The organism is Cupriavidus sp. 05L411, assembly GCF_056398045.1.
On record NZ_JBFTOQ010000062.1, the window covers coordinates 1 to 49,465 of the forward strand.

General features: G+C 66.5%; 52 protein-coding genes and 1 pseudogene. 17 read left to right on the forward strand and 36 right to left on the reverse strand.

Annotation, left to right across the window (positions count from 1 at the left end; all coding sequences use genetic code 11):
• The 3 genes from AC1DQR_RS36600 to AC1DQR_RS36610 all read right to left on the reverse strand — a co-directional run.
• On the reverse strand, positions 1-274 hold a 274-nt coding region (locus tag AC1DQR_RS36600), incomplete at its 3' end, for an acyl-CoA dehydrogenase family protein (RefSeq protein ID WP_477134805.1).
• Between the two features lie 81 nt (positions 275-355).
• Entirely contained in the window at positions 356-814 is a 459-nt protein-coding gene (locus tag AC1DQR_RS36605) for a PaaI family thioesterase (RefSeq protein ID WP_477134806.1), read from the reverse strand.
• Between the two features lie 85 nt (positions 815-899).
• The gene (locus AC1DQR_RS36610; protein WP_416050194.1) at positions 900-1,334 is read right to left on the reverse strand and encodes a MerR family transcriptional regulator; all 435 of its coding nucleotides are present in this window, start codon (positions 1,332-1,334) and stop codon (positions 900-902) included.
• Between the two features lie 198 nt (positions 1,335-1,532).
• Between AC1DQR_RS36610 and AC1DQR_RS36615 the strand changes: the two genes are divergently transcribed.
• The gene (locus tag AC1DQR_RS36615) at positions 1,533-2,606 is read left to right on the forward strand and encodes an MBL fold metallo-hydrolase (RefSeq protein ID WP_309405424.1); all 1,074 of its coding nucleotides are present in this window, start codon (positions 1,533-1,535) and stop codon (positions 2,604-2,606) included.
• A gap of 624 nt (positions 2,607-3,230) precedes the next feature.
• Here AC1DQR_RS36615 and AC1DQR_RS36620 read toward each other — a convergent pair.
• The 5 genes from AC1DQR_RS36620 to argS form a co-directional block, all read right to left on the reverse strand.
• On the reverse strand, positions 3,231-4,067 hold the full coding sequence (locus AC1DQR_RS36620; RefSeq protein ID WP_477134807.1) for a helical backbone metal receptor: 837 nt from the start codon (positions 4,065-4,067) through the stop codon (positions 3,231-3,233).
• Positions 4,064-4,876, reverse strand: coding sequence for an SDR family oxidoreductase (locus tag AC1DQR_RS36625; RefSeq protein WP_416050192.1), 813 nt, complete (start codon positions 4,874-4,876; stop codon positions 4,064-4,066). The genes AC1DQR_RS36620 and AC1DQR_RS36625 overlap by 4 nt, the downstream gene beginning before the upstream one ends.
• Before the next feature lie 170 nt (positions 4,877-5,046).
• Positions 5,047-5,685, reverse strand: a complete 639-nt coding sequence (locus AC1DQR_RS36630; protein WP_150992515.1) for a thiol:disulfide interchange protein DsbA/DsbL — start codon at positions 5,683-5,685, stop codon at positions 5,047-5,049.
• Between the two features lie 91 nt (positions 5,686-5,776).
• On the reverse strand, positions 5,777-6,568 hold the full coding sequence (locus AC1DQR_RS36635; protein ID WP_477134808.1) for an SPOR domain-containing protein: 792 nt from the start codon (positions 6,566-6,568) through the stop codon (positions 5,777-5,779).
• Positions 6,569-6,697: 129 nt separating this feature from the next.
• A complete protein-coding gene (gene argS, locus AC1DQR_RS36640; RefSeq protein ID WP_477134809.1) occupies positions 6,698-8,491 on the reverse strand; it encodes an arginine--tRNA ligase in 1,794 nt (597 codons plus the stop codon).
• Positions 8,492-8,751: 260 nt separating this feature from the next.
• On the opposite strand from argS, the gene AC1DQR_RS36645 reads away from it, so the two are divergent.
• Positions 8,752-9,075, forward strand: a complete 324-nt coding sequence (locus AC1DQR_RS36645) for a DUF1840 domain-containing protein (RefSeq protein WP_416050189.1) — start codon at positions 8,752-8,754, stop codon at positions 9,073-9,075.
• Between the two features lie 433 nt (positions 9,076-9,508).
• Here AC1DQR_RS36645 and AC1DQR_RS36650 read toward each other — a convergent pair whose 3' ends face one another.
• From AC1DQR_RS36650 to AC1DQR_RS36660, 3 genes are all read right to left on the reverse strand, one after another.
• Positions 9,509-9,925 carry a glycine zipper domain-containing protein gene (locus tag AC1DQR_RS36650; protein ID WP_477134810.1) on the reverse strand — a complete coding sequence of 139 codons (417 nt, stop codon included), beginning with the start codon at positions 9,923-9,925 and terminating at the stop codon, positions 9,509-9,511.
• Between the two features lie 155 nt (positions 9,926-10,080).
• Positions 10,081-10,242 carry a DUF1328 domain-containing protein gene (locus AC1DQR_RS36655; protein ID WP_150992526.1) on the reverse strand — a complete coding sequence of 54 codons (162 nt, stop codon included), beginning with the start codon at positions 10,240-10,242 and terminating at the stop codon, positions 10,081-10,083.
• A gap of 137 nt (positions 10,243-10,379) precedes the next feature.
• Positions 10,380-10,553, reverse strand: a complete 174-nt coding sequence (locus AC1DQR_RS36660; RefSeq protein WP_035859073.1) for a DUF1328 family protein — start codon at positions 10,551-10,553, stop codon at positions 10,380-10,382.
• 278 nt (positions 10,554-10,831) lie between these two features.
• Between AC1DQR_RS36660 and AC1DQR_RS36665 the strand changes: the two genes are divergently transcribed.
• Positions 10,832-12,286 (forward strand): CHASE3 domain-containing protein, encoded by a 1,455-nt coding sequence (locus AC1DQR_RS36665; protein WP_416050187.1) that lies wholly within the window; start codon positions 10,832-10,834, stop codon positions 12,284-12,286.
• A 112-nt stretch (positions 12,287-12,398) separates the two neighbouring features.
• Here the strand turns inward: AC1DQR_RS36665 and AC1DQR_RS36670 are convergent, their stop codons facing one another.
• The 6 genes from AC1DQR_RS36670 to AC1DQR_RS36695 all read right to left on the reverse strand — a co-directional run bounded on the left by AC1DQR_RS36670 (position 12,399) and on the right by AC1DQR_RS36695 (position 18,422).
• Positions 12,399-12,542, reverse strand: a complete 144-nt coding sequence (locus AC1DQR_RS36670) for an entericidin A/B family lipoprotein (RefSeq protein ID WP_035859076.1) — start codon at positions 12,540-12,542, stop codon at positions 12,399-12,401.
• Between the two features lie 87 nt (positions 12,543-12,629).
• The gene (locus tag AC1DQR_RS36675) at positions 12,630-13,037 is read right to left on the reverse strand and encodes a response regulator (RefSeq protein ID WP_416050186.1); all 408 of its coding nucleotides are present in this window, start codon (positions 13,035-13,037) and stop codon (positions 12,630-12,632) included.
• 109 nt (positions 13,038-13,146) lie between these two features.
• Complete coding sequence (locus tag AC1DQR_RS36680) at positions 13,147-13,779, reverse strand: response regulator (protein WP_174428349.1); 633 nt, start codon at positions 13,777-13,779, stop codon at positions 13,147-13,149.
• A 188-nt stretch (positions 13,780-13,967) separates the two neighbouring features.
• The gene (locus AC1DQR_RS36685) at positions 13,968-14,333 is read right to left on the reverse strand and encodes a hypothetical protein (RefSeq protein ID WP_477134811.1); all 366 of its coding nucleotides are present in this window, start codon (positions 14,331-14,333) and stop codon (positions 13,968-13,970) included.
• A 238-nt stretch (positions 14,334-14,571) separates the two neighbouring features.
• On the reverse strand, positions 14,572-17,319 hold the full coding sequence (gene metH / locus AC1DQR_RS36690) for a methionine synthase (RefSeq protein ID WP_477134812.1): 2,748 nt from the start codon (positions 17,317-17,319) through the stop codon (positions 14,572-14,574).
• Between the two features lie 35 nt (positions 17,320-17,354).
• Complete coding sequence (locus tag AC1DQR_RS36695; RefSeq protein WP_477134813.1) at positions 17,355-18,422, reverse strand: homocysteine S-methyltransferase family protein; 1,068 nt, start codon at positions 18,420-18,422, stop codon at positions 17,355-17,357.
• Positions 18,423-18,599: 177 nt separating this feature from the next.
• On the opposite strand from AC1DQR_RS36695, the gene AC1DQR_RS36700 reads away from it, so the two are divergent.
• Positions 18,600-18,992, forward strand: coding sequence for a rhodanese-like domain-containing protein (locus AC1DQR_RS36700; protein WP_006161304.1), 393 nt, complete (start codon positions 18,600-18,602; stop codon positions 18,990-18,992).
• Between the two features lie 144 nt (positions 18,993-19,136).
• Here AC1DQR_RS36700 and AC1DQR_RS36705 read toward each other — a convergent pair whose 3' ends face one another.
• The 4 genes from AC1DQR_RS36705 to AC1DQR_RS36720 form a co-directional block, all read right to left on the reverse strand.
• Positions 19,137-19,394: a BTH_I0359 family protein gene (locus AC1DQR_RS36705; RefSeq protein ID WP_006161303.1), complete on the reverse strand. Its 258-nt coding sequence runs from the start codon at positions 19,392-19,394 to the stop codon at positions 19,137-19,139.
• Positions 19,395-19,645: 251 nt separating this feature from the next.
• Complete coding sequence (pcaD, locus tag AC1DQR_RS36710; protein ID WP_416050183.1) at positions 19,646-20,488, reverse strand: 3-oxoadipate enol-lactonase; 843 nt, start codon at positions 20,486-20,488, stop codon at positions 19,646-19,648.
• Between the two features lie 123 nt (positions 20,489-20,611).
• The gene (locus AC1DQR_RS36715; protein WP_416050182.1) at positions 20,612-21,703 is read right to left on the reverse strand and encodes a DUF3108 domain-containing protein; all 1,092 of its coding nucleotides are present in this window, start codon (positions 21,701-21,703) and stop codon (positions 20,612-20,614) included.
• Positions 21,663-22,499, reverse strand: a complete 837-nt coding sequence (locus tag AC1DQR_RS36720; RefSeq protein WP_150993486.1) for an IclR family transcriptional regulator — start codon at positions 22,497-22,499, stop codon at positions 21,663-21,665. Before AC1DQR_RS36720 ends, AC1DQR_RS36715 begins: the two co-directional genes overlap by 41 nt.
• A gap of 274 nt (positions 22,500-22,773) precedes the next feature.
• Between AC1DQR_RS36720 and AC1DQR_RS36725 the strand changes: the two genes are divergently transcribed.
• The 7 genes from AC1DQR_RS36725 to rfaE2 all read left to right on the forward strand — a co-directional run bounded on the left by AC1DQR_RS36725 (position 22,774) and on the right by rfaE2 (position 30,577).
• On the forward strand, positions 22,774-23,796 hold the full coding sequence (locus AC1DQR_RS36725; RefSeq protein WP_416050181.1) for a Bug family tripartite tricarboxylate transporter substrate binding protein: 1,023 nt from the start codon (positions 22,774-22,776) through the stop codon (positions 23,794-23,796).
• A gap of 66 nt (positions 23,797-23,862) precedes the next feature.
• Positions 23,863-24,846, forward strand: coding sequence for a fumarylacetoacetate hydrolase family protein (locus tag AC1DQR_RS36730; RefSeq protein ID WP_416050180.1), 984 nt, complete (start codon positions 23,863-23,865; stop codon positions 24,844-24,846).
• A 274-nt stretch (positions 24,847-25,120) separates the two neighbouring features.
• Positions 25,121-25,924, forward strand: a complete 804-nt coding sequence (locus AC1DQR_RS36735; RefSeq protein WP_477134816.1) for an enoyl-CoA hydratase/isomerase family protein — start codon at positions 25,121-25,123, stop codon at positions 25,922-25,924.
• Positions 25,925-25,993: 69 nt separating this feature from the next.
• On the forward strand, positions 25,994-26,905 hold the full coding sequence (locus AC1DQR_RS36740) for a PhaM family polyhydroxyalkanoate granule multifunctional regulatory protein (RefSeq protein ID WP_477134814.1): 912 nt from the start codon (positions 25,994-25,996) through the stop codon (positions 26,903-26,905).
• Positions 26,906-26,975: 70 nt separating this feature from the next.
• Complete coding sequence (locus AC1DQR_RS36745; RefSeq protein ID WP_416050178.1) at positions 26,976-28,217, forward strand: patatin-like phospholipase family protein; 1,242 nt, start codon at positions 26,976-26,978, stop codon at positions 28,215-28,217.
• A 218-nt stretch (positions 28,218-28,435) separates the two neighbouring features.
• Entirely contained in the window at positions 28,436-29,299 is an 864-nt protein-coding gene (locus AC1DQR_RS36750) for a ferritin family protein (RefSeq protein ID WP_043342844.1), read from the forward strand.
• Between the two features lie 783 nt (positions 29,300-30,082).
• A complete protein-coding gene (gene rfaE2, locus AC1DQR_RS36755) occupies positions 30,083-30,577 on the forward strand; it encodes a D-glycero-beta-D-manno-heptose 1-phosphate adenylyltransferase (RefSeq protein WP_150992681.1) in 495 nt (164 codons plus the stop codon).
• A gap of 27 nt (positions 30,578-30,604) precedes the next feature.
• Here rfaE2 and AC1DQR_RS36760 read toward each other — a convergent pair whose 3' ends face one another.
• From AC1DQR_RS36760 to AC1DQR_RS36770, 3 genes are all read right to left on the reverse strand, one after another.
• A complete protein-coding gene (locus tag AC1DQR_RS36760) occupies positions 30,605-31,327 on the reverse strand; it encodes an SPOR domain-containing protein (RefSeq protein WP_416050177.1) in 723 nt (240 codons plus the stop codon).
• A 78-nt stretch (positions 31,328-31,405) separates the two neighbouring features.
• Entirely contained in the window at positions 31,406-32,248 is an 843-nt protein-coding gene (locus AC1DQR_RS36765; protein WP_416050176.1) for a type III pantothenate kinase, read from the reverse strand.
• Complete coding sequence (locus AC1DQR_RS36770; protein ID WP_416050175.1) at positions 32,245-33,123, reverse strand: biotin--[acetyl-CoA-carboxylase] ligase; 879 nt, start codon at positions 33,121-33,123, stop codon at positions 32,245-32,247. Before AC1DQR_RS36770 ends, AC1DQR_RS36765 begins: the two co-directional genes overlap by 4 nt.
• A gap of 141 nt (positions 33,124-33,264) precedes the next feature.
• Here AC1DQR_RS36770 and AC1DQR_RS36775 point away from each other — a divergent pair, with 141 nt between their 5' ends.
• From AC1DQR_RS36775 to AC1DQR_RS36795, 5 genes are all read left to right on the forward strand, one after another.
• On the forward strand, positions 33,265-34,386 hold the full coding sequence (locus tag AC1DQR_RS36775; RefSeq protein WP_477134817.1) for an MlaE family ABC transporter permease: 1,122 nt from the start codon (positions 33,265-33,267) through the stop codon (positions 34,384-34,386).
• Positions 34,383-35,276 carry an ABC transporter ATP-binding protein gene (locus AC1DQR_RS36780; RefSeq protein WP_416050174.1) on the forward strand — a complete coding sequence of 298 codons (894 nt, stop codon included), beginning with the start codon at positions 34,383-34,385 and terminating at the stop codon, positions 35,274-35,276. Before AC1DQR_RS36775 ends, AC1DQR_RS36780 begins: the two co-directional genes overlap by 4 nt.
• A complete protein-coding gene (locus AC1DQR_RS36785) occupies positions 35,273-36,214 on the forward strand; it encodes an MlaD family protein (RefSeq protein ID WP_416050173.1) in 942 nt (313 codons plus the stop codon). Before AC1DQR_RS36780 ends, AC1DQR_RS36785 begins: the two co-directional genes overlap by 4 nt.
• A 111-nt stretch (positions 36,215-36,325) precedes the next feature.
• Entirely contained in the window at positions 36,326-36,964 is a 639-nt protein-coding gene (locus AC1DQR_RS36790; RefSeq protein ID WP_416050421.1) for an ABC-type transport auxiliary lipoprotein family protein, read from the forward strand.
• Between the two features lie 11 nt (positions 36,965-36,975).
• The gene (locus AC1DQR_RS36795) at positions 36,976-38,250 is read left to right on the forward strand and encodes a VanZ family protein (RefSeq protein WP_416050172.1); all 1,275 of its coding nucleotides are present in this window, start codon (positions 36,976-36,978) and stop codon (positions 38,248-38,250) included.
• A gap of 8 nt (positions 38,251-38,258) precedes the next feature.
• On the opposite strand, the gene pcp is transcribed toward AC1DQR_RS36795, so the two are convergent.
• The 9 genes from pcp to AC1DQR_RS36840 all read right to left on the reverse strand — a co-directional run bounded on the left by pcp (position 38,259) and on the right by AC1DQR_RS36840 (position 46,096).
• Complete coding sequence (pcp, locus tag AC1DQR_RS36800) at positions 38,259-38,933, reverse strand: pyroglutamyl-peptidase I (protein WP_416050171.1); 675 nt, start codon at positions 38,931-38,933, stop codon at positions 38,259-38,261.
• A gap of 70 nt (positions 38,934-39,003) precedes the next feature.
• On the reverse strand, positions 39,004-39,954 hold the full coding sequence (locus AC1DQR_RS36805) for a DUF979 domain-containing protein (RefSeq protein WP_416050170.1): 951 nt from the start codon (positions 39,952-39,954) through the stop codon (positions 39,004-39,006).
• Between the two features lie 3 nt (positions 39,955-39,957).
• Positions 39,958-40,695: a DUF969 domain-containing protein gene (locus AC1DQR_RS36810; RefSeq protein WP_150992661.1), complete on the reverse strand. Its 738-nt coding sequence runs from the start codon at positions 40,693-40,695 to the stop codon at positions 39,958-39,960.
• Between the two features lie 125 nt (positions 40,696-40,820).
• The gene (pxpA, locus tag AC1DQR_RS36815; protein ID WP_043342811.1) at positions 40,821-41,561 is read right to left on the reverse strand and encodes a 5-oxoprolinase subunit PxpA; all 741 of its coding nucleotides are present in this window, start codon (positions 41,559-41,561) and stop codon (positions 40,821-40,823) included.
• 96 nt (positions 41,562-41,657) lie between these two features.
• Entirely contained in the window at positions 41,658-42,680 is a 1,023-nt protein-coding gene (locus AC1DQR_RS36820) for a 5-oxoprolinase subunit C family protein (RefSeq protein ID WP_416050169.1), read from the reverse strand.
• Positions 42,677-43,327 carry a 5-oxoprolinase subunit PxpB gene (pxpB, locus tag AC1DQR_RS36825; RefSeq protein WP_416050168.1) on the reverse strand — a complete coding sequence of 217 codons (651 nt, stop codon included), beginning with the start codon at positions 43,325-43,327 and terminating at the stop codon, positions 42,677-42,679. Before pxpB ends, AC1DQR_RS36820 begins: the two co-directional genes overlap by 4 nt.
• A gap of 471 nt (positions 43,328-43,798) precedes the next feature.
• Positions 43,799-44,794, reverse strand: a complete 996-nt coding sequence (gene lipA / locus AC1DQR_RS36830) for a lipoyl synthase (protein ID WP_150992653.1) — start codon at positions 44,792-44,794, stop codon at positions 43,799-43,801.
• A 43-nt stretch (positions 44,795-44,837) separates the two neighbouring features.
• Positions 44,838-45,569 carry a lipoyl(octanoyl) transferase LipB gene (gene lipB, locus AC1DQR_RS36835; protein ID WP_416050167.1) on the reverse strand — a complete coding sequence of 244 codons (732 nt, stop codon included), beginning with the start codon at positions 45,567-45,569 and terminating at the stop codon, positions 44,838-44,840.
• 167 nt (positions 45,570-45,736) lie between these two features.
• A complete protein-coding gene (locus tag AC1DQR_RS36840; protein WP_416050166.1) occupies positions 45,737-46,096 on the reverse strand; it encodes a DUF2917 domain-containing protein in 360 nt (119 codons plus the stop codon).
• A gap of 230 nt (positions 46,097-46,326) precedes the next feature.
• Here AC1DQR_RS36840 and AC1DQR_RS36845 point away from each other — a divergent pair, with 230 nt between their 5' ends.
• A complete protein-coding gene (locus tag AC1DQR_RS36845) occupies positions 46,327-47,286 on the forward strand; it encodes a transcriptional regulator GcvA (protein ID WP_043351136.1) in 960 nt (319 codons plus the stop codon).
• Here the strand turns inward: AC1DQR_RS36845 and AC1DQR_RS36850 are convergent.
• From AC1DQR_RS36850 to AC1DQR_RS36860, 3 genes and pseudogenes are all read right to left on the reverse strand, one after another.
• A complete protein-coding gene (locus AC1DQR_RS36850; protein ID WP_477134815.1) occupies positions 47,283-48,449 on the reverse strand; it encodes a tyrosine recombinase XerC in 1,167 nt (388 codons plus the stop codon). The genes AC1DQR_RS36845 and AC1DQR_RS36850 overlap by 4 nt on opposite strands.
• Positions 48,449-49,117, reverse strand: a complete 669-nt coding sequence (locus tag AC1DQR_RS36855; RefSeq protein ID WP_150992645.1) for a DUF484 family protein — start codon at positions 49,115-49,117, stop codon at positions 48,449-48,451. Before AC1DQR_RS36855 ends, AC1DQR_RS36850 begins: the two co-directional genes overlap by 1 nt.
• A gap of 207 nt (positions 49,118-49,324) precedes the next feature.
• Positions 49,325-49,465: pseudogene (locus AC1DQR_RS36860) on the reverse strand (IS3 family transposase); the annotation flags it as partial.

Below are 49,465 nucleotides of genomic sequence, written 5' to 3' on the forward strand. Positions count from 1 at the left end.
CCGATGCCGAGGCGCGGCTGATTTCTTCCATGGCGATCATGTGGGCCAGGTAGCCCATATTGGCGCCGCCGTATTCCTCCGCCACCGTGATGCCGAGCACGCCGAGGTCGCCCATCTTCTTCCAGGCGTCCATCGGGAACTGGTCGGTGTGGTCGATCTCTGCCGCGCGCGGCGCCAGTTCGGCCTGCGCCCAGTTGCGCACGGCTTCGCGCAGCATCTCGATGTCTTCGCCCAAGTCGAATTTCAGGCCTGGCAGCTCGGTCGTTGCGATCATGGCGGTCTCCTGATGGAATCGGTCTTGTTGTTTTGTCTGCTTTGTCTGCTTTGTCTGCTTTGTCTGTTTTGTCGTTTGTGGTCAGACGTGGTCCAGCGTGCGCACCACGCACAAGGTCATCAGCATGGTGGCCACCGCCTTGCGCACGCCGGCGGTCTCGCTATACACGTCGCCCTGCGCCACGATCAAGGTGCGGCCGGGCTTGAGCACGCGGCCCACCGCCACCAGCCGCTCGCCCTGGGCGGGTGAGAGCAGGTTGATCTTGTACTCGGCGGTCAGCCCGGCCTCGCCGTCCCCCACGATCGACAGTGCTGCGTAGCCGCAAGCGCTGTCGGCCAGCGCGCCGACGGCGCCACCGTGGAAAAAACCGTGCTGCTGGGTCACGCCCTCGGACCACGGCATAGCGATCTCCACCTCGCCCCGCATGACCCGCGTCAGCGCCGCGCCGAAGGTGGTCATCAGGCCCTGGCGCGAGAAGCTGGTGGCAATGGCATCCGCGCGCTTGGCGGACAACGGCGTGGCATCGACAGCGTGGGGCATGGGCTTTCCTTGTTTGAGAAGCTATTCTATTGACGTTTACGTAAACGTCAATAGAATCAGATGCGCGAACCGGGATAATGGCTCATCAAGCACTTTTCACCACATCCGGTGGCACTTCGCACGCATGTGTCGCCAGCAACGCCCGGCACTGCCGCTCGTGCTGATCGATCTCGGCAAGCTGCGCCTGCAAGTCCTCGAGCTGGCGCTCCAGTGTGCCGCGGTGATGCGCCAGCGAATGCAGGAAGCGCTCCAGCTGCGGCGCGGTGTCTCGCGGCGACTCATACAGGTCGAGAATCTCGCGGATTTCGTTGAGCGTCAGCCCAAGCCGCTTGCCCCGCACGGTGAGCTTCAGGCGCGTGCGCTCGCGCCCGTTATAGACTCGCTTGCGCCCGGTCGGCCCTTCGCGCTCCGGCGACAGCAAGCCCTGGTCCTCGTAGAAACGGATCGCACGCGGCGTCACGTCGAACTCGCGGGCGAGATCGGTGATGGTGTAGGTTGGCGTGGCTGGCGAGTCTGGCATGGTGGCCCGGTAAAAAAGTGAACGGTCGTTCGGTATGGAATGAAGTTTTCGCTTAAGATGGAAAAAGCCCGCTCCAATTGACGTTAACGTTAGCGTCAAGCAAGGCCGCTGGCAACCGCGATATGCAACCGTGACAACGAGAAAGCCCGCCTGCGCGCGGCACCGCGCGCACAGGGCTTCAGACCCGAGAGACGCCTCATGAACGCACTAGAACACGAACTCCAATACCCGTTTGGCGAAACCCTGCCCGAAGGCGGCGCGCGGCAGCAGGTAGCGCCCGGCGTCTACTGGCTGCGCATGCCGCTGCCCTTCGCGCTGGACCACATCAACCTGTGGCTGGTGCGCGACCGCCTTGAAGGCCGCGACGGCTGGACCATCATCGATTGCGGCGTCACCAACGACACCATCAAGGCGCACTGGGAAACCGTGTTCGCCAACGAGCTCGAAGGCCTGCCCGTGCTGCGCGTGCTGGCCACCCACTGCCACCCCGACCACATCGGACTGGCCCACTGGCTGTGCAAGCGCTGGGACGCCCGCCTGTGGATGAGCCTGGGCGACTACATGAACGCCCGCGTGATGGGCGGCGGCAGCGGCATCGGCTCCAACGCCGGCGGCGACTTCGCGGCCAGCCACTTCGCCCGCCACGGCCTGACGGACCCCGACAGCCTGGAAAAACTGCGCGCACGCAAGAGCTACTACCCGTCGCTGGTGCCCGACCTGCCCACCCAGTACCGCCGCATGATGGACGGCGATACCGTGCATATCGGCACCGACCCGGCCAGGTCTGGCTGGCGAGTGATCACTGGCTTCGGGCACGCGCCCGAGCACGTTGCGCTCTACAACGCCGCCTTGAATGTGCTGATTTCCGGCGACATGGTGCTCCCGCGCATCTCCACCAATGTCAGCGTGTTCGACATGGAGCCGGAAGCCAATCCGCTCAAGCTATACCTGGATTCCCTGGGCAAGTACGAGCCGCTGCCGGAAGACGTGCTGATCCTGCCATCGCATGGCCGGCCGTTCCGGAACCTGCATATCCGCATCAAGCAATTGCGCGAACACCATGTGGAGCGGCTTGCCGAGACCCGGGCGGCCTGCGTGGAGAAGGCCTGTAACGCGCATGACATCGTCGGCGTGATTTTCAACCGGCAGTTTGATATTCACCAGATGACGTTTGCCATGGGCGAGGCGCTGGCGCACTTGCATGTGTTGTGGCATGCGGGGGATGTGAGGCGGGAGATTGGGGAGGATGGGGTTGTTAGGTTTCGGGTTTAGCGAGTACTGGTGGGATTTTGCTGCTGCTTCGGCGTTTGCTGCAACTGCAAAATCCGATTCAAAATCAAGAACTTAACTGCAAATTCAACTGCAGTTTCACCTCCCCTGCGGGGCGGCGACCTACTTTTTTGTCTTGCCAAAAAAGTAGGCAAAAAAGGCGCGCCGGATGGGGCGACTACCCCCTCGGGATTTCACGAAAAGAGCGGCCGGGACCCAAACTCGCATCGCCTTAATGCGATACTCAGACATGGGTCCCTCTTCTCCGCTCTTTTCATGAAATCCCGAGGCGCCCCATACGGCCTTGGCACACCTTCACGGCTCGCTTCGCATCGCGCTCCTGTGTTTCCCGCCCCCAGGCGGGAAACACGGCAGAACCAGTGGTCGTGGGGATCAAATCACCATTCGGTGTAGCCGTGATTGCCGCCCCCAGGCGGCAATCACCTMCCCGCGATGCGMAGCGAGCCSTCTGGGTTTTCATCTCCCGTTATGGGGCGCCTCGTCGGCAGGGGAGGTGAAACTGCAGTTGAAGTTGACGTTAAGCCGTAGCAGTTGCAGTTGCAGTTGACGTCAAGCTTGACCACTACAAGCAGTAGCAACCGAAACCGAAGCTCCGCCCTCCCCCCACTAAACCCCAACCGCAAACCGCGACAAATACCTCACCCCCTCCACAGCCCGGCTCCCGTACCAGGAAACCATCTCCCCATCGATCAGCAAAACCTCCTTGCCAATCTGCCGCTCCAGCGCATCGACATGCGCCTCGGTAAACCGATAGGGCTCGCTGGAGAGCAAGACAAGGTCAATCTCCCGCACCAGCGCGTCGCTCCACCGGAAGCTCGGATACCGTGTCTGCGGCGTATTGGGCCGGCTGCACTCCCCTTCAACACAAGCCTGCGGCATGGCGTCAGCCGAAGGCCACGTCTGCCAGTTCACCAACGCCAGCATCTGGCTGATATAGGTTTCGCGCGACACGGTCATCCACGGGTCCTGCCAGATCGCATACAGGACCTTGCGCGCGGGCCACTGCCGGGCACGTACCTGCGCCAGTTCGGACGACATGGCGGCGCAGAGCGATTCCGCTTCGGCAAGGCGGCCGAAGATGCCGCCAAGCAGCCGGTAGAGCGCCAGGTTGTCCGCGGGCGCACAGGGGTGGGTGACGATCACATGCGGCACAAACGCGCGGATCTCGTCCACCGTCTCGCGCCGGTTCTCGTCGATGTTGACCACTACGTGAGTGGGCGCCAACGCCCGCAGGCGTTCAAGATTGACGTCCTTGGTGCCACCCACCTTGGCAACGGCACGCACGGCGGGCTCAGGATGGATGCAAAAGCCGGTGCGCGCCACCATCAGGGAGCCCAGCCCCAGGGCGAACAGCAGTTCGGTAACGGACGGCACCAGCGAGGCAATGCGCACCTCGCCCGTGGCCGGGCCGTGCAGGACGCCGGCTGCGTCCTGCCAGCTCATGGCTGCTTGTCCTGGCTACCTCCCTGCGCGCGCGGCTTGCGCGGCGCGCGGGAGAAGATCGCGTCGTAGAGCCAGCGCGGCATCAGGTGCAGGATGGATGCGACCACGCCCATCTGCCAGGGCACCACGGCAAAGCGGCGCCCTGCGGCAATAGCACGCACCGTCTTGCGGGCGAACACGTCGGCGTCCATCAGGAAGGGCATGCGATAGGGATTGTGCTCGGTCATCGGCGTGCGGATGTAGCCAGGCGCGATAGTGACCACGCGGATGCGCTCGCGGCGCTGTTCCAGGCGCAGGCTCTCCAGCAACTTGATCACGGCGGACTTGGAGGCGCTGTAGGCACCCCCGCCCGGCAGGCCGCGCACGCCGGCCACGCTGGCAATGCCGACCAGCGTGCCGCGCCAGCCGCCGGCGCCGGGATCGCGTTCGCGCATGGGCTGCATGAAGGGCTGGAAGGTGGTGAGCACGCCGAACCAGTTGGTGTCCATCACCATGCGGAAGGCTTCGAGGTCCTCGCGCTCGCTGGCAACGGTGCCAACCGATACGCCCGCATTGGCGATCACGACATCGGGGCAACCAAAATGATCGAGGAAGTCCTGGGCAGCGCGCTGCATGGCAGCGGCATCGCGCACATCCGCGCCATAGACGCGCACCGCATTGGGATTGGGCAGGGTGCGGGCGAATTCACGCAGCACCTCTTCACGCCGGCCAACCAGGCCGAGGATGGCGCCTTGCGAGGCGTACTCGCGCGCCAGGGCCTGGCCGAGTCCGCTCGACGCGCCGGTAAGGAAGACTTTCTGTGCTCGCATCGGGAGGGTCCAGGGGTAAGCGCAACATGGTTCATGCTGACCGACCCGCCCTGGCGCGCGCCGGACGCCGCTGCGCCTCGCCGGCGCCGGCGGTACCGGTCGACCGCTGGTGGCCATCAGCCGGCTCGCGCGTGGCGAGCCCAAAGGCCGACGGCCGCAGCCCGGGAGAATTACATCTTCTTGTCGCGCACCTGGCCGACCAGGTAATCCATGGTCTGGATGGCCGTGCCCTTGGTGCCGGCGATGGACGGCGAGGTCACGTACTTGCCCTGCACCACGATGGTCGGCACGCCGTCGATCTTGTAGGCGTCGGCGATCTTGTTGGCGCGTTGCGAGTTGGTGGTCACCGAGAACGAGTTGTAAGCATCGAGGAAGGCCTTGCGATCGATGCCGTTCTTGGCCATGAAGTCGGCGATTTCGTTGGGGTCCAGCATGCGCTTGCGGTCGACGTGGATAGCGTTGAAGACCTTGGTGTGCATGGCGTCCAGCTTGCCGATGGCTTCCAGCGCGTAGAAGATCTTGGTGTGCGGCAGCAGGTCGTCACGGAAGGCAACCGGCACGCGCTTGAACACCACGTCCTTGCCCTGCTTGCCTACCCAGGCTTCCAGCTCAGGCTCGAAGTCAAAGCAGTGCGGGCAGCCGTACCAGAAGAACTCGGTGACTTCGATCTTGCCCGGCGCGACGGGCTGCGGCGCTTTCAGGACCTGGTATTCCTTGCCCGAGGTGGGCGCGGCTGCCTGGGCGGGCGCGGTCATCAGGAAACCGGTCACAGCGACCAGCGTGGCAAACAAGGTGGCGAGTTTCTTCATGTGGCGCGGCTTTCGAGAATGGGCAATGAGCGTATGACAGCGGCGGGGCAATCCGGTTCAGCGGATTGCCCCGGGTTACCGTTACTGCTTGTTACTGCTTGGTAAAGCGGATGACCGAAGCCTCGAAGCCCGACGCCTGCAGCCGGTCGCGCGAACGGTTCATGTCGTCGATCTTGTTGAACGGCCCCAGGCGCACGCGATAGAGCTTGACGCCATTGACATCGCGCTCGGTCACCTTGGCCTCGAACCCCTGCATGGCCAGGTTGGCCTTCTGGCGGTCGGCGTCGTCCTGCGAGCGGAAGGCACCGACCTGCAGCAGGTAGCCTACCTTATTGGCATCGGCCTGGGCGATCTCGGCGATCGGGTCGGCGACCGGCTTCTCGGCCGGCTTTTCAGCAGGCCTTTCCGCCGGCTTCTGCACGGTCTTGTCGGCCGGCTTCTCGGCAGCGGGCCGATCGGCAGGCTTGTCCGCGGGCTTCTCGGCGGCGGGCTTGTCGACAGCGGGCTTGTCGGCTGGCCGGGTGACGGCCACCGGCGGCTGGCGCTCGGGCGGCTTCACCGTGGTCGGCGCCGGGCCGGACGGCTGCTCGGGCTCAACGGCGGGCCCAACCGGCTTGGCCGGCGTCTTGCTCCACAGTGGCTTGTTGGGATCGCTTGGCGCTTCCTGCGCCGGAGCGGGCAGGTTGCTGACCACATTGCCGGGCTCGGCCGGCTTCTGCGCGCCCTTYTGCTGGAAYGGCGCSGGCGACTTGGTGATGTACAGGGCGACCACTACCGCGATCGCCAGCCCGACGATCAGGCCCAGCACCAGTCCCAGGAACGTACCTCCGCGCTGTGGGGCGCGGCTGGCATTGCGCGGGGTGCGCTTGCGTTGCTGTTGCATGAATTCCTCTAGCGTGATGGCGCGATTATAGAGCCTGCGCCGATCCCGGCATCACTGTCTGTGGTCAGGGCGATACGAATAAGGCGCGTCATGAAAGGGGGCTTGCCCCCCCAATGACGCCGGCCTGGCTTACATGCGCTGCGGCGCCGAGACGCCGATGACGGCCAGCCCGTTGCGCAGCACCTGGCGGGTGGCGGCCAGCATCGCCAGGCGAGCCAGCTTGACCGTCTCGTCGTCCACCAGCACGCGGTCGGAGTTGTAGAAGGCGTGGAAATCGCCGGCCAGGTCSCGCAGGTAGAAGGCGACCGCATGCGGCGCAAGCTCACCCGCCGCTGCCGCCAGCATGTCCGGGAAATCGGCCAGGCGCTGGCCCAGCGCAAGCGCCTGCGGGGTAGCGTCGGCGCCGGTCACGGGGGCCAGGTCGGTGCTGGCCAGGGCAGGCAGCTTGGCCTCCCAGTCCGCACCGCCCCAGGATTCGAAGATCGAGCAGATGCGGGCATGGGCGTACTGCACGTAATACACCGGGTTCTCGTCGTTCTGCTTGAGGGCCAGGTCGACGTCGAAGATGAATTCCGTATCGGCCTTGCGCGACAGCAGGAAAAAGCGCACCGCGTCGCGCCCGCGGGTGAAGTGCTCAGGCCAGTCGGCCACGCCGGCTTCCAGGCAGCCGCGGATGGTCTCGCCGCCTTCCGCACCATTACTCCACTCGATCAGGTCGCGCACGGTCACATAGGAACCGGCGCGCTTGGAGATCTTGACCTCCTCGCCGTTCTTCATGACGGTGACCATCTTGTGCAGGATGTAGTCGGGGTAGCCTTTGGGGATGCCGATGTCCAGCCCCTGCAAGCCGGCGCGCACGCGGGCGATGGTGCCGTGGTGGTCGCTGCCCTGCACGTTGATGACCTTGGCGAAACCGCGCTCCCACTTGCTGGTGTGGTAGGCCACGTCCGGCACGAAATAGGTATAGGTGCCGTCGGTCTTGCGCATGACGCGGTCCTTGTCGTCGCCTTCGTCGGTGGTGCGCAGCCACAGGGCGCCTTCGTTCTCGTAGGTCTTGCCCTTGGCCACCAGCGACTGCACCGCGGCTTCGACGCGGCCGTCGCTGTACAGCGAGGACTCCAGGTAGTAGCGGTCGAACTTGACGCCGAAGGCGCGCAGGTCGATGTCCTGCTCGTTGCGCAGGTAGGCCACGGCGAACTTGCGGATCGACTCGATGTCTTCGACCTTGCCGGAGGCCGTCACGGCGTCGCCGTCGGAGGCGCGCACGGTCTTGCCGGCCAGGAAATCGGCGGCGATGTCGGCAATGTAGTCGCCGTTGTAAGCCGACTCCGGCCACGCGGCATCGCCCGGCTTGAAGCCACGGGCGCGCGCCTGCACCGATACGGCCAGGGTCTGGATCTGCACGCCGGCGTCGTTGTAGTAGAACTCGCGATGCACGGCAAAGCCCTGCCAGTCCAGCAGGTTGGCCAGCGCGTCGCCCAGTGCCGCCTGGCGGCCGTGGCCGACGTGCAGCGGGCCGGTCGGGTTGGCGGAGACGAACTCGACCAGCACCTTGCCGTGCACGCCCTGTGCCTTGGCGCCGTAGCGGTTGCCCTGCTCCAGCACCGCGCGCAGCACATCGGCCTTGGCGGCCGGCGTCAGGCGCAGGTTGATAAAGCCGGGACCGGCGATGTCCAGGCTGGCCACCAGCCCGGCAGTACGCGCGTCGGCCTTGACTGCGTCAACGATCTGCTGGGCCAGTTCCCGCGGGTTGCGCTTGAGCGCGCGGGCAACCTGCATGGCGAGGTTGCAGGCCAGGTCGCCGTGGGCGGCGACCTTCGGACGCTCGAAGACGGCGTCGGGCAGGGCGGTGTCGGCCGGGGCGATTGCGCGCACCGCGTCATTGAACGCAGCGGCAAGATTGGTGGTCTGAACTGGCAGCATGGATGTCGTGGCCCTGAGGCGGTTGTCTGGTGCCGTCGCGGCGGTTCTGCCGCGGTGGCACCGTCACGGGCGGCATGTGGAGGCCGCGCCGCGTGGCAGGCAATGAATTGCAGAACGCAGAATTTTATCAGGTGCTATGCTGACATCATGCAGCAAGCCCAAAACCGGCCGTTGCGAGCCCCCTGCCCGGTCCCGGGACAAGCCGCGCGGGCATGGTTTTCGCCCATGTACTTCGCTGTACGCCAAGGAAAGGAAATATCATGCTGATCACCTTCAAATCCCACGCGTCGCAGGACCTCATCATGATGAGAGACCTTGCCGTGACGCTCCTGGGGATTATCGGCAAGCACCTGGGGGAGCGCGGGGTGATCACCATCGAGGAACTGCCACGCTGCATCCATATACTGGAAGCCGCCGTGACGGACGCCAAGAAGGTGCACCCGGCCGTATCGTCCGTCCATCCCGGCAAGAATGACGACGACAACGAGGAAGAGCCCCTGCACCTGGGCCAGCGCGCCTACCCCTTCCTCGACATGCTGCGCGCATCCCAGCGCGAGAGGACCGAGGTGATGTGGGGGGTGTAGGCCGTGCGCCGAATCCCCGCACACTCGTAGATTGACAACAAGGTAGCCCGCGCCAGCCGGCCACCTTGTCCGCCCTTGCGCTCGCCGCTTCTTGGCCCCCGCTTCTAGCCCTCGCCCCTTGGCCCCGCGTCCCGCCCCACTCGCTCTCCTTTTCCTGCCTTCTCGCGCTTCCGGCAAAAAAATGCCCAGCCGCTGATTCGGGCCGGGCGTGCCGGATCAGGGAGGGATCCGGAAGGGGGTAGAACGGTGCTGCGGGGTACCGCCTACACGGCGTATGCAGCACATACGGCACTGCCAGCCTGGCCGGCGCCTAAGCGCTAGCCCTTGTCCAGCATGTCGGCGAGTTCGTCGGCGTGCTCCTGTGGGCACGTTGGGGGATGGCCGGCTGAGTAGCCTGCCTCACGGCTTCATCAGGCTGGCCGCAATGCCTCGGTCAGTCGTTGCGGCTGCGGCTATTCGCTGCCATCAGCAAGCCGACGAAAGCGCCTACCGCCGCCGCGATACCGATCGCTTTCAACGGCGACGCCGCCACACGCCGCTGCACGCCGTCCACGGCATAGTCGACACGTTCGCGGGCGCGGCTCGCAACGTGATCGCGCAAGGCGCGCGTACGGTCCTGCAACCGGCGCGCGGCTTGCACTGCCTCGGACGAGCCTTCGCGCCCCAGCACTTCCATGGTTTGCTCGAGCTGGGCAATCAGCCGGCTGACCTCGCCGGCCAGGGGCCCCGCGGCTTCGCGGGCGGCGCCGCGCGTATCGCGCGCGGCATGCCGGATCTGGCGCACCGTGCTCTCGGCGCTGTCAGCCAGGTGATTCACTTCTTTGCGGATCTTCGGATTGTTGGTCAACATCGGCTTATCTCCGTTTGGTCTGATGACGCACTGTGATGCGGTTCGTGCTGCCTGCCAGGAAATCGGGAAGGTGGGATCTGCATGAGCAGTGCGGCGCCTTCGCTGCCATCGCGCTGCCATCGCGAAAGCCGCACCAGACACCCCCAAGCGACCCCCTAGCGTCTGACCAGGCTGATCACAAACGTCACCAGCGCAACCACCAGGAAGATGAAGAACAGGATCTTGGCGATCTCGACCGCCCCTGCCGCGATGCCCCCAAAGCCGAATACCGCGGCGATCAGGGCGATGACAAAAAATACGAGTGCGTAGTGCAACATGGTGATAGCTCCCTAAATGGATTGGGCTGCCGCGCCAGCAGGCGCGCGCCTGGCAAATGACGGTGGCTGGCGATTGCGGTTGCGGTTGCGGTTGCGGTTGCGGTTGCGGTTGCGGTTGCGGTTGCGGTTGCGGTTGGCTATTTCACCGCCTTGAACACGGTCACGCCCAGGACAAGGAACAGCACGAACAGCACCAGGAAGATGAAGAACAGGATCTTGGCAATGCCGGCCGCACCGGCAGCAATACCTGTGAACCCCAGCAAGCCGGCGACCACGGAAACCACTGCAAAAATCAGCGCCCATTTCAGCATTGACGTTCTCCCTCTCTCTTCCCTGGCTGGCTTGACACAGGGTGCGCAAGCTCATGGAACCATGGTAGAAATCAGACCTTCGCGCAGACACCGCTGCCGCACCGATTCGCTTGTCAGCCAATTCCTACAGCCCAAGCGCCGGCGCGGCCTCGCGGGCAGCACCGGCGACGCGGCAGGTTGACCGCAGACCGTCGATGTGCTTCCATCGTCGCAGACAAGGTGCAGGCCAGGCGCGGGAAACGCCGCGCCGGCCGAGCGCCCGACATCGGGAAACGAACATGTTCAAGCAGTCACTGCTGCGCTCGACCTTGCTTCTGGCGGGCGGCATCGTGCTTACCGTGGTGGTGCTGATCGCCTCCGAGGCGGGCAACATCCGCTTGCGCCAGGGCTATACGCAAGTCATCCAGTCGCAGCAGGTACAGGGCCAGATCAACTCCCTGCTCGGCGAGCTGGTCACCGCCGAAGCCGGCCAGCGTGGCTTCCTGCTGACCGGCAAGGAAAGCTACCTCCAACCGTACTATCAGGCCGTGCCGCGCATCAATGCGCTGATGAGCGCGCTGCGCAACCGCTACGCGGACGACCCGGAGGCGCTCAAGCTGTTCACCGAGGCCTCCGCCGCCGTCAGCCGCAAGCTCACCGAGATGGACCTGACACTGATCTACGGCAAGCGCGACGTGGAAGTGGCGCTCGACCTGGTGCGCACGGACTTCGGCAAGCAGACGATGGACAACGCGCGGCGCGGGCTGGAGGCCTTGCTGCAACGCGAGGCCAAATCGGTGTCGCAGAGCCTGGAGTACGCCGACCGCGACCTTGCGCTGTCGCGCTACGGCATCGGCCTGCTGACCGCCATCAATATCGTGCTGCTGATCGTGGTGGGCTTGCAGCATTCGCGCCGCATGGCGGTATCGGAAGCCGAACGCAACGAGCTGGAAGAAGAAAGCGCGCGCCTGGACAGCATGGTGCGCTCGCGCACACGCCAGCTATCGGCGCTGGCATCCCACCTGCAGCGCGTGACCGAGGACGAGAAGACGCGGCTGGCGCGCGAGCTGCACGACGAGCTGGGCGCCATCCTGACCGCCACCAAGCTAGATATGCATTGGGTGCGCCGCCGCATCCAGGACACTCACCCGGATGTGGCGGAAAAGCTCACCCGCGTGATGCTGCACGTGGACCAGGGCATCCAGATCAAACGGCGCCTGATCGAGGACCTGCGGCCCACCGTGCTGCTCAACCTGGGCCTGAAGGAGGCCATCGGCCAGCTGGTGGAGGAAGTGGCGGCGCGCAACCAGTGGGAGGCGGATGTGCAGCTGGCAGAGGCGGTGCCTGCGCTGCGCGACGACGCTGCCATCGCCCTTTATCGCATCGTGCAGGAGTCGCTCACCAACGCCAGCAAGTACGCCGAAGCGCAGCGCGTGTCCATCCAGCTCGATTGCGCCGGCGGCATGCTCGAGCTGGCAATCAGCGACAACGGGCGCGGGCTGCCGGAGGACTTCGAATCGCGGCGCTCGGTGGGGCACCATGGCCTGCTGGGGATGGAGCAGCGCGTGATTGCGCTGGGCGGCACGCTGGAGCTCCAGTCGGAACCCGGTGCCGGCGTCACCATCCGGGTGGTGGTGCCGCTCACCGATGCCATCGTGGCGCCGGCGCGCGACGATGAGGACGAGCTCGACGGCCTGGGGGACCCCGGCGAGCAGCCGCAGGACGAGCCCACCGGCACGCCGCCGGCCAACTAGCCAGCCAAGCAGTGAAAAATGGAAAAGGGGCTCCGCGGAGCCCCTTTTCCATTCCTCTTGTCCACCTGTTCTCTTGCCCGGTTGCCATGCACACGGCATGGCGGCTGGCACCTTACATCTTCTGCTTGGTGCTCTCGGCGGCGCCTTGCACCTTCTCGCCGCCCTTCTCGATGTCCTTGCCAGCACCGGCCATTGTGTTGCAACCAGTTACCAGGACCACACCTGCCAGGGCACACAGCGCCATCAGCTTTCTCATGATTCTCTCCTTGCTCTAGGTTGACGCGGCATGGCCGCGATTGGAACTGCCGGTACTGACAATACGGTCGATATGGTCGATACGCATTCAGCCATCTGCCTGCGCGTACTCCTCGATCACCCGGAACACCTGCTCGAGCTCAAGCGACTTGTCAAAGAAATAGTCCGCGCCGGCCTCGGCGCACTGCCGCCGGTATGTGGGCACCTGGGCATGATTGGTGTAAACGATGCGGATGCCCGACACCTCGGTCTTCTGCAAGGCGCGCAGCACGTTGATCCCGTTGCCTTGCCGCAACTGCAGGTCGACGATGACGACCTCGTACTTGCCCGCCTCGTAGAGGCGCAGCGCTGCGCTTTCGGTATCTGCCCAATCCACGACTTCGATAAACGGAAACGCGTTCAGGTATTCAAGCAATATACCCCGCAGTACCGCTGAGTCCTCGATTAGCAGGACCCGTAGCGCGCGATACGAGGGGGCCGCAGCTTGATCCAACATGGTTCCATGGTAGCAACAGAGTATCGGGAAAGACCATCGGCGTCCGTCCTACAGCAGCGTCAGGCAAACGCGGCAGAGTGCCGTGGAGTGCGCCTTGCCTTTGCGGCGCCTACTCCACCAGACCGTTCTTGATCGCGTAGTAGGTCAGGTCGGCATTGGTCTTCATGCCCATCTTTTCCAGGATGCGCGAGCGATAGGTGCTGACCGTCTTGACGCTCAGGAACAGCTCCTCGGCGATCACCGAGACCGACTGCCCGCGCGAGAGCTTGCAGAAGATCTGGAACTCGCGCTTGGACAAGGTCTGGTGCAGCGGCTGGTTGGTGGGCTTGTCGAGCCCGCCGATAAGCAGGTCCGCCACGTTGGCGCTGACATAGCGCCGGCCCTGGGCCACGGTGCGGATGGCCTTGACGAGATCGTCGGGCGCGCTTTCCTTGGTCAGGTAGCCGGAAGCGCCCGCGCGGATCAGGTTGATGGCGTACTGGTCTTCCGGGTAGGTGGAGAGGATCAGCACCGGCAGGTCGGGATGGCGCTGGCGCAGCAGCTTGAGCACGTCGATGCCGTTGCGGTCGGGCATCGAGATATCGAGCACCACCACATCGAACTCGAGCTCACGCAGCCGTATCATGACTTCGTCGCCGCTGGCTGCCTCGCCCTCCACCCGGATATCGGGCTCGTCGGCAATAAACTGCCGCAGACCGGCGCGCACGATCTGGTGATCGTCGGCGATCAAAACGCGAATCATGATGTCTCCCTGGGCATGGATGCACCAGCTCTCAGGAGCGGCCGGGCTAATGCATTGTAGTGCTTACAAAACTGCCCGACTGTCGGTGTAAGACTGACAGGCTCCCAGCTGGCCACGCCAATGAGAAAGGGACGGGGGTGATCCCGTCCCTGTGTTCCAGCATGCCAGACTTGCCGGCCTGGCCAAGCTTACTGGGCCTTGGTCGCCGCGCCGGTGTCGGCGGCCGCGCTGGTGTCGGTTGCTGCCTCGCCCTTCTTGGTCTTGGCGTGGCTGCTGTGCTTCTTGGTCTTGGCGGTCGACTTGGCGTGCGTGCCGGCGGCGGCATCGGCGCCAGCCTTGGCGTCCACGCCCTTGTCGGCGCTCGCCGAAGCGCCCAGGCCAGCGTTCACACCTGCGCTGGCGGCTGCACCCTTGTCGGCGGGCGCGCTGATCGCGGGCGCCGCCATGGCGCCGGTGGCGCCAGCCTTCGCATCAACGCCGGTTCCTTGTGCCATGGCCAGCGAGGAAGCGGCGGCGATCGAGAGAGCGGAAAGGGAGATCAGCAGTTTGTTCATGGAGAGGCTCCTAGCAGTTTGCGCCGCTGCGAAACATTCGCTGCGGTGTTCACTTGATGTGAGCCCTCAGTCTAGGGACGCAGACCCGCGCGGTCTGTTAGGAGATGTAATGCCTTGTAAGGAGTAGTGAAGAACTTACAAAGGTGCATGGATGCGCCGAAAGAGGCTTTTCCCTGCTCGCCCAATGGCTTGCGACGGCGCGGCGGCGCAAAACGCCGCCGCGCCGTCACGCAAGTGGTTACAGGTTTGGCGCGAGCGCGCGCTCCAGTACGCTGCGTTCTTCGCCGCGGCGCGCCACCATATCGTCGAACTGGTCCTGGCCGATCTTGCCCACGGAGAAATACGTCGACTCCGGATGCGCCAGGTAGAAGCCGCTCACCGACGCGGCCGGCGTCATCGCCAGCGAGTCCGTGATGCCCATGCCGATCTCGGCGGCGTTGAGGAATTCGAACATCGGCGCCTTGACCGTATGCTCCGGGCAGGCCGGATAGCCCGGCGCCGGACGGATGCCGCGATAGGTCTCGGCGATCAGTTGCTCGTTGGTCAGCACTTCGCCGGCGTCGTAGCCCCACAGGTCGCGGCGCACGCGCTCGTGCAGGCATTCGGCAAAGGCTTCGGCCAGGCGGTCTGCCAGCGACTTCAGCATGATCGCGTTGTAGTCGTCATGGTCGGCCTCGAACCGGGCCTCCTTCTTGTCCACGCCGATGCCGGCCGTGACGGCGAACACGCCGATGTAGTCGGCAATGCCGCTGTCCTTGGGCGCGATGAAGTCGGCCAGGCAGCGGTTGGGGCGCATCACGCCATCGATCACCGGGCGCTCGCTTTGCTGGCGCAGGTTGTGCCAGGTCAGCGCGACCTGGCTGCGGGTCTCGTCGGTGTAGATCTCGATGTCGTCGTCGTTGACGGTGTTGGCCGGCAGCAGGGCCAGCACGCCGTTGGCAGTCAGCCAGCGGCCCTGGATCAGGCGCGACAGCATGGCCTTGCCGTCCGAGAACACGCGGCGGGCGGATTCGCCGACGATCTCGTCATTGAGGATGTCGGGGAATTTGCCGGCCAGGTCCCATGTCTGGAAGAACGGGGCCCAGTCGATATAGTTGGCGAGCTCCGTCAGGTCGTAGTTGCGGAAGATGCGCCGGCCGATGAATTTCGGCTTGGGTGGCACGTAGGCGCTCCAGTCCACCGGCGTCTTGTTGGCGCGGGCCTTGGCCAGCGACACCATCGGCGTGGCCTTCTTGTTGGCGTGCTGGTGGCGGATGCGTTCGTAGTCGGTCTTCAACTCGTCCAGGTACCKGGCCGCGCCKTCGTCGGACAGCAGGCTSGAYGCCACGCTGACCGAGCGCGAGGCGTCCGGCACGTASACCACCGGGCCTTCGTAGTKCGGSGCGATCTTSACSGCSGTGTGCACGCGCGAGGTGGTGGCGCCGCCGATCAGCAGCGGGATCTTCTTGATGCGGAAGTAGTCGTCGCGCTGCATCTCGGAGGCGACGTAGGCCATTTCCTCGAGCGACGGCGTGATCAGCCCGGACAGGCCGACGATGTCCGCGCCCTCGACCTTGGCGCGCGCCAGGATCTCGTTGCACGGGACCATCACGCCCATGTTGACSAYYTCGAAGTTATTGCACTGSAGCACCACCGAGACGATGTTCTTGCCGATGTCGTGCACGTCGCCCTTGACGGTGGCGATGACGATCTTGCCGCGCGCCTTGACGTCGCCGCCGGCCTCGGCCAGCAGGCGCTTTTCTTCCTCGATGTAGGGCAACAGGTGAGCCACGGCCTGCTTCATCACGCGGGCGCTCTTGACCACCTGCGGCAGGAACATCTTGCCGGCGCCGAACAGGTCRCCCACGATRTTCATGCCRTCCATCAGCGGGCCTTCGATCACCTCGATCGTGCGGCCGCCGCGCGCTTCCACCTGCTGGCGCACTTCCTCGGTGTCTTCCACGATGAAGGTGGTCAGGCCATGCACCAGCGCATGCGACAGGCGGTCGGCCACCGGCACCGGGTTCTCCGGGGTGCCGCGCCACAGCAGGTTTTCCTCTTTCTTCGCACCACCGCCCTTGTAGCGGTCGGCGATCTCCAGCAGGCGGTCGGTGCTGTCCTCGCGGCGGTTGAGCACCACGTCTTCCACGCGCTCGCGCAGCTCGGCGTCGAGTTGGTCGTACACGCCGAGCTGGCCGGCGTTGACGATGCCCATGTCCATGCCCGCCTTGATGGCGTGGTACAGGAACACGGTGTGGATGGCTTCGCGCACCGCGTCGTTGCCGCGGAACGAGAACGATACGTTGGACACGCCGCCGCTGACCTTGGCGTACGGCAGGTTCTGCTTGATCCAGGCGGTGGCCTCGATGAAGTCCACTGCGTAGTTGTTGTGCTCTTCGATGCCGGTCGCCACCGCGAAGATGTTCGGGTCGAAGATGATGTCTTCGGGCGGGAAGCCAACTTCATTGACCAGGATGTCGTAGCTGCGCTTGCAGATCTCGGTCTTGCGGGCAAAGGTGTCGGCCTGGCCCTGCTCGTCGAAGGCCATCACCACGGACGCGGCGCCGTAGCGGCGGATCAGCTCGGCGTGATGGCGGAACTGTTCCTCGCCTTCCTTGAGCGAGATCGAGTTGACCACGGGCTTGCCCTGCACGCACTTCAGGCCGGCCTCGATCACTTCCCACTTGGACGAGTCCAGCATGATTGGCACGCGCGCGATATCGGGCTCGGAGGCGATCAGGTTGAGGAACCTCACCATGGCCGCCTTGGAGTCCAGCATGGCTTCGTCCATGTTGATGTCGATGATCTGCGCGCCGTTCTCGACCTGCTGGCGGGCTACCACCAGCGCATCGTCGAACTGGCCGTTCAGGATCATGCGGGCGAAGGCCTTGGAGCCGGTGACGTTGGTGCGCTCGCCGACGTTGACGAAGAGCGTGTCTTCATCGATGGTGAAAGGCTCGAGGCCGGACAGGCGCATCGGACGCGGCGGCAGGGTATCGTTGGTCATGGCTTGATCTTGTTCTGTGGGCTCGCGATGCGAGTTCAGGCGGCGTCGCGGTACTGGCCGGGCCAGGTGCGCGGCTTCTTGCTGGCCACGCGCTCGGCGATGGCGGCGATGTGCTCGGGCGTGGTGCCGCAGCAGCCGCCCACCAGGTTCACCAGGCCGGACGCGGCAAACTCCTCCACCAGCGACGACGTGACCTCCGGGGTTTCGTCGAAGCCGGTATCGCTCATCGGGTTGGGCAGGCCGGCGTTCGGATAGCACGACACAGCCGCGTCGCAGATCTTGGCCAGCTCGGCGATGTAAGGGCGCATCAGCGTGGCGCCGAGCGCGCAGTTCAGCCCGAAGGTGATCGGGCGGGCGTGGCGCAGGCTGTTCCAGAAGGCTTCCACCGTCTGGCCGGASAGRATGCGCCCSGAGGCGTCGGTSACSGTGCCGGAGATCATCACGGGCAMGCGCTCGCCGGTGTCYTCGAACAACTGGTCGATGGCGAACAGCGCRGCCTTGGCATTGAGCGTATCGAAGATGGTTTCCACCAGGAACACATCGGCACCGCCCTCCAGCAGACCCTTGCCCTGCTCGTAGTACGAGTGGCGCAGCTCTTCGAAGGTCACGTTGCGCGCACCCGGGTCGTTCACGTCCGGCGAGATGCTCGCGGTCTTGGGCGTGGGGCCGAAGGCGCCGGCCACAAAGCGCGGCTTGTCGGGCGTGCTGTACTTGTCGCAGGCCTCGCGCGCCAGCCGGGCGGCAACAACGTTCATCTCGTACGCCAGGTCCGCCATCTTGTAGTCTTCCTGGGCCACGCCCGTCGCACCAAATGTATTGGTCTCGATCAGGTCGGCGCCGGCGGCCAGGTATTGCTCGTGGATCTCGCTGATGACCTGCGGGCGGCTCAGCAGCAGCAGTTCGTTGTTGCCCTTGACGTCGACATGGTGCCCGGCGAAACGCTCGCCGCGGTAATCCGCCTCGGTCAGCTTGTAGCGCTGGATCATGGTGCCCATGGCACCATCCAGGATCAGGATGCGCTCGCGCAGCAGGGCCGGCAGGTTGGCCGCCCGGGTGTAGGGACGCGCGGGAGGAAGCGAGGCGGAACGTGGGGCGGCGCTCATGTGGGGCTCGACAGCAAGAGAAAAGACTGCGATTTTATCAGTTACATCAATGGTTTGCGGAATAACGGCAGCATCCGGGCGGTGCAGCCAGCGGCGCTCGCGGGTTGCCGCGCGGCACCGCCCGGCCCTACACTGGGGCACATTCGCCCTCATTCCCATTAACGGAAAGCCTTGCCCATGCAACACCTCAGCCCCGGCGACGCGCAAACGCTCCTCAGCGAGTCGCCCGACGCGCTCTTCATCGATTGCCGCAGCGAAATGGAGTACCTGTTCGTCGGGCACCCCAAGGGGGCACACAATGTGCCCTGGAACGATGGCCCCGACTGGGAGGTGAACCCGCATTTCGTGCAGTCGGTGAAGAAGCTCGCTGGCCAGGCATCGGCGCGCCCGGTGTTGCTGATCTGCCGCAGCGGCAACCGCTCGACAGCCGCCGCGCGGGCCCTGGAGGGTGCCGGGTTTTCTACCGTCTACAACGTGCTGCATGGCTTCGAGGGCGACCTCGACGCCGAGCGCCACCGCAATACGCTCAATGGCTGGCGCCATGCCGGGCTGCCCTGGGAACAGTATTAACAGTATTGAATGACCGGAAGCTGGCCGGGAACAGACCCTGAAAGCAAGAAGCCCGCGCTGTGCGCGGGCTTCTTGCTATTTACTCTATGGCTTGGCTTGCCGGCCCGTCACGCGACGCAAAGCTGGCAAAGGCAACCGCGGAGCCTAGTGCATCACTAGCGGGTGAATCATCACTGTATCGAACTTGCCAAGGAAATCATCCACCTCTTCCACCGACGGCTCGCTTTCGATCAGACGCGTCACGTCCGCACGAAAGCTCTCGGCCATCTGGCCACCGAGGAAAATCTCGCGCTTCAGGTTCTTGTCCACGATTTCATAGCCGCCAGAGGCAAGAGGCGCATGCTCGACATCCGCACCAAACTCGACAATGCAGTAATTGTCGCTGTTGTAGATCATTTGCATGGCATACCTCCTGGCTGTCATGGGTCAAGCGGCGGGCGACTGATTATTTCGATAACCGGCACACTGGCCGGCTGCCCTCCGCGATTTCACCTCCAAGCTGAGGGTGTTTGCCGTGTTTTCAAGTTCTGCTTCGGCAAACCGCAGGTTTTAAGCGTTCCCTCACTACATTGGGCAACGGCCATCCCAGCAAGTTCTTGAGTTTGGTGGGAAAGCTATCGCCCGCTGTTCCGCCCTGAGCGCCAAAGTTCATCTCAGGGTACATCGCACTGTGCGCCGCAAGCCGCATTGCCAAGGAAAGCATCCAGCACGCAATGAAAGCGGTCCGCCTGCTCGATATGGGCAAGGTGCGCGGCATGAGGCAGGATTTCGAGCCGGGCACCGGGAATGGCGGCGGCAATCTCGCGTGCCATCGCCGGCGGCGCCCCCAGGTCCTCCTCGCCGGCCACTACCAGAGTAGGACAATGAATCCGCGAAATCGCCCCGGCCAGGTCAAATGCCATGATGGCCTGGCTGGTTCCGACGTACCCGTGCACGGGCGTGGCCAGCAGCATCTCGCGCACGCGGGCCACCTCCTGTGGATGCGCCCCCCGGAATGCCGCGCTGAACCAGCGTTGCATGGTGCTGTCGGCAACGCCCGCCATGCCATGTGCTTCCACATGGCCGATGCGCTCATGCCACATCGGGTGGACATCCATCGGCGTGCGGTTGACGGTCGCGACCAGGGTCAGCGACAGCAAGCGCTCGGGATGGCGCACGGCCGCGGTCTGGCCAATCATGCCGCCCACCGAGACCCCGACGAAATGCGCAGCCGGCACCTCCAGCACATCCATCAGGCAGGCCACGTCGTCGGCCAGGCGGATCATCGAGTAGGCGCCGATCGGCGCATCGCTCTGGCCGTGCCCGCGCAGGTCGTAGCGCAGCACGCGATAACGCGGCGCCAGGTGGCGCGCCGTGGCATCCCACAAGGTGTGATTGGCGCCCAGTGCATGCGCCAGGACCACCCAGGGGCCGTCGCCCCCGTCGATGCGCACGTGCAGGCTGATATCGCCCACGCGCACGCGGCGGGTCTCGGATGGTGGCAGGGTGGCGCTCATGACGGGTCTCCGGATGTTGGTGAAAACACGGTGAACCACAGCGGCGGCCGATGCCGCAGCTTGCGGATGGCTTGAGGACGGCTTGCGGACGGGCTTAAGTCGGCCTGAAGACAGCTCGCAGGCTCAGCGCAGCGGTTCGCTGTCGCGATAAACGAGCTCGATCTGCGTGCCGTCGGGCTCCGTCTGCCGCAGCTTCACTGGCATCCACTGCAGCGACTGCGCCAGCCACACTTCCACGCGCCGGCGATCATTGGCATGGCGCGGCAGCCGCACGAAATGCTTGGCCCGCACCGCGCCATGGCCGGTATCCACGTCCTCTTCCCCCACATACTGCACCTGCATGGGCTCCAGGTCACGCGTATCCGCCACATCGAAGGTCTCCGTCACGCCCGGCGTGGCGTAGCGCTGCGGATTGCCCCGCACCAGCCCCACCAGTTGCAGGAACACGCTGAAACGGTCCTGGCCCGCGGCCGGCAGCGGCTCCTGCTTGCCGCGCCCCTCGAAGACGAGCGTACCGGCAGCGCGATCGAAGCGTGCCGCCTCGACGCGGTTACGGCGGCTCTCCTCATAGCGCTCGGGTGCGAGGCCGCGCTCGTTGAGCGCGCCGGTGCTGTGAAAGGCGAAGCGGAACCACAACACCCGTGTCTCCACCGCGAGCTGGTAGTGCGCGCCGTCGTGCTGCCAGCGGATCAGGCCATCCGGGTTCTGCACGCCGTTGACGAAGCTGGCGTAGTGCAGCAGCGTGGATGGGGGCGCCGAGTAGCGAACGTTGTCAGGGGGCGCCGCGGCCTGCGCGGCCGCCGGCGCGGACGCGGGCGCCGCACTGCTCCCGGCGCTGCCAGCGGCGCTCGCCATGGAAGGGCCGGCGCCAGGCGTGGCAAGCAGCGCTGGCGCCTCAGGGGCGGCGGGGGCTTCAACCGGGGGCGCAGGCGTGGACGTGGGCGTTGGCTCGGCGCGCGCCGCCGGAGGCCGCTTTGGTGCGGCCGGGGCCGGGCGTGGCGGCGCTACGGGTGCCGGCGGCGCCGGCGGCGGCAGCAGGATGGCGTCGAGCGGCGGCGGCGCGGTCGGGTCCCGCGGCAGCCCGGGCATATGCAGCAGGCCCAGCACCGCCAGCAGGTGGGCAGCCAGCACCAGCGCAAGCGCCACCGCCCAGCGCAGGCGGCGCGAGGTCGGCTTACGGGTGAGGGCCGTTCGGCCCGCTCGTCGGGCTGCCACCAAGATAACCAAGCTCCGAAGAAATCTGCCGGGCAATATCGCGCACATGACGATCGACCGTACCACCCCATTCTGCATCGAATACGCTCTGCGCGCCCAGCACGATCAGCGCCATCGCCACGTGGCCGTTGGCATCGAACACCGGCATCGAAAACGCATTGATGCCCGGCAGCACGCCGCCCTTCACACGCGCCGCGCCGTGGGCGCGAACGTCTTCGCAGACCACGTCATAGTCGGCCAGCGAGCGCGGCAGGTCCGGAATATCGTCATGGCCGCGCTCTGCCAGTTCCCGTTCGACCAGCGGCCGCGTCTGTTGTTTCGGCAGGTAGGCGCCGTACAGCCTGCCGGTGGCGGAGTTGAGCATGGGCATCACGTCGCCCAGGCGCAGGCTGACCGTGACCGGGTGGCTGGACTCCTCCCAGTGCACGATGGTCGGGCCGTGGTTGCCCCAGACGGCGATGCCAATGGTCTGGTCCATCTCGTCGCGCAATTGCGACAGGATCGGGCGGGCCTTCTTGACCGGGTCGAGCCGATTGAGGCCGGCGAGGCCCAGTTGCAGCGCGAACGGCCCGAGATCGTAGCGCCCGCCAACCGGGTCCTGCACCACCACGCCGAGCCGCTGGAAGCTGACCAGGTAGCGATGCGCCTTGGCCGGATTCATGTCGGCGGCGGCGGCGAGGTCGCGCAGCATCATGGCGCGCGGCGATGCCGCCAGCGCCTGCAGCAGCTTGAAGCCAACCTCGATCGACTGGATGCCGGAACGCAGTTTGGAATCGTCTTCTTCAGGTTCGGTCATGCGGCAACGGGGGGCAAGAAATTGAAAAAGAAATGCATCAATCACACGTACCGGCTGCGCGCACGCAAAGCAATCATGCCGCCCGGCCCATAAATTTACTATAGCGAAATCGATTTACCAATTTTTAAACCGTCGGTAGACTTTGAGCGCACCTTTGAGCGCACATATACAGGTCGGGGCGAATCGATATCTTCGGCACCGGCCAATACCGGCGCGGGCATGCCGCCATGCAATCCAGATGGCGCGGCGCGGCCGCTTTCTACAGGAGACGAAGATGACCCGCCTTTCCCCCTTCGGCCAACGCGCCGCCCTGCAAGCATGGCGCGCCTGCGCGGCGCCGCTGCTAGCCGCGCTGACGCTGGGCGCCGCCGCGTTCCAGCCCGCCTGCGCCGCCGACAACTGGCCCGCCCAGCCGATCCGCTGGGTCGTGCCCTATCCCGCGGGAGGCGGCACCGACGTCGTGGCGCGCACGCTGGGCCAGGCCATCACGCCGGCGCTGGGCCAGCAGGTGGTGATCGACAACCGCCCGGGCGCGGCCACCATCGTCGGCGCCGATGCGGTGGCGCATAGCAAGCCCGATGGCTACACGCTGCTGACCGCCGATACCGCCACCCTGGCCGCCAATCCGTCGCTGTACAAGAAGCTGCCCTACAACGCCGACAAGGACTTCGTGCATGTGGGGATGGTGGCGCGCTTTCCGCTGATCCTGGTGGCAACGCCGAACTTCCCGGCGCGCACGCTCAAGGAAGCCATCGAATACGTGCAGAAGAACCCCGGCAAGGTGAATTTCGCCTCGCCGGGCGCGGGCAGCCCGCACCACCTGGCCATGGAGCTGTTCATGGACCAGACCAAGACCAGGATGACCCACGTGCCCTACAAGGGCGCCGCGCCGGCGGTGCAGGACCTGCTCGCCGGCCAGGTCGAACTGATGTTCCTTGACCTCGCCTCCGGCCAGCAGAACGTGGCGGCCGGGAAGGTGCGCGCGCTGGGCGTGGCCACGCCCAAGCGCCTGACGGCGCTGCCCACGGTGCCGACGGTGGCAGAAGCCGGCGTGCCCGGCTTCGAAGCCTATGCCTGGCAAGGCGTGGTCGCGCCGGCCGGCACCCCCAAGCCGGTGGTGACCCGCCTGAACGCCGAGCTGGTGAAGGCGCTCAAGAGCGCCGACGTGCAGAAACGCTTCGAAGGCATCGGCGTGGAGCCGGTCTCCAGCACGCCCGAGGAGTTCGCGCAGTACGCGCATGCTGAAGCCGAGCGCTGGGGCAAGCTGATCAAGGCCAAGGGCATCACGGTAGACTAGCGGGCTGCTTTTTCAGCTTTTCCGCTTTTTCCGCTTGATCTGCTTTTTTCCTAACGCACCGCATACATGAAACTCGCCACCCTCAAGGACGGCTCGCGCGACGGCCAGCTCGTGGTTGTCTCGCGCGACCTGAAGACCGCCCACTACGTCAACGATGTCGCCGGCAAGCTCCAGACCGTGCTGGATGACTGGAACTTCTACGCGCCGCAGCTGCAGGACGTCTACGATGCCCTGAACGCGGGCCGCGCGCGCCACCCCTTCGCCTTCGACCCCAGGTCATGCATGGCACCGCTGCCGCGCGCCTACCAGTGGGCCGACGGCTCCGCCTACGTCAACCACGTGGAACTGGTGCGCCGCGCGCGCGGCGCCGAGATGCCGCCGGAGTTCTGGACCGATCCGCTCATGTACCAGGGCGGCTCCGACGACATGATCGGCCCGCATGACGATATCGTGTGCGCCAGCGAAGCCTTCGGCATCGACTTCGAGGCCGAGGTCGCCGTCATCACCGGCGACGTGAAGATGGGCGCCAAGCCCGAGCAGGCCGCCGACGCCATCCGGCTGATCATGCTGGCCAATGATGTATCCCTGCGCAACCTGATCCCCGCCGAGCTGGGCAAGGGCTTCGGCTTCTTCCAGAGCAAGCCGGCTACCGCCTTCTCGCCGGTGGCGGTCACGCCCGACGAACTGGGCGAAGCCTGGCGCGAGCGCCGCGTGCACCTGCCGATGACCGTCCACTGGAACAGCAAGAAGGTGGGCGCGCCCGACTGCGGCACCGACATGGTGTTCGATTTCGGCCAGCTCATCGCCCATATCTGCAAGACGCGCAATGTGCGCGCAGGCAGCATCGTCGGCTCCGGCACCATCTCCAACGTCGACCGCAGCAAGGGCTACTGCTGCATCGCCGAGAAGCGCATGCTGGAGATCATCGACGGTGGCCAGCCGGTCACCGGCTTCATGAAGTTCGGCGACGCGGTCAAGATCGAGATGTTCGATGCGCAGGGCCGCTCGGTGTTCGGCGCGATCGACCAGCTGGTGTCGGCCAAGGACTGAGGCTGAGGGAAACGCCGCGGGCCACGCTGTTTGCCGCTGGCCGCGCGGCGATGGGAGTGCTTATAATTGACCGACCGAACGGTTGGCTAATTGCCGTCGACTGCGCCAGGCAGCCACCGGCGGCGACCCGGGCCGTTTTTCGCGGCCCGGCCCCCACGCGTCACCAAGGAATGGCCCCGGCCATCGCTGCCCCATGACCGCAATCCCTCCGCAAGCGTCCACGCCTTCGTCCACCCCGCTAGCGTCCGGCACGGACAACATTGACGACGCACCGTTGTCGCCACGCTATGACCGCTACCAGGCACTGACCCTGCGCCGGCATGGCCCCATCCTCGAGATCGTGATGGGTGCGCAACAGTCCGCCAACCGCAAGCTGGCCACAGCCGATGCCAATATGCACCGCGAGCTGGCCGAGATCTGGCGCGACGTGTCCGCCGATCCGGACGTGCGCGTGGCGCTGATCCGCGGCGAAGGCAAGGGCTTTTCGGCCGGCGGCGACCTGTCCCTGGTGGAAGACATGGCCAACGATTTCGCCACCCGCACCCGCGTGTGGCACGAGGCCCGGGACCTGGTCTACAACGTGATCAATTGCGACAAGCCGATCGTGTCGGCCATGCACGGCCCGGCGGTCGGCGCTGGGCTGGTGGCTGGCCTGCTGGCCGATATCTCGATCGCGGCCAGGACCGCGCGCATCGTCGATGGCCATACACGCCTGGGCGTGGCGGCGGGGGACCATGCCGCAATCGTGTGGCCCCTGCTGTGCGGGATGGCCAAGGCCAAGTACTATCTGATGCTGTGCGAGTCGGTGAGCGGCGAAGAGGCCGAGCGCATCGGGCTGGTGTCGCTGACCGTGGACGAAGAGGAACTGGTCGAGCGCGCCTTCGACGTGGCGCGCCGGCTGGCCGCCGGGTCGCAGGCGGCAATCCGCTGGACCAAGTACGCGCTGAATAACTGGCTGCGCATGGCGGGCCCCTCGTTCGATGCCTCGCTGGCGCTGGAATTCATGGGCTTTGCCGGCCCCGATGTGCAGGAAGGCGTAGCCAGCCTGCGGCAAAAGCGGCCGCCGCAGTTCGAGTAACGCAGGTAGTTCCGATCAATGCAGTTCCGCAGCCGGCGCCGCCGGCTGCCGACCCCCGGAGGCGAGACCATGTTCGGCCAGATTCCAGATTTCACCAACGGCTTCGAGTTCCTCCGCAAGATGTGGGGCAGTGCCGCCGGCATGCCGGGCGGCCTGATGCCTGGCCTGCAGGCCATGACCCCACCGATGAACCTGGAGGACGTCGACAAGCGCATCCATGACCTCAAGGCCGTGGAAGGCTGGCTGCAGCTCAACACCAACCTGTTGCGCACCACCATCCAGGGCCTGGAAGTGCAGCGCGCCACGCTGGTCGCGCTGCAGACCATCGGCACCGCGCTCTCGCCGGAGGCGATGCAAAGCGCGATGGAAAACGTGGCACGCGCGGCCAACTCGCCCAGCGCGGCGCCCTACCAGCAACCCGCCGAGCCCCCTGCGGCCAGGCGCGTCTGGCCCGAGCCCACGGTCGAGGAAAACGAGGACGAGGAAGACAACGGCCCCGATGCGCCCGAAGCTGGCCAGGCGCAAGAACCGGCCGCGGCAACCGGCCACACTGCCGGCCACGCTGCCGGCCCGGGCGACGCCACCCCGCCGGATGCCAGCCTGTGGTGGGATGTGCTGCAGCAGCAGTTCAACCAGATTGCCAGCAGCGCCGCCACCGCCAGCATGTCGCCGTTTGGAAATCTCGGCAACCTGGGCGCCTTTGGCATGCCTGGCATGCCCGGCACGGCCGCGCCGGAAGCCGCACCCACGCCCTCTCCCGCTCCTGCCGCCGGGCCGGAAGGCAAGGCGCCTGCCAGCAAAGCCAGGCCGGCCCACAAGCCAGCCAGCAAGGCCGCCGGCACCAAGGCCGGGGCCAAGCCGGCCGCCAAACCCGCGCCCAAGGCCACACGCCCGGCCAGCAAGAAATCCGCGGCGGCCAAGCCCGCCGAGCCGGAAGGCAGCGCCAACGGCTCGGCCGATACTTCCGGCGAGCCATCCTGAGCCTGAGCCGCACCTGAGCCACGCGACGCCAGGGGAACCCCGTGATCCAACTTCGGAGCCGACGCCTGCAGTGAAGACCACCTCGCTGATCATGATGGGCGGCGGCGCCCGCGCCGCCTACCAGGCCGGTGTGTTGCGCGGCCTCGCGCGCATCGCCGCGCGGCACGGCCGCGATCGTGGCCGCATTCCCTTCGACATCATCTGCGGCACGTCGGCAGGCGCCATCAACGGCGCCGGCATGGCAATCAACGCGGCCAACTTCCGCGCCGCGGCCGATAGCCTGGCCGCGCTGTGGAGCGGCATCCATGCCGAGGATGTTTACCGCACCGGCATCGTCGGCGTGGGTGCATCCGGCGCGCGCTGGCTCTCCGCGCTGGCCTTCGGCTGGGCCATCCGGCGCGCGCCGCGGGCGCTGTTCGACAACGCGCCGCTGGGCAGCCTGCTCAGCGAACTGTTCGACCCCGAGCGGGTGCAGGCCAGCCTGGATGCCGGCGACCTCCAGGCCTTTGCCGTGACGGCGCTGTCCTATACCACCGGGCGTCACGTCACTTTCTACCAGTCACACCGCCGCATCCATCCGTGGCGCCGCAGCCAGCGGCTGGCCGTGGAAGCCAGGATCGGCGTGGACCACCTCCTGGCGTCGTCCTCCATCCCCTTCCTGTTCCCAGCGCTGCCGCTGGAGCTCGAAGGCCACCATGAGTGGTTCGGCGACGGCACCATGCGCCAGATGTCGCCCCTGTCGCCGGCCATCCACCTGGGCGCGTCTCGCATCCTGGCCATCGGCGCGGCCTCCCGCCAGCGTCCCGGCTGGTTCGACACCGTGCCGGCCGGCGGCTACCCGTCGCTGGCGCAGGTGGGCGGCCAGGCCCTGGCCAGCATCTTCCTCGACGGGCTCAGCGCTGACCTGGAACGGCTGCAGCACATCAACAGCCTGCTCTCGCGCATGCCGGAGATCGCCAACGACCGCGAAGGCTGGCGCCCGGTGCAGGTGATGACGATCTCGCCCAGCGAGCCCATCGAATCCATTGCCGCGACGCATGTGCAACAACTGCCCCGCACCGTGCGCGCCCTGCTGACGCCGTTGGGCGGCACCGAAGCGCGCGGCGCGGCCTTTGCCAGCTACCTGCTGTTCGAGCCCGAGTTCACCCAGGCCCTGATCGACCTGGGCGAGAAAGACGCCCTGGCGCAACAGCACGAACTCGCGGCGTTCCTCTATGATGTCATCCCGCCCGATGATGGCGATGACGCGAACGCAACGCCCGCACGGACGGTTACACTTGATGTCGAACCACCCGCCGGTGTGACGGCCTGACTTAAGGGCACAACGGGCTTGCCGCATCGTCGGACTTGGCGCAGAGCAGCGCATACCGCTCTTTCTCGCACGATTAAAAGCAAGGAAAGGCGCGATATTCGCCCATAAATTGGGCATCGTGCAGGTTCAGCCGCAAACACCCCCTTCCTTTGCGCTTAAAAAGGCATTGGGAATAATTCGCATCTGGTAGAATCTGCCCGTAATTTCAAAGGCTTACCATGCTCTACCCCGAACTGTTCAAATCGCTGGAAGCGGTACGTTGGCACATGGACAAGGACATCCCCTGGGATTCCTTCGACCCGAGCTTGCTCACTGACGACCAGGCCAAGACGATCCGCATGAATGCCATCACGGAATGGTCGGCCCTGCCCGCCACCGAGATGTTCCTGCGCGACAACCGCCACGATTCCGACTTTTCGGCCTTCATGAGCATCTGGTTCTTTGAAGAGCAGAAGCATTCGCTGGTGTTGATGGAATACCTGCGCCGCTTCCGCCCGGACCTGGTGCCGACCGAAGAAGAGCTGCACGCCGTGCGTTTCGAGTTCGACCCGGCCCCGCCGCTGGAAACCCTGATGCTGCATTTCTGCGGCGAGATCCGCCTCAACCACTGGTACCGCCGTGCCGCCGAATGGCACACCGAGCCGGTGATCAAGCAGATCTACCGCACCCTGTCGCAGGATGAAGCCCGCCACGGCGGCGCCTACCTGCGCTACATGAAGAAGTACCTGAACCAGTTCGGCGACAGCGCCCGCTCGGCCTTCGCCAAGATCGGCGTGCTGATGGCCTCCGCCCGCCGCACTGAAAAGCCGCTGCACCCGACCAACCTGCACGTCAACAAGGCGTTGTTCCCCAACGACACCATCCAGTCGCGCCTGCCGGACCCGGACTGGCTCGAGCACTGGCTCGACGAGCAGATCCGCTTCGACGAAGGTTGGGAGAAGAAGGTGATCGAGCGGATCCTGCACAATATGTCGCTGCTGTTCGAGCGCACTTTCGAGACCGTGCAGGATTTGAACCGGTATCGGAAGGAGTTGAATGTGCGCTTGCAGGCGGCGGGTGGTGCGCAGCCGGCGCAGGCATAAGGTTGGTTTTTGGGCTGGGGGTGTCGTTTTGGCGCCTTCGGCGGGRCGGGCCCCATCGGATGATGGGGTTTTGTTTTTTTGGGGTGTTGGAATTTGGCTGGTGGTTGGTTGTGGCCGCAACTGCAACGGCTTAACGTCAACTTCAACTGCAGTTTCACCACCCCTGCGGGGCGGCGACCTACTTTTTTGTCTTGCCAAAAAAGTAGGCAAAAAAGGCGCGCCGGATGGGGCGACACCCCCTCGGGATTCGACGAAAAGAGCGGCCGGGACCCAAACTCGCATCGCCTTAACACCTCCACGGCTCGCTTCGCATCGCGCGTGGGTGTTTCCCGCCTGGGGGCGGGAAACACGGCTACCACAGAGGGATCATATTTCGATTCGGTGTAGCCGTGATTTGCGCCTGTGGGCGGAAATCACCTCCCCGCGATGCGMAGCGAGCCGTSTGCCTTTCATCTCCCGTTATGGGGCGCCTCGTCGGAAGGCAAAAGGAGCGGAAACGAGGGGGCCATGTTTGAGCATCGCCCTAAGGCGATGTGAGTTTGGCCCCCGGCCGCTCTTTTTGCCTTCCGACGAGGAGTCTTTCGCCCCATCCGGGTCGCTTCTTTGCCTACTTTCTTGGCGAGACAAGAAAGTAGGTCGCCTCCCCGCAGGGGAGGTGAAACTGCCTTTGACTTTCAGCTTTTGTCTTTGAAGTTGAGCGGTTGAAGTTAAGCAGTTGACATTGAAGTTGCGCCCTCACCCGAAGACAATCGCAGAACCCACCGGCTACCCAACACCTCCATCATGCCCCCCCCAACCTTCGAATCCAAACTAGTCCCCCCCGACAACCCAACCGCGCTAGCAGAAAAACTAGCCACCCTCCCCCGCCCGCTAGTCTTCACTAACGGCGTCTTCGACATCCTCCACCGCGGCCATGCCACCTACCTGGCGCAAGCCAAGGCCCTGGGCGCCAGCCTGGTGGTCGGCGTCAACAGCGACGCGTCAGTGCGCATGCTCGGCAAGGGTGACGACCGTCCCCTGAACCACGAATCGGATCGCATGGCGCTGATCGCGGCGCTGGCATCGGTGGATCTGGTCGTGATGTTCCGCGAGAAAACGCCGGTCGAGCTGATCCGGCTGGTGCGCCCGGACATCTATGTCAAGGGCGGCGACTACGACATCGATACGCTGGAAGAAACCCGCCTGGTGCGCAGCTGGGGCGGCCAGGCGCATGCCATCGCGTTCCTGCACGACCGCTCCACCACCAAGCTGCTGTCCAAGGTACGCCAGGGCAGTTGAGCGAAGCAGCAAGCGCTGACGCACGGCTCAAGTGCAGGTCAGCAAGTCCTGCGCGCCATAGCGCTGGCGCATCTCGTCCAGCCGCGTGCGCAGTGCCGCGTCGGCGTTGCGCACGCGCAGCCACTGGCGCGTCAGCGGATGCGGCGTGTCGGTCAGCACCGCGGTGCGCACGCCGTGCTCGCGCAGGTTGTCGAGGAAATGCTCGGCATGCTCGCGCTCCTGGAACAAGCCCAGCGAGACCGTATAGGTTTCCGGCGAGCCGGCGCTGACCACCGATACGTCGGTGATATTGCGCCGGCGCAACTCGCCGAGCTTGCGCTGCAGGTTCTCGCGCGAGGCCTGCGGCGGCAGGTGGACCCACCAGCGCGCCTGCTCCTGCCGCTCGAACTGTTCCACGCGCCAGGCGCCGGGCGGCGCGCCGGCCAGCTCATCGGCCACCTTGCGCACCAGCTCCCCGTTGAAACCACCGATCTCGACGCAAGCCATGGCTGGCGCGCCGGCTTGGGGAGTGGCTGCGGTTGTGGTTGTGGTTGCGGCTGCCGCAGTGGCGGGCTCGGATGCCGCCCGCTTGCCGCTTGCCTGCGGCATCTGGCGGAAGCGTTCGGCGCGCGCCTGCTGGGCAGCGCGTTCGGGCTCTCGCGCGCTTTCCAGCCAGCCGGCCAGCGGCTGTGGGCCGAACGCGCCCAGCACAGCAGCCAGCAGCAGCGCATTGAGCAAGACCAGCAGGATGAAAAGGCTTCGTTGGAGCATTGGGGGCGATGCAGGGGTGGAGCGACGGGGTGAAGAAGGCGATGCGGTGTAATGCGGTGTGATGCGGTGTGATGCGGTTCAGCCCGCTGTGCCGACCGGGCTTTGCGAGGCCATCACATGCAGGCCGAGCAACACGAGATTATCGTGCATCTCGAACGGCATGGAGAGCGCGTTTGCCAGCACATGGCGAGCGCCGCCGGAGAGCAGGCAGCGCACCGGCCCGCGCTCGCACAGCGCGCGCCAGGTGCGCTCCACGGCACCCGCCTGGGCCGCCAGGCAGCCGGCGGCGATCGCGTCGCGGGTGTTGTCGGCCCAAGGCGTGGCCAGCCCGGCATCGCGCACGTCCAGGGACGGCAATTGCGCTGTGTTGCGCGCCAGCGCGCCCAGCATCAGGTCCAGGCCAGGCAGGATCAGGCCGCCTTCGAAACGGTCCTGCGCGCTCACCACGTCGAGCGTGGTGGCGGTGCCGGCGGTGACGATCAGCAAAATGCCCTCGGGGCGGTAGCAGCGCGCGCCGATGCTGCCGATCCAGCGGTCGACGCCGAGCTGCGTGGGCTCGCGGTAGCCGTTGACGAGGCCACCGAAGCGCGGGCCCGAGCGTACCCAGTTCACATCGATGCCAGGGCCGAACACGGTGTCGAGCGTGGCTTGCAGGCTGGCCGCGATGGCCGGGCCGGCCACGTTGCTGACCCACACCAGCGGCTGCGCGCCGGCCGCGCGCAGCGACGCCCATTGCGCCACCAGCGTGGCCAGTTCGCCGTGGGCCACCGCGCCGCCATGCGGCCAGGGCGTGGGCAATGGCGTCTCGTGCAGCACGGCGCCGGACCAGGCCTCGTCGCACCAGGCCCATTTCAGGCGGGTATTGCCGATATCGATCAGCAGTTGCGGAACACGCGGCATACCGGCGCTGGTGCCGCTCATGCGCCTGCCCCTTTGTCCGCCAAACGCAGCGACACTTCGCCGCTGGCAATGCGCTCCAGGCCCGAGGGCGTTTCCAGCAGCAAGTGGCCGTCGCCGTCAACGCCGCGCGCCAGGCCTTCGGCCTGCACGCGGCCGTCGTGCAGCAGGCGCACCGGCTGGTCGCGATAGGCGTCGCGCGCGGACCAGCGAGGCGCCATCGGCGCGAAGCCCTGCGCCAGGAAATCCTCGCGCATCACCGCGAGCCGGTTCAGCACCGCAGCCAGCAGTACGGTGGGATCGCAGCCCGGCAGGAATTCGGTCACACCAGCCAGGCCGCGCCCGAGCGCGGCTTCCATCTGCGCATCGCGCATCAGGTTCAGGCCAATGCCGACCACGGCCCAGACCCGCTGTGGCCCCGCCGGCACCGACTCGATCAGGATGCCGGCCAGCTTGCGGCCGTCGATCTGCAGGTCGTTAGGCCATTTCAGGCCAACGGCGGCGCCGAGGCGCGCATCGCAGTCGCCCAGCGCCTCGGCCAGCGCCAGCCCTACCGCCAGGCTCAGCCCGCTCAACTGCGAGGGCGCCAGCGGCAACGGCAGCGCCACCGAAAACGTAAGCCCCGCCTGGCCTTGCCAGGGACGCCCCTGGCGGCCCCGCCCGGCGGTCTGCCGATAGGCCAGGCGCAGCGTGGCGGACTCGGTCCACGGCGCGCTGCGGCAGGCCAGCGTCAGGTCGGCATTGGTGGAGCCGGTCTCGTCGACCACGCCGAGGGCCCAGCCGCGCGCGGGGCCGGTGAGCGCGGCGCGCAGGCGGTCGGGGTCGATGCGCCAGGCTTGCGCGGGAGCAGCGGGCGCAGGGGTCGGGTCTGGCGTGGGCAAGGATTTGTCAGCGGACATGCGTTTCGACGATGGACAACACAATGGGCACAAGCAGCTACGCATTGTAGCCGTGCGAATCCACGGCCGAGGCGCTGCGCACGCCCGCTGACGCTGCGGGTGGCATAGAATCGGGACTTGCCCATCACTTCCCCCCCTCCTTTGGAAAGCCCTACCACGCCAGCCATAGAAGTGACGCGCGCGGACGGAGCGCAAACCGTGCAACTGCGCGGCGACTGGACAGCGCTTGCGCTATCCGATTGCCACCGCGCCCGCGCGCTGCGCAACGAGTTGCACACGATCGCCGCGGACGCGCACTGGTCGCTGGCAAGCCTCGCCCGGCTCGATCACATCGGCGCACAGCTGATGTGGCAGGCCTGGGGCGGCAAGCTGCCCGAGAAGCTGGAAGCCAATGAGGCCCAGCGCCGCGTCTTTACCCGCATCGCCGGGCTGCGCCGCGAGAACTGGAAGAAACATATGGTGGACCGGTTCAATCCGGTGACCCTGTTCGGCGCCTCGATCCTGTCGATGTTCTCCCAGCTCGGCAACGGCGTGACCATGCTGGGCCAACTGGCCTTCGACCTGCTGCGCCTGGCGCGCGCGCCGCAGCGCGGCCCCTGGCGCGAGATCTCGGCCAATATCTATAACGTCGGCTACAAGGCGCTCGGTATCACGGCACTGGTCGGTTTTTTGATCGGCATCGTGTTGTCGTACCTGTCGGCCAACCAGCTGCGCACCTTTGGCGCGAGCATCTTTATCGTCAACATCCTCGGCATGGCGGTGATCCGCGAGCTTGGCCCGGTGCTGGCGGCCATCCTGATTGCCGGGCGCTCGGGCTCGGCCATCACCGCGCAGATCGGCGTGATGCGGGTCACCGAGGAGCTCGACGCGATGCGCGTGATGGGCATCTCGCATGGCTTCCGGCTGATCATGCCGCGCGTGATCGCGCTGGCCATCGCCATGCCGCTGCTGGTGGCCTGGACCGATGTGCTGGCGCTTACCGGCGGCATGCTGGCCGCGCACTTCCAGCTGGATATCAGCGCGGCCTTCTTCCTGCGCGCGCTGCCCGATGCGGTGCCGGTGGCCAACCTGTGGATGGGCCTGGGCAAGGGCGTGGTGTTCGGCATCCTGATCGCGCTSACSGCCTGCCAYTTCGGCYTGCGCATCSRGCCSAACACGCRSAGCCTGGGCGAAGGCACSACMGCCTCGGTGGTSACSTCGATCACCGTTGTGATCRTGGCCGAYGCCATCTTCGCCATCCTGTTCAAGGACATCGGCTTATGACTACCGCCACGACCGTCACCGCAACGCCGCCTTCGGGCACCGTGCAGCACGCCCCGCGCACCACCGTGATCGAGGTACGCGACCTGGTCAAGCGCTTTGGCGAGGCGGTTGTGCACGACCACCTCAACCTCGATGTGTACCGGGGCGAAGTGCTGTCCATCGTCGGTGGCTCGGGCAGCGGCAAAACGGTGCTGCTGCGCCAGATCGTGGGGCTGGAGCGGCCCACCTCCGGCACCATCCGTGTGTTCGGCGAGGACCTGACCAAGCTCGACGCGGCCCGGCTGCAAGCCCTGCGCAACCGCTGGGGCCTGCAGTTCCAGCGCGGCGCGCTGTTCTCCGCGCTGTCGGTGATCGACAACATCGCGCTGCCGCTGCGTGAACTTCGCACCCTGCCCGACGATCTCATCTGCGCGGCGTCGCTGCTCAAGCTGCAACTGGTGGGGCTGTCGGCGCGGGACGCGGACAAGATGCCGTCCGACCTGTCCGGCGGCATGATCAAGCGCGTGGCGCTCGCGCGTGCCCTGGCCCTGGAGCCGGAACTGGTGTTCCTGGACGAACCCACCGCCGGACTGGACCCGATGGCCTCGGACGACTACGTGGCGCTGATCCGCGAACTGCGTCGCGAGCTAGGCCTGACCGTGGTGATGGTGACGCACGACCTCGACACCCTGGTGGCGCTGTCTGACCGCGTCGCGGTGCTGGCGGACCACAAGGTACTCGCCGCGCTGCCGATCCGGGAACTGGTGCATATTGACCACCCGTTCATCCACGAATATTTCCTGGGCGAGCGCGGGCAGCGCGCCATGCAGGCGCTCCCGGCCTTGCCGGACGCGGCACGCGCGGCAACGCATGCGGCAACACCCGCAGGCCCGCAATCTGGAGAAGCATGATGGAAAACAAGTCGCACGCCTTCCTGGCCGGCGTGTTCACGATCGGACTCGCCATCCTGGTGCTGTTCGCGATCTTCTGGTTCAGCAGCGACCACGCGGTGCGCGTGCCGTATGACCTGATCACCCGCTCCACCGTCAACGGGCTTGGGCCGCAGGCCGACGTCAAGTACCGCGGGCTGGACGTGGGCAAGGTGGTGTCGATCCGCTTCGATCCGACCGTGCCGGGCCAGATCATCGTGCGCATCAGCGTCAACCAGGACACCCCGATCACCCACACCACCTATGCCACGCTCGGCTTCCAGGGCGTCACCGGGATCGGCTACGTGCAGCTCGACGACACCACCGCGCAGGAAGGCGGCACGCCGTCGCCGCACCTGGCCACCTCTTCCAAGTCGGTGGCGCGCATCATCATGCGGGCCGGCTTCTTCGAAGAGCTGGAAAAGCGCGGCGACAGCTTGCTCACGCAACTGGAAACGATCATGGGTTCGCTGAACGACATGTTCCAGGCCGACAACCGGCGCGACCTGATGGGGGCGATCCGCTCGGTGCACAAAACCGCCGACGACTACTCGCAACTGGCCAGCTCGATCGCGCCGGCCGTGCGCCAGCTGCCACAGGTGACCGAGAACCTCAACGCCACGCTGGCCTCCACGCGGCGCCTCACCCAGGAGCTGGCCAACCCCGACGGTACCGTGATGCGCACCGTCGACCGCGTCGGGCGCGACCTGCAGGGTGCCGCCGATTCCGTGCAGTCGGCCGCTGGCGGCGTCTCGCAAGACACGCTGCCGCAGATCAACGGGCTCGCGCGCGATGCGCGCCAGACCATGCGCAGCATCGACCGCGCCGCCAGCCAGTTCAACGACAGCCCGCGCAGCGTGCTGTTTGGCGGCCCCGCCGCCGTGCCGGGCCCGGGCGAGCCCGGCTTCCAGGCCCCCTGACGCGGACCGCAATCCCTCATGCCGCGCACCTACGCACTCGCCGCACGCACACCACGCCTGGCCCGCCAGGCTGGCGCTGCGAATCCTTCGAGCAAACCAAGGCACATCATGATGCGCAATGCCCAAACCCGGCCGGACGGACGCGACACGCCCGGCACCTTCGCCCTGCCGCGCCGGCTGGCCGCCGGCGTCGCGCTGGCCTGCCTGCTGCTGGGCGGTTGTGCCCTGACGCCTTCCACGCCCACCATCACCTACGATCTGGGCCCGCCGGCGGGAGCCGCACCTGACGCCGCGCACCTGCCCAAGATGCGCGTGGCGCAGACCGATGGCCCTACCTGGCTGGACGGCAACTCGCTGTACTACCGGCTGCACTACGCCCAGGCGGAGCGCCTGCAGCCCTATGCCACGCAGCGCTGGGTGATGTCGCCGGTGCGCCTGTTCGACGACCGCCTGCGCGAAGCCGTGGCCTCGCGCGGCGCCCTGACCTGGTTCGGCGACACTGCCGCGCCGGCGCTCAAGATCGACGTGCTGGAGTTCGAGCAGGTGTTCGACAGCGCCAGCGCCAGCCGCGGCGTAATCCGCGTGCGCGCCACGGTATTTCGCAGCGGGCTGATTGGGCAGAAGACTTTCGTGGTGGCGCAGCCCGCCGCCACGGCCGATGGCGCCGGCGGCGTCAAGGCACTTGCCACCGGCAGCGATGCCGCCATTGCGGCGATCCTGGACTGGGTGGCAACGCTGCCGCTGCAGTAAGCGGGCCGCGCATGGCATCGGCTCCCGCGCCGCTCGTTCCCCCGCCGCCGCCGCCGCGCCACTCGCCGCTGGCACGGGTGGGGCTGTTGTGCTTCGCCCTGCTGGTGGTCTATGGCAGCCTGTACCCGTTCACGGGCTGGACCGACAACGGCATCTCCGCGCTGGCCTTCCTCACCGCGCCCAAGCCCCGCTACCTGACCGGGTTCGATCTCATCACCAACGTGCTGGGCTACTGCCCGCTTGGCGCGCTGGTGGTGCTGTCCCTGCACCCGCGCATCTCCGGCGTGCGCGCCGTGCTGCTGGCGCTGGTGGCGGGCACGCTGCTGTCGGGCACCATGGAAGCGCTGCAGACCTGGCTGCCCAACCGCGTCTCGTCCAATATCGACCTGATGACCAATGCGCTGGGCGCCCTGCTGGGCGGCGCCGCGGTGGCGCCCTTCTCGGCCGCGCTGATCGATCGCGGCTCGCTGCGCCAGTTGCGCATGGCGTGGTTCGAGCCGCACGCCAGCTTTGCCATCATCCTGATCCTGCTGTGGCCGTTCGCGCAGATCTTCCCGCAGGATCACCTGTTCGGCATGGGCGCGATCGTGCGCGAGTGGCTGACCGACACCGATTCCTGGCCCGTGCAGTGGCTGCAAGGCGTATTCCCGGGGCTGCCGGACCTGATCGAGAACATCAGCCTGCTGCGGCCGGATGACGTGCAAGGCCAGCAGTTGCTGGAGTCACTCGTCACCGGATGCGGCTGGGTGGGCACCGGGCTGTTTGCCTCGATCGCCATGCGCAGGCAGGCGCCGATGCTGCGCATCCTGGCGGCCTTGCTGGCCAGCGCGCTGCTGCTCAAGGCGGTGGTGGCCGAGATGCAGTTCCCGGACGACAACGCCTTCAACTGGCTGTCCGAAGGCGGCCGCTTTGCCCTGTTGACGGGCTCGCTGGTGCTGGTTTTGCTGCTGCGGCTGCCGCGCTGGCTGCGCGGCGCGCTGGCGCTCGCCACGCTGATGCTGCTGGTGATGCTGTCCAACCTGCTGCCCGCCAATCCGTACTCCTGGATCTCGGAGCAGGGCTGGCGGCTAGGCCGTTTCATCCACTTCAACAGCCTGTCGCAATGGCTGGGATGGATGTGGCCGTTCGTGGCGCTGTGCTACCTGATCTGGCGCTTCGAGCAATTCCAGCTGGATCGCCGCAGCCTGCGGCGTGCGCGCCGCAAGGCGAAGCGGCTGGCGGCGCGCGCAAGTGATGGCAGCGGCGATGGCAACAATCGGGAGGATGCCACGCCGCCGGGCGCCTGAGCGGCGCCTCAGTGCGTCTGGCCGCCCTGCTCGCGGATATCGCTGGTGGTGGCAAGCGCCGTGGTCACCGCGCAGCGGATGCCTTCGATCATCAACGCCAGCGACAGGCTGGGCTGCCCAGGATGGCGCGCCGCCTGCTCAGGCAAATAGGGAATATGGATGAAGCCGCCACGGATCCCGGCAGGCACGCCTTGCGTGGCAAGCAGGTGCATCAAGCCGTAGAACACGTGGTTGCAGACGAAAGTGCCCGCGGTCTGCGACACCGATGCGGGCACGCCTGCGGCGCGCATGTCGCGCACGATGGCCTTGATCGGCAGGCTGGAGAAATACGCTGCCGGGCCTTCTTCGGCGATGCGGGTGTCGACGGGTTGCGCGCCCGCGTTGTCGGCGATGCGCGCATCGTCGACATTGATCGCCACGCGCTCCACCGACATCTCAGGGCGCCCGCCCGCCTGCCCCACCGCGATCACCAGCACGGGATTGATCGCGTCGACCAGGTCAGCCAGCGCATCGTTGGCCGCGCCGAACACGCAGGGCAACTGGCGCGCGACGATGATCGCGGCGTCCAGGTCATCGGGCCCGTTGCCGATGCGCACGCCGTCAAGCGCGCGCACCGCTTCCCAGGAAGGATTGATGGGCTCGCTCTCGAACGGCTCGAAGCCGGTCAGCAGCACGGTACGCATGGCAGGGACTCCCGGCAAGAAGCCCGGTTGCCCGGGCCCCTGGCCAATCATTCGCGGCGGGGCCGCGTTCTTACATCAGGAAATACAGCAGCACGATATTGGCCACCAGGACCATCAGCGCGGTTGGCACCTGCGCCCGGATCACGGCGTTCTTGTCATCAAGCTCCAGCAGCGCGGCCGGCACGATGTTGAAGTTGGCCGCCATCGGCGTCATCAGCGTGCCGCAGTAGCCGGAGAACATGCCGATGGCCGCCATCACCGCCGGGTTGCCGTGGAACATGTTCACCAGGATGGGCACGCCGATGCCGCCGGTCATCACCGGGAAGGCGGCAAAGCCGTTGCCCATGATCACGGTAAAGAGCGCCATGCCCACGCAGTACACCACCACGGCCACGAGCTTGTAGTCCATGTTGATATAGGCCGTGGTCAGGTGCGCCACCGCCTTGCCCACGCCGGCATCGGCGAACACCAGGCCCAGCATGGCCAGCATCTGCGGCAGCACCAGCGCCCAGCCCAGCGACTCGGTCAGCCGGCGCGATTCGCGCACGCCCTGCACCACCGTGTCGCGGGTGAGCCAGCACGCCACGCCCAGCGCCACCAGGCAACCGATGCCGAGTGAGACGAAGGTGACGTTCTTGGGATCGAGCAGCGCCAGGCCGGCGACCTTCACATCCTTGAACAGCAGCGTGCCGATCACGGTCACCACGGGAATCAGCAGCGCCGGGATGAACAGCTTGTTGCCCAGGCGCTTGGCCGAGGCGCGGCGCTCGGCCTCCGGCAGCGTGCCGTGCTTGCCGTGGCCCACGCCGCCCAAGCCCGCGATCAGCGCCATCACCACGGCGCCGATGCCGACGATGGCCGGCGGCAGCTTGTCGCCGATCAGGAAGACCAGCGCATACAGCGCCCAGAACAAACCCGTGCTGAGCCGGCGCGGATGGTCGCGGTCGGCAAAGGTCATCAACGCCGTGATGGCCAGCACCAGGCCGGCGAGCCAGTAGAGATAGTCGATGGAAATGATCATGGCTTACTCCCCGCTCTTGGCCGCCGAGGCAGCGCCAGCCGTTGCAGCGGACTTGCCGCCCACTTCGCGCTCCAGCCACATATCCAGGCGCTTGAGGCGCACGGCGTGGATCAGGAAGGCGCAAATCGCGGTGGGGATGCCCCACACGGCGATATGCAGCGGTTCCACGTCGATGTTGGACGACAGCAGGAAGGTGTGCATCAGCGCGATGGCGCCGAAGGCCACGAAGATGTCTTCGCCAAAGAACAGGCCAACGTTATCGGTGGCCGCGCAGAAGGCCAGCACGCGCTGGCGGATCGGCTCGGGCAGCTTGCCGAAGCGGGTCTCGGCCGCGCCTTCGGCCATCGGGGCCAGCAGCGGGCGCACCATCTGTGGATGGCCGCCGAGGCTGGTCAGGCCCACCGCGGCGGTAAGCTCGCGCACGCCGAGGTAGACGATCAGCAGGCGTCCCACGGTGGCCGACGCGATGCGCGAGATCCACGCCTGCGCGTGCTCGCGCAGCCCGTGGCGCTCGAGCAGGCCGATCACCGCCAGCGGCAGCAGGATGATGAGCGGCAGGTTGCGCGTCTTGACGAAGGCGGTGCCGATTGCCGTGAAGATCTGCATGACCGGCATGGTTGCCGCCAGCCCGGTGGCGATGGCGGCAAGCGCCACCACCATCATGGGGTTGAAGCGCAGCACGAAGCCAAGGATGATGATGCCGACCCCAACTAGGGGCCAGAGGTTGACTGCCTGTTCCATGAGAGACACCAATAGAGTGTGATGGAGGCGAGTGCCCTTGCGTCGCGTCATGCTGCTCGACACCCGCGCGGGGCACAGTGAAAGCCGGAAGCCTGGGGGCGCGTCCGTTAGGTGTGGCGTGCCCCTCAGACTCCGGCGCGGATTGCGATGCCTTCGGCGCCGAGCCGCTCGCGGATGCGGCGCGCAAAGGCAAGCGCGTGTGCGCCGTCGCCGTGCAGACACACGGTTTCGGCGCGAATCGGTACATAGGTGCCGTCGATGGCGCGCACGCGCTGCTCGCGCACCATGTCCAGCGTCTGGCCCAGTGCCACGTTCTCGTCTTCATGCAGCGCGCCAGGCGTGCCGCGCTTGACCAGCGAGCCGTCGGGGTTGTAGCCGCGGTCGGCGAAGACTTCTTCCTTCACTTTCAGGCCGGCTTCGCGCGCCACCTTCACCATGACGCTGCCGGCCAGGCCGAAGAAGACCAGGTCGGAGTCGAAGTCGCGCACCGCGCGCACGATGGCGTCGGCCAGCTTGGGATCCTTGGCGGCCTGGTTGTAGAGCGCGCCGTGCGCCTTCACGTGGGCCAGTTGGCCGCCTTGGGCGCGCACCAGCGCGGCCAGGGCGCCGATCTGGTAGAGCGTGTTCGCGTACACCACCTCGGGATCGAGCTGCATCTCGGTGCGGCCAAAGTTCTCGCGGTCGGGATAGCTCGGATGCGCGCCGATGGCGACGCCCTGCTCCAGCGCCCACTTCACGGTCTGCAGCATGGTGGCGGCGTCGCCGGCGTGCCAGCCGCAGGCCACGTTGGCCGAGCTGATCAGCCCCAGCAATTCGCGGTCGTTGCCGCAGCCTTCGCCGAGGTCGGCGTTCAGGTCGATATGCATTGCGTTGCTCCTCACCGGTCTTGCGGCTTGTGTTGAGGTTTTGGGGGGTGCTGTCGTACTGTGGTTCTGTGGTTCTGTCGTTGCGCGTTTGGCAGCTCAGGCCACGGCAGCGCGGGTACGCGTGCGCCGCCGCGAGGCGATCGCCATGCCGTCGCCCTGCCACTGCAGCGCCTGGTCCAGTTGCTGCAGGTACCGGTCCAGCTCGGCCTGCGCCGCAGCGGCCTCATCCAGCGTGACGCGCACGAAGCGCACCGGCGCCCCCAGCGGCACCTGCGCCAGCCGCCACAGGTCGGCGCCGATCACCACGCCGATCTTGGGATAGCCGCCGGTGGTCTGCGCGTCGGCCATCAGCACGATGGGCTGGCCGGCCGGCGGCACCTGGACCACGCCCGGCAGCACGCCATGCGAGAGCAGGTCGGCCGCGCGCTCGGGCTGGCGCGCCAGGGCCGGGCCTTGCAGGCGCAAGCCCATGCGGTTGCTGTTGGGGGTGACGATCCAGTCGGACTGCCACAGCGCTTCGCGCGCGGCGGCGTCGAAATCCTCGTACTCGATGCCGGGCAACATGCGGATCGGCATCGCGTCGCCGAGCTTTTTCACCGGCAGCGCCCAGGATGGCGCCTGCACACCCAGCCAGTCGCTGTCCTCGGCCACGCCGGGCCGGCCCGCGTCGAGGCGGTCGCCTTCATGCAGCGCGCGGCCACCCAGGCCGCCAAAGCCGGCCTTGAGGTCGGTGCTGCGCGAACCCATCACCGGCGCGACGGCGATGCCGCCCGCCACGCACAGATAGGTACGGGTGCCGCCCTGCGCCGCCGACAGTGTCAGCGTTTCGCCGCGGCGCACGTCGAAGGCATGCCACGACCAGACCGGCACGCCGTCCAGGTTGGCCCGGCATTCGGCGCCGGTCAGCGCCACGCGCATGTCGGCATGGAAACGCACGGCGGCGCGGCCCAGCGTGAATTCGATGGCGGCGTCGCCCGCCGGATTGCCCAGCAGGCGGTTGCCGATGGTGAGCGCGACGGCATCGAGCGCGCCCGCGGTGCCCACGCCAAAGCGGCGAAAGCCGGGACGGCCAAGGTCCTGGACCGAGGCCAGCGCGCCGGGTCGGGTGATTTCGATCATGGCAGCAGCGCCTCGACGACAAAGCGCACGGTATCCCCGGGCGCAAACAGGGAAGGCGGATCGCGGTCTGCCAGGAAGAGTTGGCTGGTGGTTTGCCCGATCAATTGCCAGCCACCGGGGGCGGCTGCCGGGTAGATGCCGGTCTGCTCGCCGCCGATGCCGACCGTGCCCGCGGGCACGGACAAACGCGGCTCGCGCCGGCGCGGCGTGGCCAGCGCCGGGTCCAGGCCGCCCATATAGGCAAAGCCGGGCTGGAAACCGAGGAAGTAGACGACGTACTCGCCCGCGCTGTGGCGGCGTACCACTTCCTGCGCCGTGAGGCCCGTATGCGCCGCGACTTCAGCCAGGTCGGGGCCATGCTCGCCGCCGTAGCGCACCGGGATCTCGACCAGCTTGCCGGTGGCGGCACGCGCTTCGCCGGAAGCCCAGGCGAGCTTCAGGTTGCGTTCCAGCGCTTCGGGATCGGCTTCGCGGTCGAACACCACGGTGAGATTGTTCATGCCCGGCACCGCATCGACCACGCCGCGCCACTCGGCCGCGCGCTGGGCCATGGCCCAGATACGTCGCTGTACATCTAGCGAGGCCGGCGGGGGCACGCTGCACAGCAGTGCTTGCTCGGCCAGGCGGTGAACGGAACATCGGGTCATGGGCGGCACCAGCGGGGGGACCTGTCTTGCAGTGTAGGCGGGCGCGCTGTACTAGTCAGGCGCGGTGCCGGCTGCGACGGGTCCGGGAGTGAAATCGCTATTTCATCGACGATTTATCGATAAATTCATAATAACCAAACAAGAAGATGCTGTGGCTAGGTGTTGACCCTAGGCACGCGGTGCTACGTCTTCATGCGGGATAGCGCCGGCGCACTGCCTCGGTGCGGGTACCGGACGCGGCGATTGCATCCGGTGCAGGAGCGCTCGGGGCGGCGCTTGCGTCGCATCGGCTCTGCTCGATATGGGTGCGCGCGCCCCTGCCGGGTTGGGCATGACAAGGGCGAAAGAACTTCCGGGAAATGCGCTCATCCGTGGCGCGCATGCAACGGCAGGACAAAAAAAAGACCGGCCGGTGAATACCGGCCGGTCTTCTCGACGGGCTGATGCGCGCCGCAGCGCGCATGGCTGGGCTCAGGCGAACCCGGCCTTATGCGCCTGCTCGTCCGCGTGGTAGGAGCTGCGCACCATGGCGCCCACGGCGGCATGGGTGAAGCCCATCTTGTAGGCCTCGGCCTCGAACATCTTGAAGGTGTCCGGATGCACGTAGCGCATCACCGGCAGGTGGTGGCCCGACGGCGCCAGGTACTGGCCGATGGTCAGCATGTCGATGTCGTGGGCGCGCATATCGCGCATGACTTCGAGGATTTCCTCGTCGGTCTCGCCCAGGCCCACCATCAGGCCGGACTTGGTGGCCACGGCCGGGTTGCGGCGCTTGAACTCTTGCAGCAGCTTGAGCGAGTGCGCGTAGTCGGCGCCCGGGCGAGCCTGCTTGTACAGGCGGGGCACGGTTTCCATGTTGTGGTTCATCACGTCAGGCGGGCCGGCCTGCAGGATGTCCAGCGCCTTGTCCAGGCGACCGCGGAAGTCCGGCACCAGCACTTCAATGCGGGTGGCCGGCGACAGCTCGCGGGTCAGCGTGATGCAATCGACAAAGTGCTGGGCGCCGCCGTCGCGCAGGTCGTCGCGGTCAACGCTGGTGATCACCACATAGTTCAGCTTGAGCTGGGCGATGGTGCGGGCCAGGTTGCCCGGCTCGTTGACATCCAGCGGATCGGGACGGCCGTGGCCCACGTCGCAGAACGGGCAGCGGCGGGTGCACTTGTCGCCCATGATCATGAACGTGGCGGTGCCCTTGCCGAAGCACTCGCCGATGTTCGGGCAGCTGGCTTCCTCACATACCGTCACCAGGTTGTTGGCGCGCAGGATGTCCTTGATCTCATAGAAGCGCGAGCTGCCGGTGGCCGCCTTGACGCGGATCCACTCGGGCTTCTTGAGCTTCTCGGCCGGCACGATCTTGATGGGGATGCGCGCGGTCTTGTCCGCCGACTTCTGCTTGCGGGTCGGGTCGTACTGCTCCGCCTGGGGTTGCGGGGCTTCGCTGGAAGTGGCGATCAGGGCGTCGCTCATAGAGTTCTCCGCACGCGCGGTGCGTGCATATTCGGCTGGATGACTAAGTGGCCAGGGCCGCGGCGGTATTCCGTTGGGCCGCCAGGGCGCGCTCTTGCGCCTCTGCCAGCACTTCACACAGCGCCGCCGCAAGGCGCCGCGCGATATCGGCTTGTTGTGCCGCGGTCACGGGCAAGCGGGACGCACCCGCCGCATCGGCCACCGCGAAGGTGGCGCCCGCCGTTGCCATGTCGACCGTTTCCAGGCCGGCATAGCCGCAGGGGTTGATGCGCAGGAAGGGCGCGAGGTCCATCTGCACGTTGAGGCTGACGCCGTGATAGCTGCAGCCATTGCGGATCTTGAGTCCGAGCGCGGCGATCTTGGCGCCCTGGTGCTGGCCTTCGGAAAGGTAGATACCAGGTGCGCCGGGCTTGCGTTCGGCTGCGAGATTATACGCCGCGAGCGTATCCAGCACGGCCTGCTCGATCGCATGGACGAGCTCGCGCACCATCAGGTGGCGGCGGCGCAGGTCGAGCAACAGATAGGCCACGACCTGGCCGGGACCGTGATAAGTGACCTGACCGCCACGGTCGATCCGCACGATGGGGATCGCATCGTCAGGGGCCAGCACATGCGCGGGATCTCCCGCCTGGCCGAGGGTATAGACCGGGGGATGCTCGACCAGCCAGATCTGGTCGGGGGTGTCGGGGGTGCGTGCGGCGGTAAAGGCGCGCATCGCGTCGAAACAGGGTTCGTACTCTTGCCGGCCCTGCTCGATGACTTGTATCGATTGCATCCCGGCAGTTTAGCGAAAAGGGGCGGATCTCACAGGAGGCCGCCCCTTTTCTGGTGTGTCTTTCGGTGTGTCTTTATGACGTTGGCGTTGCATCCCCGCTTGCCGGCCTGGAATGGATCAGCCGCAGATGGCCGCGCACGCGGCCAGCCGCATCGGTATCCGCTGGCTCAGGAGGCCGTGACCTGGTCCTGGTTAGGCGTCCACTCGGTGCCTCGAACCAAACGCCGCGCCATGCGCGCCACCAGGTGCGACACGCTGGTTGCCGGCCGGCGGGCTTCGGCGATCAGGGCCAGGCGTACCGGCTCGGCCGCGCGCGGGTCCACGCTCAGCGTGATTTCGTCGCCGCTGTTGAGCAGCAGGCTGCCGCCGCAACGCAGCCAGTAATCTTCCGAATCGCCTTCGCGGGTGACCCACACGTCGGTCCCCGTGGCCTCTTCCACGCGCAGGCGCTGGGCGGCGTGGATGGAGAGGGAGGTAACTTCGCCCGGGCTCAGGGTGAACAGGGTCGTTGTGAGCAATGTTTTCATGTTGGGCATCCTTCGCTGACATCGTCGGCTGCCTCGCCCGCTTGCCCGGAATGGGCGGCCGCCGATCAGCTCAGCCCTGGCGGGCTTATGCTTGGTCTTGCCTGGTACTGGATCGGCACCGGTGCGGGTAGCGCCCCGATGCATTGCATTCTAGTGATTGCCGGTCCTCTTCCAAAACGATATATTTTCCTTGTTCTTGTTAGGTAAGCTCACATAAGACGAGGTGGATGATGGCGCTGAAGGGAGCATGGGAGAGAGATTTGCCACGTGGCTGGCACCGCGAGCTGCCGCGCCTGCCGGGGCTGACCGCGCTGCGCGCGTTCGAGGCGGCTGCCCGCCACGAGAGCTTTTCGCGCGCGGCCACCGAGCTGTTCGTCACCCACGGCGCGGTCAGCCACCAGATCCGCGCGCTTGAGGAGGAGCTGGGCCAGGCCCTGTTCGAGCGCAACGGCAAGCGTGTGACCCTGACACCCGGCGGCCGGGCCTACGCCGGGCGCGTGCGCGAAGCCCTGCTGGAGATCGCCGATGCCACCCGTGCGCTGCAGGCCGGCAACCGCGACAAGCGCCTCACCATCAGCACCATGCCGTCGTTTGCCGCGCGCTGGCTCACGCCGCGCATCGGCAGCTTTATCGAGCAGCACCCCGAGCTGGACGTGGAGTTGCTGTCATCCAACACGCTGGTGGATTTCGGGCGCGAGGAAGTCGACATCGCGTTGCGCATGGGCAGCGGCGACTATCCCGGCCTGTATGTGGAAAAGCTGCTGGACGACGTGTTCTTCCCGGTCTGCAGCCCGGCCTTCAACGGCGGCAAGCTGCCGGCACGGCCGCAGGACATGAAAGGCATGTCGCTGCTGCGCGGCGAGGGCGATCCGTGGAAGCCGTGGTTCGAAGCCGCCGGCCTGGACTGGCCGGAGCCACGCAAGGGCCTGCTGCTGGAGGACTCCTCGCTGCTGCTGCAGGCAGCCGCCGCGGGCCAGGGCATTGCGCTGATCCGCTCGTCGCTGGCCTATAACGACCTGCTGTCGGGGCGCGTGGTGCGGCTCTTCGATGTGAGCATTACCTGCCCGTGGCTGCTCTACTTCGTCTGCTCGGCCGGCATGCTGGAAGCACCCAAGGTAAAGGCCTTCCGCGCCTGGCTGCTGCCGGAGATGGAAGCCTTCCGGGGCATCCTGGCGCAGTGGGAGGGCTAGCCGTCCTTGCCGGCTTCTGCGTCTTTTGCGTCTTTTACGTCTTCGGCATCCTTGCCCTCACCCACGGACTTCGGCACGGCCACCGGGGTAACGACCGGAGCAACCACCGGCGCCGGCCCTGAGTGCGCCCTGCCCGCGCGCGGGTGCGCCTTGTCGTAGACCTTGGCCAGGTGCTGGAAATCCAGCGCGGTATAGATCTGGGTGGTGGCCACGCTGGCGTGCCCGAGCATTTCCTGCACCGCGCGCAGGTCGCCCGAGGATTGCAATACGTGGGTGGCGAAGGAGTGCCGCAGCATGTGCGGATGCACGTCGGTCGGCACGCCGGCCCGGATCGCCTGCTGCTTGATGCGCAACTGCACGGTACGCGCCGGCAAGCGCCGCCCGCGCACGCTCAGGAACAGCGCATGCGCATCATCCGGCAGCGCGCCGGGGCGCAGCAGCTCCGGGCGCACCGCCAGCCACGCGCGCAGCGCTTCCATGGCCTTGCTGCCGACAGGCACGGTGCGCCGTCGCGAGCCCTTGCCGATCACCGTGACCTCGGCGCCGTCCATGTCGATCCAGCCAGCGGAGCGGTATTCCCCATCCTCGGCATAGCGCGCGTCCAGCTGCACCAGCTCCGACACGCGCAGCCCGCTGGAATAGAACAACTCGTAGACAGCCTGGTCGCGCCGGCCCTCGGCGCCGTCGCCCGCGTTGTGCGAGACCAGCGCCACCGCGTGCTCCACCGACAAGGCCTTGGGCAGCCGGTGCCCGGATTTTGGCGCGCGCACGCCGTCCACCGGGTTGGCCTCCACGCCCAGGCCATGGCGCGCGGCCCACAAGAAGAAGCCGCGCCACGCCGACAGCGTGCGGGCAATGCTGGTGCCGGCCAGGCCGCCGCCGTGCATGCGTGCGGCAAAGGCGCGGATATGGTGGGTCTGCAGCGACAACAGCGCAATGTCCGGCGCATGGCGCGCGGCGTGCGCTTGCAGCACAGACAGGTCGCGGGCGTAGTTGGTCAGCGTGTGGACAGCCAGCTTGCGGCTGCTGGCGAGCCACTCCAGGTAGCGCAGCACGACCGGGTCGGGCGGCGGCTTGTCGAGCGGTGCCTCGGCGGCTTGCTTGCGCGCGGCCGGCTTCTTCGCCACAGGCGAAGCGGCCTTGCGCGCGCGGCTCGGCTCCATCAGTCGCGCAGGCGGTTCAGCGCGGCACCGGCCACTTCGCCGATCTGCGCCAGGTAGGCCGTGCCCATGCCCTCGTGGAAGCGCCGCGGCTCGGGCGAGCCCAGCACCAGCAGGCCAAAGGCCGCGCCGAGCGTGCCGGCGTCGCGCGTGGGCACGCGCAGCGTCACCATGGCCAGCGAGGCGATATCATCGCGCTCCAGCCAGGCCGCGGCCTCGAAGCCACTGTTGGCGCCGCAATACGGCGCGCGCAGGCCCTCGGCAAACAGGCGGACATCTTCGCTCGCGCCCTGCGCCACTTCCATGTGCGCGTAGCTCTGCGCCACATTCCACAGTTTGAGGGCCACGCCAGGCACGTCGAACACTTGCTGCAGGCCGTCCTGCACCGCATACGGCAGCGCGTGCGAGTCCACCTCGGCCAGCAGGCGCAACTGCCAGGCGTGCATGCGCTGCTGGGTGCGGTCGTTGTCATGGCCGTGGCGAACCAGGTCCGCCAGCTTCAGCTCCAGGCCTTTGTTTTTCTCGCGCAGGATTTCCATCTGGCGCTCCTGCAGCGACACCGCGCGGTGGCTATGCGGGCTGGTGAGTTGCACCGCGGCCAGCAGTTCGGCGTTGTCTTCGAAGAACTGGGGATTGGTCTGCAGGTAGGAGGCAACTTCTTGGGCGTTCATTGGCTTCAACCGGATTGTTTGGGGGGCAGTGTAGCAAATGGTTAGGGGGAGGTTTTGGGGGAAGTTTTGGGGGAGTGGTCGGCGTTGGTTTTTGGGTGCAAGGGCCATACGACATTGCCCTGCGGGGTTGGTCGCTGTTTCTTTGAGCGGTGTTGGCTCTTGGGTACAAAAACCATCGCCGATGAAATAAACAGCGATATGTAGTGGTCAAGTTTTTTCGGACAGGCTGATAGGTTGTTTTGCTTCTGGCTTGGCCTCGTAAGCGGCAGGCGAGACATAGCCAAGGGTTGAGTGCAAGCGCACAGGGTTGTAGAAGCCGACGATGTACTGGGTAATGTCACGTCGTGC

Excerpts from the sequence above, each read along its gene's own strand:
- rfaE2 (WP_150992681.1), top strand. The coding sequence starts at position 30,083 with ATGCCCCCCCCAACCTTCGAATCCAAACTAGTCCCCCCCGACAACCCA.
- AC1DQR_RS36820 (WP_416050169.1), bottom strand. The coding sequence starts at position 42,680 with ATGATCGAAATCACCCGACCCGGCGCGCTGGCCTCGGTCCAGGACCTT.
- AC1DQR_RS36855 (WP_150992645.1), bottom strand. The coding sequence starts at position 49,117 with ATGAACGCCCAAGAAGTTGCCTCCTACCTGCAGACCAATCCCCAGTTC.
- AC1DQR_RS36625 (WP_416050192.1), bottom strand. The coding sequence starts at position 4,876 with ATGCGAGCACAGAAAGTCTTCCTTACCGGCGCGTCGAGCGGACTCGGC.
- lipA (WP_150992653.1), bottom strand. The coding sequence starts at position 44,794 with ATGAGCGACGCCCTGATCGCCACTTCCAGCGAAGCCCCGCAACCCCAG.
- AC1DQR_RS36750 (WP_043342844.1), top strand. The coding sequence starts at position 28,436 with ATGCTCTACCCCGAACTGTTCAAATCGCTGGAAGCGGTACGTTGGCAC.
- pxpA (WP_043342811.1), bottom strand. The coding sequence starts at position 41,561 with ATGCATATCGACCTGAACGCCGACCTCGGCGAAGGCTGCGGCAACGAC.
- AC1DQR_RS36850 (WP_477134815.1), bottom strand. The coding sequence starts at position 48,449 with ATGGAGCCGAGCCGCGCGCGCAAGGCCGCTTCGCCTGTGGCGAAGAAG.
- AC1DQR_RS36795 (WP_416050172.1), top strand. The coding sequence starts at position 36,976 with ATGGCATCGGCTCCCGCGCCGCTCGTTCCCCCGCCGCCGCCGCCGCGC.
- AC1DQR_RS36805 (WP_416050170.1), bottom strand. The coding sequence starts at position 39,954 with ATGATCATTTCCATCGACTATCTCTACTGGCTCGCCGGCCTGGTGCTG.
- AC1DQR_RS36620 (WP_477134807.1), bottom strand. The coding sequence starts at position 4,067 with ATGAGCTGGCAGGACGCAGCCGGCGTCCTGCACGGCCCGGCCACGGGC.
- AC1DQR_RS36790 (WP_416050421.1), top strand. The coding sequence starts at position 36,326 with ATGCGCAATGCCCAAACCCGGCCGGACGGACGCGACACGCCCGGCACC.
- AC1DQR_RS36760 (WP_416050177.1), bottom strand. The coding sequence starts at position 31,327 with ATGCTCCAACGAAGCCTTTTCATCCTGCTGGTCTTGCTCAATGCGCTG.
- AC1DQR_RS36645 (WP_416050189.1), top strand. The coding sequence starts at position 8,752 with ATGCTGATCACCTTCAAATCCCACGCGTCGCAGGACCTCATCATGATG.
- AC1DQR_RS36630 (WP_150992515.1), bottom strand. The coding sequence starts at position 5,685 with ATGAAGAAACTCGCCACCTTGTTTGCCACGCTGGTCGCTGTGACCGGT.
- AC1DQR_RS36650 (WP_477134810.1), bottom strand. The coding sequence starts at position 9,925 with ATGTTGACCAACAATCCGAAGATCCGCAAAGAAGTGAATCACCTGGCT.
- AC1DQR_RS36845 (WP_043351136.1), top strand. The coding sequence starts at position 46,327 with ATGGCGCTGAAGGGAGCATGGGAGAGAGATTTGCCACGTGGCTGGCAC.
- AC1DQR_RS36670 (WP_035859076.1), bottom strand. The coding sequence starts at position 12,542 with ATGAGAAAGCTGATGGCGCTGTGTGCCCTGGCAGGTGTGGTCCTGGTA.
- pcaD (WP_416050183.1), bottom strand. The coding sequence starts at position 20,488 with ATGAGCGCCACCCTGCCACCATCCGAGACCCGCCGCGTGCGCGTGGGC.
- AC1DQR_RS36720 (WP_150993486.1), bottom strand. The coding sequence starts at position 22,499 with ATGACCGAACCTGAAGAAGACGATTCCAAACTGCGTTCCGGCATCCAG.
- AC1DQR_RS36810 (WP_150992661.1), bottom strand. The coding sequence starts at position 40,695 with ATGGAACAGGCAGTCAACCTCTGGCCCCTAGTTGGGGTCGGCATCATC.
- pcp (WP_416050171.1), bottom strand. The coding sequence starts at position 38,933 with ATGCGTACCGTGCTGCTGACCGGCTTCGAGCCGTTCGAGAGCGAGCCC.
- AC1DQR_RS36605 (WP_477134806.1), bottom strand. The coding sequence starts at position 814 with ATGCCCCACGCTGTCGATGCCACGCCGTTGTCCGCCAAGCGCGCGGAT.
- AC1DQR_RS36680 (WP_174428349.1), bottom strand. The coding sequence starts at position 13,779 with ATGATTCGCGTTTTGATCGCCGACGATCACCAGATCGTGCGCGCCGGT.
- AC1DQR_RS36780 (WP_416050174.1), top strand. The coding sequence starts at position 34,383 with ATGACTACCGCCACGACCGTCACCGCAACGCCGCCTTCGGGCACCGTG.
- AC1DQR_RS36840 (WP_416050166.1), bottom strand. The coding sequence starts at position 46,096 with ATGAAAACATTGCTCACAACGACCCTGTTCACCCTGAGCCCGGGCGAA.
- AC1DQR_RS36655 (WP_150992526.1), bottom strand. The coding sequence starts at position 10,242 with ATGTTGCACTACGCACTCGTATTTTTTGTCATCGCCCTGATCGCCGCG.
- AC1DQR_RS36665 (WP_416050187.1), top strand. The coding sequence starts at position 10,832 with ATGTTCAAGCAGTCACTGCTGCGCTCGACCTTGCTTCTGGCGGGCGGC.
- AC1DQR_RS36740 (WP_477134814.1), top strand. The coding sequence starts at position 25,994 with ATGTTCGGCCAGATTCCAGATTTCACCAACGGCTTCGAGTTCCTCCGC.
- AC1DQR_RS36705 (WP_006161303.1), bottom strand. The coding sequence starts at position 19,394 with ATGCAAATGATCTACAACAGCGACAATTACTGCATTGTCGAGTTTGGT.
- AC1DQR_RS36660 (WP_035859073.1), bottom strand. The coding sequence starts at position 10,553 with ATGCTGAAATGGGCGCTGATTTTTGCAGTGGTTTCCGTGGTCGCCGGC.
- lipB (WP_416050167.1), bottom strand. The coding sequence starts at position 45,569 with ATGCAATCGATACAAGTCATCGAGCAGGGCCGGCAAGAGTACGAACCC.
- AC1DQR_RS36685 (WP_477134811.1), bottom strand. The coding sequence starts at position 14,333 with ATGAACAAACTGCTGATCTCCCTTTCCGCTCTCTCGATCGCCGCCGCT.
- AC1DQR_RS36675 (WP_416050186.1), bottom strand. The coding sequence starts at position 13,037 with ATGTTGGATCAAGCTGCGGCCCCCTCGTATCGCGCGCTACGGGTCCTG.
- AC1DQR_RS36700 (WP_006161304.1), top strand. The coding sequence starts at position 18,600 with ATGCAACACCTCAGCCCCGGCGACGCGCAAACGCTCCTCAGCGAGTCG.
- AC1DQR_RS36730 (WP_416050180.1), top strand. The coding sequence starts at position 23,863 with ATGAAACTCGCCACCCTCAAGGACGGCTCGCGCGACGGCCAGCTCGTG.
- AC1DQR_RS36725 (WP_416050181.1), top strand. The coding sequence starts at position 22,774 with ATGACCCGCCTTTCCCCCTTCGGCCAACGCGCCGCCCTGCAAGCATGG.
- AC1DQR_RS36765 (WP_416050176.1), bottom strand. The coding sequence starts at position 32,248 with ATGAGCGGCACCAGCGCCGGTATGCCGCGTGTTCCGCAACTGCTGATC.
- pxpB (WP_416050168.1), bottom strand. The coding sequence starts at position 43,327 with ATGACCCGATGTTCCGTTCACCGCCTGGCCGAGCAAGCACTGCTGTGC.
- AC1DQR_RS36785 (WP_416050173.1), top strand. The coding sequence starts at position 35,273 with ATGATGGAAAACAAGTCGCACGCCTTCCTGGCCGGCGTGTTCACGATC.
- AC1DQR_RS36610 (WP_416050194.1), bottom strand. The coding sequence starts at position 1,334 with ATGCCAGACTCGCCAGCCACGCCAACCTACACCATCACCGATCTCGCC.
- AC1DQR_RS36770 (WP_416050175.1), bottom strand. The coding sequence starts at position 33,123 with ATGTCCGCTGACAAATCCTTGCCCACGCCAGACCCGACCCCTGCGCCC.
- AC1DQR_RS36615 (WP_309405424.1), top strand. The coding sequence starts at position 1,533 with ATGAACGCACTAGAACACGAACTCCAATACCCGTTTGGCGAAACCCTG.